The following is a 54,636-nucleotide window of genomic DNA, read 5'->3' as shown; positions in this document are numbered from 1 at the left end:
CTTAATCAGTGTATTGAGACCAACCGTTGCGATTGACCCAAACAGCAAGATCATTATGCCGCCCATAACTGGGACTGGGATGGTTTGTAGCACTGCGCCGAGTTTTCCAACCAGCGCAAGTACAATTGCCGTTACCGCAGCCCACGTCATAATGACAGGGTTGAATGCTTTAGTGAGCATTACTGCACCAGTCACTTCGCTATAGGTGGTGTTAGGTGGCGCGCCCATCATTGATGCTGCGATTGTTGCTACCCCGTCACCGGCAATAGTGCGGTGTAAACCTGGTTTTTTAAGGTAATCTTTCCCAGTTACATTGGAAATAGCCAGCATATCACCGACGTGCTCTACTGCAGGAGCAATAGCTACTGGCAGCATAAACAGGATGGCATTGATGTTGAATTCAGGCGCGGTAAAGTTAGGAAGGGATAACCACGCGGCTTGAACTACAGGGCTAAAATCAACCACGCCAAAAATAAGGCTGGTGATGTAACCCGCTAGGATACCGCTCACGATAGGAAGTAATTTAAGGAAGCCTTTAGAAAAAACACTCACGCCCACGGTCACTAGCAGTGAAACTGCAGAGATCCACAGCGATGCATCAGCTGCGATAAGCTGAACGCTACCATCACTGGTTTTACCCAGCGCCATATTAACAGCAACAGGTGCAAGGCCAAGACCGATCACCATAATGACTGGACCAACGACCACTGGAGGCAGTAGTTTATGAATGATCGCGACGCCGCGCACTTTGATGAGTACGCCCATTAACACATAAACAACGCCGGCTGCCATTAGGCCACCCATGGTCGCCCCAACGCCCCACGTCTGAATACCAAACATGATTGGAGCAATGAACGCAAAAGAAGAAGCTAGGAAAATGGGTACGCTGCGTCTAGTTATCAGTTGGAAAAGGAGAGTACCAACACCGGCGCCAAATAGCGCAACGTTAGGGTCAAGTCCTGTCAGCAACGGGACCAGAACTAAGGAACCAAATGCGACGAACAGCATTTGCGAACCCTGAAGAATCGTTTTCATTATTTAATATTCCAAGCAAGTCATAGGCACACCCAACCGTTGTCAGGCAAATTCGCGCGATAGTATCACTTTGTAATCGATTACTTAATGATCTTGGTAAATAAATCCGTTTTATTGTTACAAATATCGCAATACTTGCTTCGCTATTCTATTTGTGAGTACTCAGATCGCCTTATGCTTGGATAATTTAACCAAACCTTGAAGCAGTCTGCTTGCTCCTGTCCTCATGTTTGCTTATTATTCCGACTTATATCTTTGTTATTTAGGATTCCTATGCGTTATTTTGCTTGGCTGTTGGTTGGACTATGTTCGTTACCAGCGTATGCGTTGACTAAAGTTGATATTTACTCAACTCAAATTGCGGTGAATACGGAAGAGCCAAACGCCGATGAAATTGCACGTCAGCAGGGAATGCTAGAGGTGCTCGTGCGTGCTAGTGGTGACGCGAGTGTCGCCTCAAACAGTGTCGTTAAAAAAGCACTGGGCCAGAGCTCGCGCTATATTTCTCAGTTGGGCTATACCCAAGTGGATGGTCAGCAAGCATTAAACATGAAGTTTAATAGCAATCAAATTGATGTGTTGTTGCAACAAGCTGAATTGGCATCTTGGCCAGCCGAGCGCAGTAACATTATGGTGTGGCTAGTTGAAGACAGTGGATACGATCGTAACATCACGTGGGAGCATAGCAACTCTGCGATGGCGACTCAGCTACGTATAGAGGCGAAAAAGCGCGGTTTACCATTAACGTTTCCTGTCGGGGACTTTGATGATATGACCGGTATCCAGTCGACTGACTTATGGGGCGGCTTTGTTGGAACAATAGGGCAGGCGACGATGCGTTACCCTGTTGATGCCGTGATGGTGATCAAAGCGGATGGTCGCCAGCTACGTTGGTCTTTATATGATCAATCTCCTGCTAGTATGGGTAAAACTCAGATTGCTCCTATTACTGGTGGCGCATCTGGAGAGCAAGCGGCTCAAAGCTTAATTGCTCAAGTGAGTGATTACTATGCATCGAAAAATACCTCAGTAGTCAGTGGTGATAGTGCGGGTACTATTACCGTCGCCTTTAATGGTCTAGTGAATGCCGATGCTTTCTTTACTTTAGAGCGCGCGTTAGGGCGACTTGCCTCTACGGCTCGTGTCGATGTGGCAGAAATTCGTGGCAATAATGTTATCGTCCGTGTGGCGTTATTAGGTTCTATCGACTCTTTTGAGCAAGAAGTGCTTAAGCTTGGTTTAGTTAACAAGGTTGAAGTAGTTGAAGAGGTGGCTGAAGAGGTACCTGAAGCCGTTGAACCGAAGCAACTGCCAGAGACTTCAGCATTGGTATCAGCGGAAGAGACGCAGCAAACCCCTAATGAAGCGGGTGCAAATGTTTCTGATGTTACTGTATCTGATGGCTTAGAGTCGTCTGCAACCGACTCTTCGGCAGAGACCGCTAGCGATGATAAAACAGCGTCGGGGCTAATCTCAAAACCTAAGCTTGTATTTGAGTGGTTGTACTAACGTCGTGTTAGTCACATCAATGACAGACTGCAAATAATAAAAAAGGAGGCTCAGCCTCCTTTTTTATTGGCTATTGTTTCTTTTCAAAGGTTTCTTTTTCTTTTTTCTCAACACTGGATAAGCGCGGTAGTTTGAGTCCCATCTCTTTCCCTTTGACTCTTGCATAAAGTGTGTTGCCAATGAAGGTCAATGTTGTGAGCAGCAACTCTATAGCCGCTAACCAACGTTCACCTTCATCGGTGTACAACAAAGTAAAGGCGTGTAAGAAATAGAGCATGAGCATGAAGTTAGCCCATGCATGCGTATAAGGTTTACCAGCAATGATACCGGGTAAAGGCAGCAGTAGTGGAATCGCCCATGCGACGGTAATGGCAAGCGCATTAACGTGCGGGTGAGGCGAAAGGGTGCTGTGCCATAAAATGACCCATGTGAGTAACGCTAAGTTGCTAAACAGAGCAAAGTAGCGAACGTAGTGAACTTTTGGTTGCAATCGTGTCATGTCCATTATGATTGTTTTAGTTGTTGTGCCATAGTCGCCAAACGCTTGCCGAGTGCGAGCGAGAGCGTGGCTTCTTCTGCTGTCAATTGGTTGCTGTCATTGGCAACATGAGAGGCGCCGTATGGGGTGCCGCCAGAGGTAGTGGTGTGGAGTAAAGGCTCGCTGTAGGGGATCCCCATGACGAGCATGCCATGGTGCAACAATGGCAGTAGCATTGACTGCTGCACGGTTTCTTGCCCGCCGTGTAAGCTGGATGACGAAGTAAATACACAGGCAGGTTTATCAATAAGTGAACCACTGATCCACAAGCTCGAGGTTTGATCCCAAAAGTGTTTCAATGGTGCGGCCATGTTACCAAACCAGACTGGACTTCCCATCGCCAGACCGTCGCATTGCTTCAAGTCATTGAGTGTTGCGAAGGCGTCACTAGCTTCACTTTGGGTGGTGTTGAGTTCTTCAACCGTTCTTAATATCGCCTCACAGCCAGCGACACTCTCCACTCCTCTCGCGATCGCGCGGGCTAAGTGGCGAGTGCTACCGTGTCGGCTGTAGTACAGCACTAAAATACGGCAAGGCACTATATAATCTCAAGCACTTGCTCTGGTGGACGTCCGTGTTTGGCTTTGCCATTGCTCACGACAATTGGACGTTCAATAAGTTTTGGGTTTTCAAACATTGCTTGAAATAATTGCTCATCAGTGATTGTTGTATCGGCTAGATTGAGTGATTTATAAAGATCTTCTTTGGTTCTCATCATGGCACGAACACTGTCTAGCTCAAGCTGTTTAAACAGTGTCTTTAGCTCGCTGACACTAGGTGGCGTATCGAGGTATTTCACGACATCGGCTTGAATGCCTTTCTCTTCCAGTAGCGCTAACGTTTGGCGGCTTTTAGAACAGCGAGGGTTGTGAAAAATAGTGACTGACATGTAGATTCCTTTTTATTGTAGTGCCATAAAACGGTCTCGTTGAACCAGTAACTGGTCTATTCGAGCGTCATAGCGGGCTTGTTTTAAACTTCCTAACTCGGCAATTTGGCTAGCCTGTGAGTAGAGCTGTATCGCCTTATCCCATTGCGCATTGAGTGCCATAATTTCGCCACGCGCCGCCAAATCACCATCACTATTACTCAATTTAATATGAGCTTCAGAGAGTAAGTGCCAACCATTGGTATCATCGGGGTGATCATGGGTATAGCGCTGTAATACTTGAACGGTTTGGTCTAATTGGTCACTTTCTAGTAATGCATTGGCATAGTTGAGAGTAATAACCGGGTTATTGGGTTTGGTCTTTAAGGCTTTTTGCATCAGCTGCACCGACTTCTCAGGCTTACCTTGTGCAATATAAAGATCGGAAGCGGCATCAAGATAGAAGTTATCGTTTGGTCTTGATTTAAGCAGTTTTGTTAAAATCGCTTCGGACTTATCGAGCTGATTATTATCTAAATAAACGAGTGCTTTACCGTACTCAAAAGAGTCTTTAATGGCAGGGTCAGCTTTCTTTGCTGTGCGCTCGAACCAATCTAATGCAGCACTTTGTTTTATGTTGGCGTAGCGGGCTACAACCCTTGCTCTTGCTAGGTGATAATCAATAGAAGGCAATACACGCAATGGTGGATAGTTTTGCGCACGTGCTCGAGTATCGGTAATACGATCTTCGGGTAATGGGTGAGTCAGTAGCATGGGTGGCGGTTTGCTGGCATAGCGATAGTCATCAGCAAGTCGGCCAAAGAAACGAGGCATGTCATTCACATCAAATTTAGCCCGAGCCAACGTCGCGATGCCAAAACGGTCTGCTTCTTTTTCATTACTTCGCGTGTAGTTAATGGACGCTTGCATTGATCCTGCGGTCGTTGCTGTTAGCGCCGCCATACCAGCTTGAGGAGAGGCAATCGCCAGTAGTAATGACCCTACGAGCGCTGCGACCGTAGCGGGTGAGCGTCGTGCTTCGTCTTCCATTCTACGCGCGAGGTGTCGTTGAGTGACGTGGGCAATTTCGTGCGCCATAACAGAGGCAAGTTCGCTTTCCGTGTGGGCGTGAAGAAATAAGCCAGTATGTAAGGCGACATGACCACCAAAAAAGGCGAAGGCGTTAATGTTGCGGTCACGAATCATAAAAAAGGTGAACGGTGTTTTCACATCATTGGCACTGGATACCAACCGATGACCAATAGAGTCAACATACTCATTCATAACGGGATCGTTGACGATTGGCGAGCTTGCTCTCAGCATTCGCATATAGGCGTCACCATAGATGATTTCTTGATCTATGGTTAATGTGGCGCCTGCAGCCGTACCAATTTCAGGCAGATCCGCCTCTGCATACGTGACTTGCGGCACACCTAGAGCTGTCGCTACACATAGGCAAACTAAAGAACGAGCGCGTTTTAACATACTGATTCAAGTAACTCCTGTGATTTGGTAGTTTTGACCATTAATGTTGAGCTTGGTTTCCTACCTTTCTCCATATCGCTGACATTTTTGCATATGGCTTACGGATAAGGAAGCACTTAACGCCGAAAGCCTGCCAGCCATGGCGTATTAGGTACACTGTTAAAGAAGATAAATGACCATTATTAAAATCTATGGCTTGTAACATATGCACTCTGAGACAGAAATGAAAAGCAATGTACAATAGCGCCGAATGTTTAAGATGTTACTATAGAGAGACCTAGCTCAAATTATTAAGAAATTACTGTCGATGCAAACCCTAGATCTTACGCAAGAGCGCTGCCCGATGTCACTTTTACGAGTGAAGCGTTGCTATAAACCTTTAGGGGGTGGGGAGTATTTACAGGTTCAATTAACCGATGAGAGCTCGATAAAAGATATACTCAACTATCTTAAAGTCCAAAATGCCGACGTACATTGCCTTAGAGCAGGGAACGTCACTACACTTACGGTCAGTAAACAGGAAGATTAGTAGATGCTAGATATGATTCGTCGTTGGTACAAACGACGCTTTTCCGATCCAGAGGCAGTGAGCCTCGTTCTTATATTGCTATTTGGCTTTATTACCATCTACTTTTTTGGTTATTTGATCGCACCTCTACTTGTCGCTATCGTTCTGGCCTATTTACTGGAGTGGCCAGTGAGTCAGCTCTGTAGAATAGGGCTCCCAAGAACCGTATCGGTAGTCGGGGTCATTTTATTATTCATTAGCTTAATGTTGCTGGCTATTTTTGGGTTGGTGCCAACGATTTGGAACCAAGTGGGTAACCTAATTAACGACGTGCCTAACATGTATGCAGGGATGCAGAAATTTGTTGTCGAGATCCCTAAGCGCTACCCCGATCTTGCTGAAATTCACTTAGTCGAGTCGGTGATGACCAACCTTAAGAATAAGGTCTTGATGTTGGGTGAAAATGTGGTGAAAGGATCGCTTGCCTCATTAGTGAGTCTCGCAGCATTAGCCGTATATTTGATACTGGTTCCGCTATTGGTTTTCTTCTTATTGAAAGATAAAGAAGAAATGGTGGGAATGGCGAGTGGTGTGCTACCGCGTAATCGCCGCTTAGCGAATGAAGTTTGGGTTGAAATGAATCAGCAAATTTCAAACTATATCCGCGGTAAGGTACTAGAAATACTGATTGTTGGTAGTGTTAGTTACATCACTTTTGCAATTTTAGACTTACGTTATTCGGTGTTGTTGGCTGTGCTGGTCGGGTTCTCTGTGTTGATTCCGTACATTGGCGCCGCAGCGGTCACCGTACCTGTCGCCATTGTTGGGCTATTCCAGTGGGGGCTCACGCCACCGTTTTACTGGTTGTTGCTTGCTTATGGCATCATTCAAGCCTTAGACGGTAACGTTTTAGTTCCAGTGCTGTTCTCGGAAGCGGTTAATTTACACCCAGTGGCGATTATCGTTGCCGTTTTAGTCTTTGGTGGTTTGTGGGGGTTCTGGGGCGTATTCTTCGCAATACCACTGGCAACTTTGGTAAAAGCGGTTTGGAATGCACTGCCAAGTCATGAAGATCCCAGAGCGGCAACCTAAGATTTTTAAAACCGTCATGCCAGGTCACTTAGGGATATGATGGTTTATCTAAACACAAAAACGCCTCGCTATTGCGAGGCGTTTTTGTGTTTAGAGTGAGGTTTAACTAGGCGTTGTCTTTTAGGTAATCCAAAACAACTTCATGGTGAGTTTTGGTTTTGAACTTGTTAAATACATGCTCAATCACGCCATTTTCATCAATAAGGAAGCTAATGCGGTGCAGTCCATCGTAGACTTTACCCATGAACTTTTTCTCACCCCAGACGCCAAACTGGTCTGCCGCAATGTGCTCTTCGTCAGATAATAAGGTGAAATTAAGGTTATCACGCTCTATAAACTTACCTAAACGCTTTACTGGATCGATACTGGCGCCCAATACGACGACATTATGCTCAGCCAGCTGAGATTGAATATCACGCAAACCTTGCGCTTGCACTGTACAGCCAGGCGTCATTGCTTTTGGGTAAAAATAAAAGAGAATTTTTTTACCTTTAAAGTCGCCCAACGAGACTGTATTGCCGTCTTGGTCGAGAAGGCTAAAGTTTGGTGCTGGTGAGCCAGCCGTCAGCGTATTCATGTTGATTCCTTTGAAGTGATTATTTTTATAGGTAATTGACTTATAACTTATTGCTACTAATGAAGTTAAGAGATCCACGTACTGACAAGCTTTGGCACAGCGCATCAAACTCTTCTTGTAGCTGCATTAGGTTGCAGTTTTCTTCGACATTGGCGCTAAGTGCGATCTGGAACTGGTCAATATCTGTTCCAGCTCGCTCTTTAATAATGGTTTGCGCGCTTAATGAGGCAAGGCCAATATCTCGGTCTGCAAAAAACTGCGTAAATTTTTCGGTTAGACCGACACGGTCCTCTGATTCAACAAAGACTTCGACGGTATATTGGTTAGTGAGAAGATCATGCTTAGAGGTGCGCTTCATCATGGTGATGAGATCATGCTCTTGGCCAAGTAGCGGTAGCGTCGTTTCAACGCGAGTAATGTGACTGCTGTTGCCGGAGATCAGCATAATCAGGGTAAACTCATTGCCAAACATAGCAATGCGGCTATCGACGATATTACATCCTGACTGGGTGACAAGGTGTACCAATTCATTGCAAATCCCTGGGCGATCGGTACCAACGGCGGTAATGACTAAGTATTGATTCATAGCGAGACTTCTATTCCATGTTTGTTGATATGGTAGCACAACTCAAATTAAAGCTCTTGTGGTTGCTGTAACGAAAACCACGGATATTTTTTGTCGAAACCGTTTTCTAATGTCGTCTTAAATGTCGTTAAAGGAAGCTATCTTTGCCAACGTGACCTATGTACATTCGCTATATTAGGTTTTAGTCCCCTGAGATTACCTCGGTATAGAGAAGGAAACTAAGATATTCTGGTTAAATTTAACGATTGGTTGACACCGAGATTCACCAAAAGCGCATCTTATACGTGCCTCATATCTGAAATCTGTAATTAATCATTCACTTCTTTATGGGAACTGTTTTTAATCTCTTGTGTTTATCAATATCATTACAGTACCATGCAAGAAGTATCAATTTAGGGAGATAGCCATGTTTTCAGGAAGTATTGTTGCATTAATAACCCCATTCACTCCAGATGGTGAGGTGGATTTTGTTAGCTTGAAGAAGCTAGTGGATTTCCACGTTGACGCGGGTACTGACGGCATTGTTGCGGTTGGAACGACGGGTGAGTCTGCAACATTAACTGTAGAAGAACATGTCAAGGTTGTCGCTAAGACGGTTGAATTTGCCGCTGGACGAGTACCAATTATTGCTGGTACCGGAGCGAATGCTACACATGAAGCCATTACTTTTAGCCGATTGCTAAATAACGTGGGTATTGCAGGCTGTTTGAGTGTGACTCCATATTATAACAAGCCAACTCAAGAAGGTTTATATCAGCATTATAAAGCGATTGCTGAAGAGAGTGACATCCCACAAATTTTATACAACGTCCCTGGACGTACGGGTGTGGATCTATTGCCTGAAACGGTGGCGCGCCTGTCTAAGATTCCAGGTATTGTTGCATTAAAAGATGCGACGGGTGATTTATCACGAATTCAAAAACATCGTGAACTTTGTGGCGAAGATTTTATCTTACTAAGTGGAGATGACTCAACCGGGTTGGATTTCATCCAACAAGGTGGTAAAGGTGTTATCTCTGTGACCAATAATATCGCAGCAGCGGATATGGCGAAGATGATGGACCTTGCTTTAGAGGGTCGATTTGAAGAAGCGCATGAAATCAACGCGCGACTGATGACGCTGCATAAAAACTTGTTTGTTGAATCAAGCCCAATCCCAGTGAAGTGGGCAGCTCACAAAATGGGTTTGATTGAAGAAGGTGGTCTACGTTTGCCGCTGACTGAATTGTCAGAACAAGCTAAACCGATCGTTGCTCAGGCAATGTCGGAAGCTTGTATCTACTAAAATAGATTATGTAAGAGGAGCGCTATGCTCCTCTTTTAAGGGAGTCTCAATGAAATTTTCTCGTCAGCTAGCGGTCTCCTCGTTAGCTGTTATTGTATTAGCCGCTTGCTCCAGTGATCCTAACACTCGTCGTGAAGCCAAAGATGATTTCAACTATTTAGAAGCGCCAGAGCTTCGCAGTTGGCAATTAGCTGAAGACGCTACTCCGCAGTTTTACCCTAACTATGAAATCCCTGAGGGTGACTTTAAGGGTGGAATCGGGCGCGAAGTTGACATTCGACCGCCACAACAAGTACTGGAATTGATCCCTGGTGCCCGAGTTGAGCGTCAAGGTTCAGAAGTGACGTTATGGCTACTCAAGCAAGACGAAATGGACAAAGTATGGGCGACTGTCCAAAAAATGCTTACCGAGATCAAAGTCAAAGCGCTGGAAGAAACTGATGACCGAATTGAAACGGATTGGGTAACTTGGGTTTCTGAAGATGAAGATGTTGAAATTGGTAGCCGTTACGAAATCACCCGCTTTGAAGCTAACCGTCGCTTTGGTTTTAAAATGGTGTTGATCGACTGGCGAGAAGCGAACACAGTTAAACCAGTAACCCGCACTAATGAAGAGCGTTATAACACCTTGATGACCAATTTGGTCACAGCACGTTATGATCGTGATTTAAGAGAAGAAGCGGCACTTAAAGCTCAGCAACTGGTAAAATCAATCCCAATCAGTATGGGAACAGACCGTAGCGGCTTGCCTGTCATTATTGCACGTACCCCATATAACGTAATGTGGCAAGAAGTCCCAGAGCTATTGCCTAGAATGGGCTTTACTATTGATTCACGTAACCAGTCTCAGGGGACAGCTAAGGCTAAGTACGCCTCACCAGATGATGAGTTTTGGAATGATGTCGGTTTGAAGCCTATCGACTTAGAGCCAGGGGAATACACCTTCCTGTTTGGTGATCTTGGTAACCGTACGTCAATCAATGTTACGGACAAAGATGGTAAACCTGTCAACGAGAGCTTATTACGCTCGTTGGAGCCGTTAATCTCGACGGTGATAAAACAGGGTAAAGAGAGCCAATAAGTAAAAAAGGACCGTTATGGTCCTTTTTACTTTTTATCATGCTTTCCGTATTTTTCTTTGTCGAGCTCGTTCAGTCTATCGAGCTCATATTTTCTTTTCTTTGCAGCATTCTTTTGGTTATCGAACTTCATGTTAGCGGTGTATTTTAAAGCGGCAATGTTGCCAAATACGACCGCTAAAACCACGATGATGATCACCCAAGGGTTAAATAGCCACTCAATCATAATTCGTTCTCAAAGGCTGATGTTAGTGATGTATTGATTGTAGATGGTATTGAGCTCAGAAAGTATGGTATCTCGTCCCAAAATTTCAGATTGCTCGATGAGCGCACTTAGCTGCTCAAGTGTTAGTTTGCTCATGTTGTCTTGCGAAGCTTGGCGATGGCTGATGTGCCAAGGTTCAAAAGCGACACCACCGATAAGGCTATCTTGGTAGGGGAAAAAGAAACCATGCGTTGAAAGGTTGTCTTTCAGCCATTGGTAGAAAGCGTGTTGATGCCCATCTAAATACTCCCAAGGCTCCAATTGCAGTGTGGTTTGTTCTGGAAGTAGATTGCCCGCGTAGACGTCGAAATCGGTCCCCCAGTGATGGCGACTGGCCCCGGGGAGCGCGCTCCATTTTAAAATTGCAAATACCTTTTCTTTTTCTGTCAGTTGCTCCGTGATAAGTGGCAACCCGTGGTCGTCAAGTATCGGCCGTGTGCCATTCATTTTATTGTTCCAAATGACCAGCTGTCGTTGGAAATTGCGATAGCCACTGGCAATGAACAGGTCAAAGCCAGCGGAGGATGCCGCTTGTATCAACTGTGACATGTCCTTATGAACATGTGGGTGGACTTGAAATAAGCGTTGAGCGACCTTCAAATCGATCAGTTTGCTGTCATCGAGTCCTACAAGCGACTTATTTATCATGTCTATTGACCGAGTAAGTTGATCAGAGTGTGCTCATACATATCAGTAAGCTTTTCAAGATCGCTCACGTTAACACACTCGTTTACTTTATGAATGGTCGCGTTCACAGGACCAAGCTCAACGACTTGCGTGCCCATCTTGGCAATAAAGCGACCATCAGAGGTTCCACCAGTGGTAAGAAGCTCTGGCTTTTGCTCATTAACAGTGGCGACCGCATCGACGACGGCTGTGAGCAAATCACCGGTATCCGTTAGGAAAGGGTGACCGCTGAGAGTCCATTGCAAATCATACTCTAGGCCATGTAAGTCGAGTGTGGAATGGACACGTTTCTTAATGTCTTCATCGGTTAATTCGGTACTAAAGCGGAAGTTGAATTGAACATTAAACTCGCCAGGAATGACGTTACTTGCCCCTGTGCCGGCATGCAGGTTTGGAATTTGAAAGCTCGTTGGTGGAAAGTACTGGTTGCCTTCATCCCATTTGGTTGCCGCTAGCTCGGCTAATGCGGTGAGGGATTGATGGATTGGGTTACGCGCCAATTGAGGGTACGCAACGTGACCTTGGATACCTTTGACGCATAGATCGCCAGTAATGGAGCCTCTGCGACCATTTTTAACCACGTCTCCGACATGTTCGGTGCTGGAAGGTTCACCCACGATACACATATCGATGAGTTCATTGCGCGCCATTAAGGTGTCGACCACTCGGGTGGTGCCGTTGATAAAAGGGCCTTCTTCATCAGAAGTGATCAAGAACGCGATGGAGCCAGAGTGATCAGGGTTGTTTTTGATGAAGCGTTCAACGGCAACGATCATGCAAGCCAGTGAGCCTTTCATGTCTGCCGCACCGCGGCCATGTAAGTGACCGTCAATGACGGTTGGCTCAAATGGAGGGGTGTGCCAAAGATCGAGAGACCCTGCGGGCACAACATCGGTGTGACCGGCAAACGCAAAGAGTGGCGTGGCGGTTCCACGGCGAGCCCAGAAGTTAGTGGTATCTTCAAATACCATAATTTCAATTTCGAATCCCAGCGCTTTAAGGCGCTCTATCATTACCTTTTGGCAATCGGCATCTTCGGGTGTTACTGATTGGCGGCTAATTAAGTCTTTTGCTAGTGCCAAAACGGGGCTGTCTGTCATCCTTGAGGATCCTTGTCTCTTATTTTTTAAACGGTGTTATCGGAACTCGTCACAGATTCCGATGTGGTTATAGATTGAAAATTTGTTGGTACTGTTCTGCTTTAAAGCCAACGTGAAGCTGATCCTCAACTTTGAGGATTGGGCGTTTAATCATGGCTGGATGCTCAACAAGCAGAGCGACAACATTACTTTCATTCAATTGTTCTTTTTGTTCAGGTGATAATTGACGGTACGTGGTTCCACGCTTGTTGAGTACGAGTTCCCAGCCGAGTTGCTGACAAAACTGTTCAACCAATTCAGGAGTAATGCCTTGCTTACGATAGTCATGAAATTGGCATTCAATACTATTAGCTTCAAGCCATTTTTTGGCTTTTTTGATGGTGTCACAGTTTGGAATCCCAAACATTGTTGTCGACATAGTGGTGTCCTTTGAGCGCTGATGATCCCTCTTTAGATATGAGGGTTCTTGTTATGGGTGTTGTTCTTTGCATCCTATCAAGAAGTGTTGTGAGAGACAAAGCCTGTCGGTCTTTGTCGGGTTTTTGCCACTCGGTTTTTATGCCACTTTGATCAAGAATTGACGTAATTTGCTGCGAAGCTCTAAAGAGTCGTTACAAAATCAAGGTAATTGAAACAAAACCGATTATCGAGAAATTGATCAAGCGCAACACGATTGTGGTGAAATTCAATATATTGGTGAAGCACATAATTAGGAGGTGTCAATGGAACTGAGTCCTGTATTTGCACGTCGTCTCTATCTTGCCCTGCTCGTTGAGAGCCTAGACAGACCGAATGTGCCAAAACTGATTGAAAGAACGGGGTGGCCTCGTCGCACCATACAAGATGTAATTAAGGCGCTGCCCGGTATCGGTATTGAACTTATGTTTGTTCAAGATGGGCGCAGACACAATGATGGATATTACCAGTTGTCTGACTGGGGACCGTTTGATAGCCAATGGGTCGTACAGCGTAAAGTTGATATAGAATCAACCTTAGGTGTATAGCTGCAGCGGTAATCATTGAACGCGAATGAAATATTAAAAACGTGCGAGCGAATAAAAAATAAAGCCAAGGTCTAGACCTTGGCTTTATTTTTGGCAATGGTAAGCGCTCCCAAACAGCGTAACAGAAGTTTGGAAGTCGACTGGCGACAATAGGTAGACCGTGTTGGCACCTAGTTCGGCTGCATTGTTTTTAATGTCATTCATTGCGCCTCTTGCCATGGTACTGTTGAGTAAAAAGAGAAAGTTGTACCAATGACCTTCTGAACCGGTCACTTCGCCTTTCCACTGGCAATGTGAAGTATCTAGGTTTTGGTCTAATCTCAGTACCACGGATGCCGATTGTTGCGTGACCTTATGCGCAGGTGACGAGCACCCGGATAGAATGATAAGGCAGAGTAATGCCGCCGATATTTTATTGTTGTAGGTAGAAAACATACGCAGCAAAGCCTATCCAGCTAATCGTTAATAGCCCCCAAGGTAGCATCGAAGGGGGTTGTGTTGCTTGATGAGAAGTCGCGTCACCCTGCATTGTGTTATCGGATGTTGCGGGTTTTAGTTTCTCTCTTCGTTGTTTCTTCTGTGCTTTATCCGCTTGGCGTTTTTTCTCTTTTTGTTGTTTCTTGTAAAGAGCGATACCTTTTTCAATACCTTGTGCAACTAGACGTGTTTGTTCTTTGGTTTGACCAGGTTTTTGTGTGGATTTTGCAATTTTCATTGCCTCCTGCTGAGTTTCAGCTGATGGGATGGGTTGTTGATTTTTCATTGTTTATAAATACCAAGCGACTCGCAAATACGTTTTGTTTATTTTATCACAATGTCGCGCATGAGCTTGAATAGTCATACGTGGAACTCAATATTATGTGATATGAGACAAAGAGAGATAGACACATGCGCTATGCATTTGAGCAATACGACAAACATGGTTTCTTAAAAGCCCCTATTTGGTTATGGCTTGGGTGGTTTTTTCTTGTCCGAGCATGGGTGGTATTCGTCGTTGCTGGCGCTAGCCGTAATGAGGGAGTCACGATTTTAGAATACGTCTATCCTGATCAAAAGATGTTGTATATAGGGTTAGCAATGGGGTTGCCGATTGCCATTGCGATGTGGTTGATTAGCTTAAGGAAGCCCGAATCGACGTATATAAACGGATTGGTGAACTACTTAAAACCCATTTCTTTGATCGTGGTAGCAGGTCAGTTGATACACACCACGTATTTAGTCAATTTACAGCATTGGGGATTCAGTTGGACCAATGCGGTGACCTTAGTGCTACTGCTTTGGTTCGCCATTTATTTAGTCAACAGCCGTACTGTGGTAGATTGTTTGGCAACTCCAAACGATATCCGTTCGGTTACTGATCACAATCATAACTCTACTCACTAGTTAAAAATACACTGAGCAAAAATAGAGGACTTTTTATGTCATTACCACAAAGTGCCATTATCCCAGATGCGGAACCTTTCGCGCTGTATACGCAATTGAAAGTGAATCAAAATCCGCAACAAGTGCTCGCTGCATTACAAGCTTTACCAAAGCTGGTGGACGATCTCAATCAATCTCAACCTGACGCAGCACTGACGCTATCGCTAGCATTCAGCCACCAATTTTGGTCAGGGCTTGCTCAGTCAATGCCTGCTGAGTTGAAGCCGTTTCCTGAGTTAGGGGAAGGTGAGATCCATGCTCCCTCAACCGACGTTGATGTACTGATTCATTGTCATTCTAAGCGTCATGATTTGCATTTCTTTGTGCTGCGTAAACTGATGTTAGATATTTCAGCTGACGTTACGATTGTCGACGAGACTCAAGGGTTCCGATTCATGGACTCACGAGACATGACCGACTTCGTAGATGGCACCGAAAACCCTAAAGGTGAAAAGCGCGCAGAAGTCGCGATCATCAATCAGGGTGAATTGGCGGGCGGCAGTTATGTGATGGTTCAGCGTTTTGAACATAACCTTCCGGCTTGGAGCCGACTTAACGTTGCGGCACAAGAAAAAGTGATTGGTCGAACTAAGCCTGATTCAATTGAACTTGATGATGTCCCTGCTGCTTCTCACGTAGGGCGAGTAGACTTGAAAGAAGAAGGTGTAGGCTTAAAAATTGTTCGTCACAGCTTGCCATATGGTAGCGTAAGTGGCGCGCATGGTTTACTGTTTATTGCTTACTGTAATACTGTCCATAATTTTGATGCGATGCTTGAAAGTATGTACGGGGTAACAGACGGGAAAACCGACCAATTGTTGCGTTTTACTAAAGCGGTAACTGGCGCGTACTTCTTCGCTCCTTCTCAGGGTATGCTAGCCGAGTTAGCGGTTAAATAGTCATTCTTACCGTCTAACCGATCAATAAAGAGTTTCTTGCGGTTTTAGCAAGAAACTCGCATTGCTCATCCACTGGCCCGATTTACCTCCCTTAAGTTTTCCCTTTGCCTGCCGATATAAATGACAATCGTCTGTTTTGTGGATTGTTATGTCTATTACCGTTAATACCAATGTTAGTGCAATGATGGCGCAGAATCAGCTCCATAAGGCGACTGACGCCCTAAATCAGTCGTTAGAGCGATTGGCGTCGGGCAGTCGTATTAATAGCGCAAAAGATGATGCAGCAGGGCTACAGATTTCCAACCGTTTAGATGCACAGATCTCGGGTTTAAGTGTCGCGCAACGAAATGCCAATGATGGTATTTCCATCATGCAAACCGCGGAAGGGGCAATGAATGAAACGTCACAAATTCTTCAACGTATGCGTGACTTGTCCTTGCAGTCATCTAACGGCGCTAACTCTCCGGATGATCGACGTGCGCTACAAGAAGAGTTCACCGCGCTTAACGATGAGCTAAACCGTATTGCTGAAACCACCTCTTTTGGCGGCAGAAAGCTGCTCAACGGCCAGTTTGGTAGTACTTCTTTTCAAATTGGTGCGGGCTCTGGGGAGGCATTGCAGGTTGAACTTAAGAGTATGCGAACCGATCAACTGCAAATGGGCGGAGCGGCTTACCAGTCATTGAACGGAGCAGCAAAGAGTTGGCGTGTTATGCCAGGGCAGCAACAGCTTAGCTTTAGCTATCAGGATTCGGCAGGCCGCAGCATGACAGAAACGATTGAAGCGAAGATTGGCGATGACATAGAGCAGGTGGCGACATACATCAATGGCCAAACAAGCGCGTTATCGGCATCTGTAAACGAACATGGGCAATTGCAGCTGTTTGCTGATTCACAACAAGTGACTAACGAAGTGGCGTTTTCAGGGGCATTAGCGGGCGAATTACAGATGGAGACACAAGGTTTGGTGACCGTTGATGACCTGTCAATTGATTCGGTAGGAGGCGCTCAGTTGTCAGTCTCTGTTATTGATAAGGCAATGAAGTTTGTTGATAGCCATCGCTCAGAATTGGGTGCCAACCAAAATCGACTCGGCCATACCATTAATAACTTAGCCAATATGGAAGAGAATTTGTCAGCGTCGCGAGGTCGGATCCGTGATACCGATTACGCTAAAGAAACGACACAAATGATTAAGCAGCAGATATTGCAGCAAGTCAGCACGACTATTCTGGCACAAGCGAAGCAAACCCCGAATTTAGCCATGACCTTATTGCAATCGTAACGTTGGCATTCGACGTCACATCGAATAACTTTAGACTTTTTTATTATTAACTTCTGCTTTTACCTGCCTTATCACACTCCAAGCCGATATCCCCTAAAAAATCCAATTATCTTTAAAAAAATCTCAAGTTATTGCTTTGCAAGGCGATAAAGAAAGTAACTTTGAGAGAACTACTTGGTTTTCCGAGACGTCGGAAACCGCTACACCGGAAAATCAATGGAGAATTAACATGGCAGTGAATGTAAATACCAACGTATCGGCAATGACCGCTCAGCGTTACCTAAACAATGCAAGTCAAGCGCAAGGGACGTCAATGGAGCGTTTGGCTTCTGGTTCTAAAATCAACAGCGCAAAAGACGATGCCGCGGGTCTACAAATCTCTAATCGTTTGAATGTGCAAAGCCGCGGTCTTGACGTCGCAGTACGTAACGCAAACGATGGTATCTCGATTGCTCAAACCGCTGAAGGTGCGATGAATGAGACGACCAACATCTTACAACGTATGCGTGATTTGTCTCTGCAATCTTCAAATGGCTCAAACTCAAAATCTGAGCGTGTGGCGATTCAAGAAGAAGTGACAGCGCTAAATGATGAGCTTAACCGTATCGCAGAAACCACATCTTTTGGTGGTAACCGCCTATTGAACGGCACGTACGGCACGCAATCATTCCAAATCGGTGCGGATAATGGTGAAGCAGTTATGCTTAACCTCAACGACATGCGCTCTGACAACGTTAGAATGGGTGGCACGAGCTACCAAGCTGAAAACGCAAAAGATAAAGACTGGAGCGTAGCAGCAGGTTCTAATGAGCTAAACATTACGCTTACAGACAGCTTTGGTGAGGAGCAAAACATTGCTATCACAGCGAAAGCGGGTGATGACATTGAACAGCTAGCGACTTACATCAATGGTCAAACGGACCTAGTGAAAGCATCTGTAGACGAAGACGGCAAATTACAAATGTTTGCTGGCACCAACAAAGTTGACGGTGAAGTATCATTTGGCGGTTCACTCGCAGGTGAGCTAGGCATGCAAGATGGCCAAGCAGTAACCGTGAACACGATTGACGTGACAAGCGTTGGTGGGGCACAAGAGTCCGTTGCTATTCTTGATTCTGCGCTGAAATACGTCGACAGTCATCGTGCAGAGCTGGGTGCATTCCAAAACCGCTTTGACCACGCTATCAACAACCTCGATAACATTAACGAAAACGTTAATGCATCGAAGAGCCGCATTAAAGATACGGATTTCGCTAAAGAGACAACGGAGATGACGAAGAACCAAATTCTTTCTCAAGCTTCAAGTTCAATCTTAGCGCAAGCTAAACAAGCGCCTCAAGCAGCAATGAGCCTATTAGGCTAAGCGCATCAGTAGATAAAACGCTTAACAGCGTGACCAATAAACGTTACAGATTAGTGTGACAGATAAGAACCAGAGCTTTCCAGCTCTGGTTTTTTATCGCTGAATTAGGCGTGTAAGCTACCTGAACGCGATGACCGATAATCGGAGGAGTAAGGTCGGTGAGATGCACGATAAGTGATTGTGGCCTTCACTATTATCCATTGGTGGCAGAATTACCTTAGGATGAAAGCACAAAAAAGGAGGCCAAATAAGGGCCTCCTTTTTGTTTCAATTGATGGCTTGTTTTTACTAATGCCTTAGTTTGAAAATAGCACCGATGAACCTTGGTTTAGGCTAGTCAGAAGCAGCGTTTTGCCATTAACAATATCGATGCGGCGACTTTGCTGCGCTTCCATTTTTAAAAACTGTTTAATCATTGCCAATTGTTCATGGGTAAATTCATCAGATTGAGCCGTTGCCGTGTCTTTGAATTCACGAGGCGAAATTAGTAAGTAGTTATCGCTTACCGCCCAGCTGCCTGTTTCAGAGATCTTAAGCAAGGTGTGTGAATTTGGATCCTTACCAAATAGACGCATAGAGGATTCACGAATGTAAGTGCCTTCAGGGAGGTACTTCACATTAGCTGACATTTCTAGGCGGCTTAGTGGGCCAATATCGGTATCTGGCGCATTTCTGGATGCGAGGATAGCGACCATGTTACTTTGCCATTCATTTGAGGTGAGCACTTGCTCCAGTTTTAGGTCGCTGCCCCAATAAAGCCAAGCACTTAGCGCCGTAGAGGCCGCAAGTAGAATGGATGCGTATTTCATTTTCATCATAATATCCTTCTACTGGCACACTTTACTTAGGTCTGATTGCTCGGTGAAGATTCTCATTGTGACGTTCTCTCCAGAATGCTCCACCGTATGGATGAAGTTAAGTGCAATTTGATCGCTTTGATCACCAGTGACAATGACTTGATCGGGTTTTTTATCAAGCTCGTGTGATTCAATGTATTTTTGAACACATTGTTCAATTTTAGGCTGCCAAGTAGAAACATCGGGGTGACTTTCCGGTGTGACAATTTTCACCTCATCAACGATAGCAAGTTCTCTAAAACTGGATTCAGCAGGGTTGGTGCCAATCAGTACTAAGATTGGTAACAATAAGGCCGCAACAATCATTCCCCACACTGCTGGTGGTGTTTTTTCTGCTGGTGGCTTACTCACTGCGACATGCGGCGTCGTGGTGGTAGGTTGAGCGTCCGCTGGATCGTTAGGCAGTTCAGCCACCGGCGCTTCATTGACGTTATTAAGGTCAATAGAGCTTGAAGGCGCAGAGCGCTCCACGGTTGAAATGAGCTGATAACCACGCTTTGGTACCGTTTTAACAAACAACGGTGATTTAGTTGGGTCTTTCAGCATCTTCCTAAGCGTTGAAATCGCCTGGGTTAGGCTGGAGTCATCAACTTCAAAGCCTTGGTCGCGCCAAACGTATTCGTGTAAATCATGACGAGTGACGACTTCATTAGGACGCTCTGCAAGCAGAAGCAAAATGCGACTTTCGTTACTACCAAGACGTACTACTTCATCATTGTTGGTTTGGTCGACCAAGGAATTGCTATTTGGATCAAAGATATATCTTTGGCCGAGTATGAACTTAGTGCCTATGTTACTCATTGCATTCTTCTTTATAATTGTCGCGGAGCGATGGAAAATAATAGTTAGGCGCTGAATGTCGCGCAGTGCCAATTATAGTAATTTAGGATTTTTTTATAGTCAGGGGCACAAGGATAATAAAAACAAATCAAAAAAACAGCATTTTTATGTTTTTTGACCTTGAATTTACAATCTTCAGCCTCATTTCTTTACCAGAGCAATCTTAAGTGTATCGAGTGCAAATAAATGTCGATACTTGATACGAAAAGTGTGATGGAGATAACATGAGCGCAACCGAAACAACCAATAAAGAAACTCGTGGCTTTCAATCCGAAGTAAAGCAACTACTTCATTTAATGATTCACTCTCTGTATTCCAATAAAGAAATTTTTCTTAGAGAGCTGATCTCGAATGCGTCGGACGCGGCGGATAAACTGCGCTTCCAAGCGCTTTCTAACGGTGATTTGTATCAGGGCGATGCTGATCTTGGCGTGAAATTGTCGTTTAGCGAAGAGCACAATACATTAACCGTTTCTGATAATGGCGTGGGCATGTCACGTGATGATGTTATTGAGCACTTAGGAACAATCGCAAAATCAGGTACAAAAGAGTTCTTTTCTAAGCTTTCTGAAGAGCAAGGCAAAGATTCACAACTCATTGGTCAGTTTGGTGTAGGTTTCTATTCAGCATTTATTGTTGCCGATGCAGTGACGGTTCGCACTCGCGCGGCTGGTGCGCCTGTAGAGCAGGGCGTGCAATGGCACTCTGCTGGAGAAGGTGAGTACTCGATTGAAGACATCACTAAAGAAACGCGCGGTACTGATATCGTTCTTCATATGCGTGAAGAAGGAAAAGAGTTCCTTTCAGAGTGGCGTTTAAAAGAAATCATCAGCAAGTATTCTGATCATATTGGTATCCCTGTTTCTATCCAAACCGCAGAGCGCGACGAGGAAGGTAAAGAAACAGGCGAAACCAAATGGGAACAAATCAACAAAGCACAAGCGCTGTGGACTCGCAACAAGTCAGACATTAGCGACGAAGAATATCAAGAGTTCTATAAACACGTTTCTCATGATTTTGCAGACCCACTTCAGTGGAGTCATAACAAAGTAGAAGGTAAAAACGACTACACGAGCTTGCTATATATCCCAGCTAAAGCGCCGTTTGATATGATGAACCGTGACCATAAAAGTGGTTTAAAACTTTATGTTCAGCGTGTGTTTATTATGGATGACGCCGAGCAGTTCATGCCTTCTTACTTACGCTTTATTCGTGGTTTGATTGATTCAAACGATTTACCTCTCAATGTATCTCGTGAAATCTTGCAAGATAATAAAGTGACGCAATCGCTACGTAATGCTTGCACGAAACGTGTATTAACAATGCTAGAGCGTTTAGCGAAAAACGACGAAGAAAAGTACCAATCGTTTTGGAAAGAGTTTGGCTTGGTGCTAAAAGAAGGCCCTGCCGAAGACATGGGCAACAAAGAAAAAGTGGCAGGTCTATTGCGTTTTGCTTCCACTGAGGTGGATTCAGCAGAGCAAACCGTCGGTTTAGCCTCTTACATTGAGCGCATGAAAGAAGGTCAGGATAAGATTTATTACCTGACGGCAGATAGTTATGCAGCGGCGAAGAACAGCCCTCACTTAGAGCAATTCAAGGCGAAAGGCATCGAAGTGGTACTGATGTTTGATCGCATTGACGAATGGCTAATGAATTACCTGACGGAGTTTGATGGCAAGCAGTTCCAGTCGATCACAAAGTCGGGTCTTGATCTGAGCAAGTTTGAAGACGAAGCTGAGAAAGAGAAGCACAAAGAAACAGAAGAAGAATTCAAGTCAGTGGTTGAGCGCACTCAAGCTTACCTAGGCGACCGAGTGAAAGAGGTACGTACAACCTTTAAGCTTGCCACGACCCCTGCGGTTGTGGTGACGGATGATTTCGAAATGGGCACACAAATGGCGAAGTTGCTAGAAGCGGCGGGTCAGGAAGTGCCAGAGGTGAAATACATCTTTGAAATTAATCCTGAGCACGAATTGGTTAAGCGCATGGCTGATGAAGCTGATGAAGAAGCGTTTGGCGGCTGGGTAGAAGTATTGCTTGGACAAGCGATGCTGGCCGAGCGCGGTTCTATGACGGATCCTTCGCAGTTCCTAGGTGCGGTTAACCGACTTTTGTCTAATGTGAAGTAGTCACGTTTATTGAAAACAATGGGCTCAGCGTGCTGGGCTCATTGTTTTTTCGTAGTGAGGATCTCGTTTTTAGCTAACTTTATCTTTTCTACGGGCATTCTTTAGTCGTATTTCACGCCAAGCGAGAATTTTCTATGCTAGAATGCGACGCTTGAATAATCATTCATTTCACTTTTATACCGAAACTTATCGTCGATACGCTATTCAAAGCCATGCTTTGATTGTGAGCTTCGGTATAAAGTCTTTTTATTTATAAGAGGAAACAACATGCGCATCATTCTTCTAGGTGCTCCAGGTGCTGGTAAAGGCACACAAGCTCAATTCATCATGGAAAAATACGGGATTCCTCAAATTTCTACTGGTGATATGCTTCGTGCAGCGATCAAAGCAGGCACAGAGCTTGGTAAGAAAGCGAAAGCGGTTATCGATGCAGGTCAACTTGTTTCAGATGAAATCATCTTAGGTCTTATTAAAGAGCGCATTGCTCAAGACGATTGTGAGAAAGGTTTCTTGCTAGATGGCTTCCCTCGCACTATCCCTCAAGCTGACGGCCTAAAAGAAATGGGCGTTAACGTTGATTACGTGATTGAATTTGACGTAGCGGATAGCGTGATTGTTGATCGTATGGCGGGTCGTCGTGCGCACCTAGCGTCAGGTCGTACTTACCACGTGACTTACAATCCACCCAAAGTGGAAGGTAAAGATGATATCACTGGTGAAGATCTAGTGGTTCGTGATGACGACAAAGAAGAGACAGTTCGTGCTCGTCTAGGTGTTTATCATGATCAAACTGCACCATTGATTGCTTACTACGGTAAAGAAGCCGAAGCAGGCAACACTCAGTACCTTAAATTTGATGGTACTAAGCAAGTTGAAGCAGTAAGCGCAGACATCGAAAAAGCACTCTCTTAATTGCTGATTCGTGAATCTTGTTAAAAAACGACCCTAAAGGGTCGTTTTTTTTATTGATCCAATCCTAGATTCAATGGGTATAATTGCCGTTGTTATTTGGTTAAATCAAAAGGAAGTCTATGAGCATGGCAGCAAACACGGGAGTACTCTTAGTTAACCTAGGCACTCCAGATGCGCCGACACCAAAAGCAGTACGGGCATTTTTAGGTGAGTTTTTGCATGATCATAGAGTCGTAGATATGACTCGTTGGCTGTGGTGCCCCATTTTACACGGTGTTATCTTGCCAGTTCGCTCGCCAAAAGTAGCTAAGCTCTACCAGTCTGTGTGGATGGATGAGGGCTCTCCTTTGATGGTTTACTCGGTAAGGCAAGCAGAGGCATTAAAGGCGCGCTTAAACGTGCCTGTAGAGCTGGGAATGACCTATGGTAATCCATCATTGAAGCATGGGATGTCCTCTTTGCTAGAGCAAGGGGTTGAGAAAGTGATAGTGTTGCCTTTGTATCCGCAATATTCAGGGACAACGAGCGCTGCCGTTTTTGATGGGTTAGCAAAAGCGTGTAAGTCATTTTCTACAATACCGAGCATCGACTTTATTCGAGATTATTATCAGCATCCTCTTTACATCAAAGCGTTAGCTCAAAAAGTGCGAGCACATTGGGATAAGCACGGACAAGACTACTTACTTTGCTCTTACCACGGTATTCCAAAACGCTATGCTGATAATGGCGATGTGTATCCTCAGCATTGTGAGCACACGACGGCGTTATTAGCGCAAGAGCTAGGATTGGACGACTCTCAGATAGGAATGAGTTACCAATCTATCTTTGGCCGTGAAGAGTGGTTACAGCCGTATACGGCGAAGACGTTAGAAGCATTGCCGACTCAAGGCACTAAGCGTATAAACGTGATTACACCTGCTTTCTCAGTTGATTGTTTAGAGACGTTAGAAGAGATTGCTGTGGAGTGTCGTGATATTTTTGTCGACGCCGGCGGTGAGTCTTACCAATATATAGAGTGTTTGAACGATTCAGAGCTTCATATCGACATGATGGTAAACCTAATTCAAGCGCGTTTATAGTTTGCGGTTTATCGAGCTTATGAGCTCCGAACGGTGTTGAAGAACCGAGCATAGACGATATTGACGTGTACTGGCTATTAGACATAAAAAACGCCACCCTAGATAGGGTGGCGTTTTTTGTTACGCATCTATTTTTTTCGAATCAATTAAGCGATCTGAGCTTGTTGCTCTTCGACTTCTTGAGCGTTTGATGTTGTCGATTGTTCTGCACCGTGCATCCATTTTACAAGTGTGTTTGCGCATAGCAGCAAAATGACGCCGGAAATAACCGCTGTGATAGCAATACCACCGAAGATGGACATTGCGCCAAGCTCACCCACATGTGAGCCAATCAAGCCAGCAACGTAGTTTGCAATTGCGTTAAAGCCAAACCATGCACCCATCATGAGTGAAGCAAGACGTAGCGGAGCAAGTTTGGTTACCAGTGACAGACCAATAGGAGAAATACACAGCTCACCTAAAGTATGGAAGAAGAAAGCACCCACTAGCCACAGCATAGACGTTTTCACGTTGGTATCACCGCCTTGTTCCATTACCGCACCCACCATGCACAAGAAACCAAGCGCAAGGAAGAACAGTGCCAAAGCAAATTTAACTGGAGAGTTAGGTTCACGTTTACCCAGCTTTACCCAAAGCGCGGCTAGAACGGGAGCAAGCGTAATCACAAAGAACGGGTTAAGAGACTGGAACCAAGCTGCAGGGACCTCAAAACCACCAATCATGCGGTCTGTATATTGCTGCGTGTAGATGTTCATCAAGCCGCCAGCTTGTTCAAAACCAGCCCAGAATACAATAACAAACAAGCCCATAATAAGAATGACTTTAAGACGATCTAGTTCTTCGCGCGTTAAGGGGGCTTTCGTTTTGTTTTTGTTGAGTGCTCTAGCGCGAGCTGCCGCAGGAACGGTACCAATATCGCCTAACCATGACTTAGACAGAGTGAGTTGCATCACAATACTGATCACCATACCGATACCTGCAATCAAGAATCCTGCACGCCAACCGTAAGAACCAGTTACAGAACCTGATGCGATACCCGCTAAAAGCGACCCTAAGTTGATACCCATATAGAAGATAGTGAACGCGCCATCACGACGGTTGTCACCGTCTTTGTAAAGGTCACCAACCATCGTTGATATGTTGGGCTTGAACATGCCGTTACCAGCAATAAGCAACGCCAGACCTAGATAGAAAGCTTGTTCAGCGGGCAGTCCAATCGCACCCACAGGCATAGCAAGCGTAAACTGGCCTGCGGCCATTAGAATGCCGCCGATGATGATTGAGCGACGTTGACCTAAGTAGTTGTCAGCAATCCAGCCACCGATGAGTGGGGTGATATAAACCAGTCCAGTATAGATGCCATATAAATCCAGAGCATCTTTAGTGGACCAACCCATACCGCCATTCATCGTTGCGTCAGTGAGGAAAAGGACCAAAATGGCACGCATCGCATAATAGGAAAAACGTTCCCATAGCTCAGTACCAAACAGTAAAAACAGCCCCCGAGGGTGACCTAAAATGTTATGTTGTGCTGTCATAAGTTTTACTAATTTTAGTTATGAAAGAATATAATGTGCATCAAGATATACATAACAAAATTAAAAACTGCAATAGGGTTGATTTATAGCCCATTTGAATGATTGAGCTAAGTTGTTAAATTGTAAGAATTTTTAACCAGGAAGGCACGGGAGCTGCGTGCTGGAAACTAATATTTCACTTTTATTACGTTGGAAGTGACTGTTTTGTCTATAAAGCGCTGTAAGAAGCTCCCTACTGCCTATTAGGAAAAGTTGCCTTTGTGGTACGATGTAAGGCAGTTAGTGCAGGCGAACTATAATAATTAAGGCTAAGTGAACACAATGAAACGTTGGTATTTACTGTATTGTAAGCGCGGTGAGCAAGCGAGAGCAAAGCTCCATTTAGAGAATCAAGGCTTACAGTGCTATTACCCTGAAGTCGAAGTGGAAAGAATCCGACGAGGAAAAAGACAAAAGGTCAAAGAGCCGCTGTTTCCTTCGTACATTTTTATTCAGTTTGATTTTGAAGTTGGTCCCTCTTTTACCACGATACGCTCAACGCGAGGCGTGGTTGACTTTATTCGCTTTGGTGCTCAGCCAACAGAGGTACAAGGGGATCTGGTGTTTGAACTTCAGCAAGCGGTTTATTCGCATGTTGAAGCGGAAGAAGGTGCACTCCCTGACATTGGACAAAAAGTTCGAGTGACGGCAGGTCAATTCGCAGGTATTGATGCGATCTTCCAGGAGAAGGATGGCGATACGCGTTCGATTATGTTGGTCAATCTAATCAGTAAGCCGGTACCCGTGAGCATTGATAATAAAGACCTAGATCTATAAGACAGGCGTTATTTAAAGGCTCAATCAGAAATGATTGAGCCTTAGCTTTCAAAGGTGAGCGTTTGGCCTTATCTCAAATAAGGAGGCGCTTACCTTTCATCCTCAGGCAATTGAACATTCAATTCGAGTACAGAGATATCATCATCTTTATGCTCAAATGAAAGATCGACCATTGATGGATCCACTTCAACGTATTTAGCTATGACCTTCAGAATATCTTCTTTCAATTGCGGTAAATAAGAGGGCGATGGCGACCCTTCACTGCGGCGTTCAGCGACAATGATTTGCAGTCGTTCTTTGGCAAGATTTGCCGAGTTTTTCTTCTGTGGGCGGAAAAATTCAAGTAGTGACATGCATTAACCCCCAAATAGACGTTTGAAAATACCTTTCTTCTGCTCGGTTAGGAAGCGGAAGTCCACCTGCTCTCCTAATAAGCGCTCAACCGTGTCATTGTAAGCCAATCCGGCGTCTGACTCATTGTCGAAAATTACCGGTACCCCTTTGTTTGAGGCGTTCAACACCGCTTGGCTTTCTGGAATTACACCAAGTAAAGAGATGTGTAAAATTTCTTCAACATCTTCAACCGACAGCATTTCACCCTGGTTGACACGTGTTGGGTTGTAACGAGTTAACAGTAGGTGTTGTTTTACAGGCTCTAGGCTTTCTTCTGCTCGTCTTGATTTAGAGTCGAGAATGCCAAGGATTCGATCTGAATCTCGCACAGAAGACACTTCTGGGTTTGTGGTCACAATGGCTTCATCGGCGAAATACAACGCCATTAGTGCACCTTGTTCAATACCTGCGGGTGAATCACAGATAACAAAGTCAAAGCCCATCTCATCAAGATCGTCCAGTACGCGACGCACGCCATCACGTGTTAGCGCATCTTTATCGCGAGTTTGTGAAGCAGGAAGAATAAAGAGGTTATCGGTACGCTTATCTTTGATTAACGCTTGATTTAAGGTCGCTTCACCATTGATGACATTGACGAAGTCATAAACAACGCGACGTTCACAGCCCATGATTAGATCGAGGTTACGCAAACCAATATCAAAATCAATCACTGCCGTTTTCTTACCTTTTAACGCAAGACCAGAGGCGATAGCAGCGCTAGAGGTAGTTTTACCTACGCCACCTTTTCCTGATGTTACAACAATAATGCGGGCCATTATTCTTACTTCCTTAATTTCTATATCGTGAGAATGTCAAATCTGAGGCTGTCGTCTGTCATACCAAACATAACTTTTTTCCCCCAGTATTCACTTTCAATCTGGTCGCTCAGCCAGTAGTTACCAGCGATGGAAACTAGCTCAGCTTGTAAATCGTGACAGAGGATTTTTGCGTCGGTGGAGCCGCTAGCGCCTGCAATCGCGCGTCCTCGGAGTGTGCCATGAATATGAATAGTACCGTCAGCAATCACTTCAGCACCGGCACTCACGTGGCTTAAAATCACCAAGTCGCCATTTTTGGCATAAACTTGTTGGCCGGAGCGCACGGGAGTACGAATTATTTTGGTCGGCTCCATTTTTGCCGGCGCTTTGGCTGGCGTTTTACTTGCCGTCATAATGGCAAATCCAGCGTCAGATGCTAGATTTTGGGTACGTTTATCTTTACACCCCGTCACGCCGACAGGGATCATTCCGGCTTCTTCGATGCCGAGTTTTAGGTCGAGAAACTGTATGTCGTCGTGGACTTGGCTGATATTCAAGACAACGGGTGCCGCAGCAAAAAACGTCGGAGCTTGCTTAACTTTTTCTTGTAAAAAGTGAACGGCTTTAGACACATCGTTGTCAGAAAGATGCAACACCGATAAAGTGAAGCTACTGCCTTTCAAATCAGGGGATGGTGACATTAATGATCAAATCCTTGTGCCAATGACATTGCTTTAGGTTAGGCTAATCATGTTATATTTCAACACTAAAGACAGCAAGCTATCTTGCTCCCAAATAGATAATTTACTCTCATTTTCGATTAAACAACCTGTATCGCCTTTTTTTCGACAAAAACCGCGATGGCAAAAGAGACATATCAATGCTTTGTTCAATTTATAAAAGTGCAAAAAAGCAAGGGGCTTACCTCTATATCACTAAGAAAGATGACTTTTCACAGGTTCCTGACGCCTTACTTGAAATGTTCGGAAAACCGACGTTAGTTATGGTAGTAAAATTGGATGGCCGAACGTTAGCGCAAGTGGATGTCGATATCGTTAAACAGTCATTACAAAATGAGGGTTTTTTCTTACAGCTACCACCACCGCAAGAGAATTTGCTCGAAACTTACAAAGAGCGAAAAAAGGCGCAGAAAAAATAATAAAGACAAACCGGTGAAGACGCTCTGGGGAGGGCACTTTGAAAAGAATGTTATCAGTTGTGTTAGGCGTGAGCTTATCGGCGAGCGTACTAGCATCAGAAAAAGGAAGCTTTGAAGAGTATGTTGAAGGCTTAAAGCAAGAAGCAAAGTCGTTAGGTATCTCGCAACAGATCTTAACAGAAGCATTTCAAGGCGTTGAGTTTAAGCCAAGAGCGGTGACTGCCGATCGAAATCAACCAGAGAAAAAGCTAACACTAGACGAATACATACCGCGAGCGGTGCCAGACTGGAAAGTTAAAAAAGCCAAAGAATTGCACCAAAAATACTACGCTGAACTTCAGAAGGTCGCGGATGAATATGGTGTTCAGTCTCGCTTTATCGTCGCGCTTTGGGGCGTAGAGAGCAACTTTGGTACCTTTACGGGCAATTATCGAGTTATTGATGCGTTGTCGACTTTAGCCTATGAAGGGCGACGTGAAGCCTTTTTCCGTAAAGAAGCATTAGCGGCGCTGACTATTTTGGAGCAAGGACATATTGCCCCGGATAAAATGAAAGGTTCATGGGCGGGGGCAATGGGGCAAAGTCAGTTCATGCCGAGCTCTTTCTTAAACTTTGCTGCCGATGGTAACGGTGATGGGAAAAAGGATATTTGGAACTCAGAAGCCGATGTTTTTGCGTCGACTGCCAATTATCTTGCCCAGTCGGGATGGGATGACAGTTATACATGGGGACGCCAAGTTAAAGTCCCTCATGGTATTTCACCCGAGCTACAAGGGCGAGAGGCTGAAAAAGGTAAGTATCTTCAAGAATGGAGTAAGCTTGGCGTCACTCGTTATGATGGTCGCCCGTTGCCACAGCTAGATGAAGACATTAAGGCATGGTTAATTATGCCTGATGACGAAAATGGTCGCGTGTACCTGGTTTATAACAATTACAATGTATTGATGAAGTGGAACCGTTCGTATTATTTTGCGCTCGCTGTTAGTCATTTAGCTGACCGAATTGCAATGGATTAATACGCGTTGATTCTGTGTCGATAGTTCATTATCGACAGTTCTTTATCGATAGCTTTGTATTTATGACGCGAATTTTACAAGAAAGGCCTTAAGAATCTTTACTTTAAGGCCTTTCTATTATCTATTCCGGTAACTATTTACTCTTTTCCGATGGCGTTACCTAGCCGGTTACCCCTTCCAAAAAGCGAGTGAGCTCGTCAACCGCTTGGCGATTGGAGGACTGAACGGTCACTTCCGTCCCTTTTACCAAGTTTAATGTTTGGATTTTGAAGAGATTCTTTGCGGTGGCGCTTTTGCCTTGCGAGATAAGCTCTACGTCTTCCGCATACTTTTTTGCTTCTTTAACAAATAGGGCAGCAGGACGTGTATGAAGGCCGCTTTCGGCAGTAATCGTGGCACTCTTTTTGTACATAGTGTCTTATCCTCATGATTCAGTATGATTTTTCGTTTTAGGTAGTTCTATCTGAGGAAGGGTCGAAAAACCGTGACCTAAGTGCAAAATGCCAATTGTCAAAACGTATATTGGAAAAAAATGAGAACCAGTATTAATTATTATATTGATTTATATGCGTTTAAAGTAAAAACACCTCAACCTGATGTATCAAATTGAGGTGTTATCGTATTCGCAGCGTTGAAAAGTTGCGGGTTACTTTTTAACCGTGTGGAACTGTTCGCAGGCAATCATGGTGTTTTCAATCAAACTTGCCACGGTCATTGGGCCAACACCACCTGGGACGGGGGTGATAAAGCTGGCGTTGTTTTTCGCTACATCATATTCCACATCGCCAACTAATTTTCCATCGTCCATTCGGTTGATACCCACATCAACAACAACAGCACCTTTCTTGATCCAGTTACCAGGAATGAAGTTAGGTTTACCAACGGCAACCACGACGATATCGGCTTGACGAACATGACCTTCTAGATCTTTAGTGAAGCGATGACACGTCGTTGTGGTGCAGCCAGCAAGTAGAAGCTCAAGTGTCATAGGGCGGCCGACGATATTAGATGCACCAACGACGACGGCATGTTTGCCACGCATTGGGATGTTGTAGCGATCTAATAGGGTAATAATACCTTTTGGTGTGCAAGAGCGTAGTTTAGGCATACGTTGAGCGAGTCGACCTACATTGTAGGGATGGAAACCATCAACGTCTTTCTCTGGGATGATGCGCTCAAGAATAAGCGTGTCGTCAATGCCTGCGGGGAGAGGCAATTGCACTAAAATACCATCTACTTCAGGGTCGTTATTAAGTGTATCTACAAGGCTTAATAGCTCATCTTGGTTTGCGTTTGCAGGCAGATCATAAGACTTAGAAACAAATCCCACTTCTTCACACGCTCTGCGCTTACTTCCGACGTAAACTTGTGAGGCAGGATCTTCACCTACCAGAACAACCGCTAAGCCCGGTGCCCTAAGGCCAGCATCGGTACGTGCTTTTACTCGTGCAGCGACTTCAGAGCGGACAGTTTGAGAAATAAGTTTCCCATCGATGTTTTGAGCAGTCATAATTTTCCTTGAGAAAGTTAATTGGCTGTTATTTTTGTGTGTATTGTCCCAGAAAAGTATTTCAAAAGCCAGAAAGCAAACGTTTGCCTCGTTTGAAATATCACCATTGACTGATAGGTTGTGGTTTTTTTGGGCATTTGAATCACAAAGAGTAAGAAAGCCATTGATTTACCGAGTTCATCTCGTATAATCCTTTCCCTGTAGCGCGCCCTTAGCTCAGCTGGATAGAGCACGTCCCTTCTAAGGATGTGGTCGTAGGTTCGAATCCTACAGGGCGCGCCATTTATTAAGAAACCCCTGATAGCTCCTTGAGTTATCAGGGGTTTTGCTTTTTCTGCGATATATATCGTATCTGCTACACTATCATCACCTTATTGCGCGTCATTCATCACGCGTTATTACTAGCGCGTCATCGACAATGTGAGAGACTCTTTATGCCGTTTACTAAACTTGGGCTCAGTGCCCCATTACTGAATGCGATTGAAAAAGTAGGTTACGACAAGCCTACTACGATTCAGAATAAAGCGATTCCCCTGATTTTAAACGGTGACAATCTTCTTGCTGCGGCGCAAACAGGTACAGGTAAAACGGCGAGTTTCGTGTTGCCTATTCTAGAAAAATTAAGTCGAGCGGAAACCCAGCGTAAGAAGCGGGCAAGAGCGCTTATTTTGACTCCGACACGAGAGTTAGCGCAACAAGTTCACCAGAGCATTGAAACATACGGCCAAGAGTTATCACTAAAATCGATGGCGATGTACGGTGGTGTTGATTATGCCCCACAGAAGCAAGCGTTAATTGATGGTATTGATATTGTGGTGGCAACACCGGGCAGATTGTTAGACCTTTATGGACAACATGCTATTCACTTTGATGAAGTGGAATGCTTGGTATTGGACGAAGCTGACAAAATGCTTGATATGGGCTTCATCGAAGCGATTAACAAGATTATTGCTCGGGTACCAGAAGACGCGCAAACACTGCTGTTTTCTGCCACGTTATCTAATCCAGTTCGAGAATTGGCTCGCAGCGCAATTGATAACCCATCAGAAATCAGTATCGCTAAACATAGTGCGTCGAAGGGAAACATTAAGCAATGGATTGTGACGGTTGATAAAGATATTAAGTCATCATTGTTAAGCCATTTATTAACAGAGAACTCATGGTCTCAAGCGCTGATTTTTATTGAGACGAAGCACGGCGCAGCAAAGCTAGTAAGCCAGCTTGAGAAGCGCGGAATTCAAGCAGAAGCGTTTCATAGTGGCCGTAACCAAAAAGTTCGTCAGCAGCTGATTGAAGACTTTAAGGCTGGGAATATTCAATACTTGGTGTCGACAGGTGTTGCAGCGCGTGGTATCGATATTGAAAACTTACCGGTTGTGATTAACTATGACTTACCATTTCCGGCAGATGAATATGTGCACCGAATTGGTCGTACAGGGCGAGCAGAAGCGGCGGGCGAGGCAGTATCTTTAGTATCGAAAGACAACTTTAAGAATTTATGCATGATCGAAAGTCGATTAGGGCACTTGCTTGAGCGCGTGGAGATTGAAGGTTTTGAACCTCGTAAACCAGTGCCGATTTCGATTTTAAATTATGTACCAAAGCATAAGCGTAATAGCGAAGAGCGATAATCGTAGCGATAAACGATAACGGATGACCCATAGCCTCTAGTGTTTCATTAGGGGCTTTTTTACGCTTGGAGAATAGTGTTATTCATTACCCTAATATTCACTAATTATCCTAACTACATGTTGAAATTATACTAGGTTATTAACAATGCTGGCTGGTAAGGGCTGGCGTATTATTTGTGGCGGTTGTGTGAGGGAGAGGAATATTATGGTAAGACGCTGGTGGGGGTTAGGGGGGATTTGTTTAGCTTTTATGGCCAATGCCGAAGTATTTGATGGTTTTCCTGATGTTGTGGTGTGTGAGGTCGGTAAACCCTACCGCAGCGGCTCAATAACCTTATTTGCGGAATATCAAGATCAAAACCGGATTGCGTATTATCGCAGTATGGATGGAAAGCAAGTCATCAAGATAGATCGTAAAGGGTTAGTGAGTGCGACCAACAAACATAGCAAAAATAGCTGTGTTGGTCAGACATTGAATACCTTAGTCTCGAAAGGAAAAGCCTTTAACTTTCAATTGATGGAGAAAGAATAAGCAGCTCGGTTGAGCTGCTTAGGGTACATGTTTTGCCGATTATGCTTATTTGATTACTTTAACGATTTTTAGAGCGCTTAATCAGCTTTCTCGATCAAAAGTGTAATGCCGTCTACATCAATAACTCGTACGAGTGATCCCGAGGCTATGGGTTCATCACTATAGGCTGTCCAAGAGGTGTCACCAAGATTAATTCTGCACTTACCTTTACTGATATCGTGCTCTAACACGGCGGTTTGACCGATCAGCTGCTTATCTTTTTGGTTCAGCTCTCGGTTATTATCTGAGCGTATGTCGGTCTTATGCTGCTTACGCCACCATAGCCACGTGAGCACAAGGGCAAATACGCCAAAGCTTACCCATTGTAGCTGCCAACTGATTGGCAGAAAGGCGACAATGATGCCAACCAACATAGCAGAGATCCCAAGCCACAATAAATAGCCAGCGGTACCGAGTAGCTCCCCACATAACAGAAGTAACCCAAATGCAAGCCAGTGCCAGTAGTTAACTTGGTTTAATAACTCAATCACGCTTTATCCTTGTTATCGGCTTTTGATTGATTGAACATTTCCGCGATGCCAGCCACTGAGCCCATTAGCCCAGTTGCTTCGAGTGGTAGCATTATGATCTTGCCGTTCTCGGCTTGGCCAATCGATTTTAGGGCGTCAGTATAACCTTGGGCGATAAAGTAGTTAACTGCTTGCATATCACCTTGGGCGATAGCCATCGACACCATCTCAGTTGCCTTAGCTTCTGCTTCGGCGGCTCTTTCTCGCGCTTCTGCTTGAAGTATAGCAGCTTGCTTTTCACCTTCTGCCTTTAAGATTTCGGATTGCTTGTGTCCTTCGGCACGTAAAATCTGAGCCTGTCTTACCCCTTCCGCTTCTAAAACTTCAGCGCGCTTGTTTCGTTCGGCTTTCATTTGAGCATTCATCGCAGCGGTGAGGTCGGCTGGTGGCTGGACATCACGGATTTCGATGCGAGTTACTTTTACACCCCAAGAGTTGGTTGCCTCATCAACGATAGCAAGCAACTTAGTATTTATGGAGTCACGCTGGCTGAGCATTTCATCAAGCTCCATTGAGCCAAGTACAGTACGCATATTGGTGAGAGTAAGATTGCGAATAGCATGTTCAAGATCAGTGATCTCATAGGCGGCTTTAGCCGCGTCGATGACTTGCACAAAGCAGACAGCATCAATGACCACATTGGCATTATCTTTACTAATGACCTCTTGTGGTGGGATATCAAGCACGCGCTCCATCATATTGACTTTATTGCCAATAGAGTCGACGAATGGAATGATGAGGTTCAGTCCGGGTCTCAGAGTATGGGTGTAGCGCCCGAAACGTTCGACAGTCCAGTTGTCGCCCTGTGATACCGTTTTTACCCCAGCCACCAAAAACACGATAGCGACGAGGATAAAACCACCAATAGTAACCATTGCATCAATAGCCATGAGTCAACTCCTTGTATAAAATTTAATCCATTCTGGATCAATATGAGCGTGAGCGCAAATGGAATAGTGTATAGGTGTGTATTTAGTGAAGTAACTAAATTGTAAATAATATCAATTATTTAATTAAAAGGGAGGCTTAGCCTCCCTTTTAATTAATTAGTAAAGCAAGGAGTAGAGCTGTCGGCGATATTTACCGGCGACGGGATTACCTTGTCCTAGGGCTGAGAGGATATCCATGAAGGTTTTCTTAAGCTCGCCATCTAGAGCATTGAGATCGCGGCTCACGTAGCCCCAAAGCAGCGCAAGGGCTTCTTCATCTCGGCTGACTTGATGGTATTGCAGCGCCAATTCTGCAACGATTTTGAGTTCGTCAGGAGACGCTTTGAGAGCGGCCTCTAGTGATTGAATTTCTGGACTATCGGCAGCTTGTTTATGCAGCTCAAGTTTAGAAACCAACGATTTATAGTAGTTATCTTTATATTCTAGCGGAATGCTGTCTAGCATAGCTTCTGCGAGTTCGAATTGATTGGTTTCTAATAAGCTGTTTGCTCTTGCAAGCTTGATTTCACCCTTGCTTTGGTACTCTTCTGATAAAGTAGCAAAGAGAGTTAGCGCTTCGGTATGCGCGTCTTGCTGAGTCAGTTCTAGCGCTTTTTGTGCCGTCAATTCATCTTGGCTAGGAAGGTGTTTTGTTAACATGGCTGTGATGGCTTCAAGAGGCTGAGGACCGCCTAGCCCATCTACAGGCTGACCATTGACGAATAATGCAATCGTCGGCAGCGTTTGTACGCCAAATTGACCTGCAATGGCTTGTTGCTCTTCGCAGTTCAACAGGGCTAGGGTAAAAGCGCCGCTGTATTGTTCTGTTAACGCTTTCAATGATGGGATCATTTGAACGCTTTCTTCACTCATCGGCGCCCAGAAATGAATGAGTACCGGAGTGCTCATGGAGCCTTCTAATACTTGGCGAAAATTTTGCTCATTCAGATCAACAATGTACGGTGGTTGCATCCAATAGTCCTTGTTTGTATTCACGTTAGTTCTACAAGCAAGATTGGTATGAAAGAGCAGAAATTCAAGGTCATAAGAAGATTCAAGGTCATAAAGACATTAAGCAAGGCGTAGAAACCAAAACACCGTACTTTTCAGCACGGTGTTCATGGTGTTTTTGGTATCGCTGTTTGGGGGAGTTAAAACCAAACAAAATAGGCGAGTGTCACCCCCACAGCGACCCAGTTAAGCTGATTTAACGTCATATTGTCGTATCCAGATTAATCACTGCAAGTTATTGGATCTGTGATGATCCTTTTAGAAAGTCACGGCGATAAAACAGATTGCCGTGAGCCTATATTGAGTAATATATCGATACTTTGTGACACTAAAATTACAAATGAACGAATTCTATGCAGCTTTTCGCAATATAGGATCAAGCCACTTTCCTGGTAACAGTCTTTTTAGTACCGCAAAGATCTTCGTTGGCGTAGTGATTCGGTACCTGAGTTTGGGGCGTGAGGACTCTAGGGCATGAATCAATGCCGGGAGACAGGACTCTGGAGGTAGCACAAATTGATTGTTCGATTCTGTGACGGAGAGGCGTTGCAGTTGCTTTTGATATTCGGTTTTATGGATGCTGGCTTCGACGTTGATCCATTTAAGAAAAGCGATTTTAGCATTGCTTCGAAATTGTGTTTCGATAGGGCCGGGTTCAATTAAAGCAATACGGACGTTGGATGAGTGCAACTCTAAACGCAACGTATCTGTCCATCCTTCCAGTGCAAATTTAGAGGCGTTATAAGCCCCTCGATATTTCATTGCGGCGAAACCAAGGACGGAACTATTTTGGATAATTCGCCCTTCATTTTGTTGGCGCATAATGGGTAAAATGAGTCGAACTAATTCATGCCAGCCAAAGAAATTAGCCTCAAATTGCGCTCTCAGTGCATCAGTTGGGAGATCTTCTAACGCTCCTGGTTGTCCGTAGGCTCCGTTATTGAATAAACCATATAGCCGTCCTTCACATAGGTCGAGAGTCTTTTGTACCCCAAGTTGGATGCTCTTGGCATCAGCCAGATCCAATTGAATACAAGTTAGCCCTTCATTTTGAAGACGTTTAACGTCTTCTATTGAGCGACATGACGCTATGACATGATAGCCACGCTGATTGAGTTCATGTGCAGCGGTATAACCAATACCGCTGGAGCAACCTGTGATTAATATCGCTTTTTTCATTTTAGAGTTAACGCCTTAGTCCTTTTGAAGCTTCACCATAGCGATGAGTAGACGGTTGAGACAAGCGTTATCGACTTTTAATAAGAATATTTTTCAATGCGGGTTCTACATGAGGAAAAGAAAAGTTAAACCCGATTTCAGTTAAGCGTTTAGGTTTTGCTCTGACACTGTCTAGTAACAAGCATGATGACTCTCCCATGAGTACTTTTATGAGCCATGTAGGGGTCATTAACAAGTGAGGGCGTTTTAGGGTTCTTGCTAATATTCGGCTAAATAACGCGTTAGAAACTGCGTGGGGTGCGCAAAAATTGTAAGGGCCTTGTGCATGGGGGGTGTCGAGTAAGGTGACGATACCTCTTACCATATCGAGGATATGGATCCATGGTAGATACTGCTTACCATGACCAATTGGGCCACCAAGCCCTAGTTTGTATGGAAGTAACATTTTGTGTAGTGCGCCGCCATTGTCCCCCAATACAACACCAGTGCGTAATAGACAAACCCGTGTCCGCTCTGATTGCGCTCTCATTGCAATAGCTTCCCATTTCTCACACACGTTGTGAGCAAACGAGTTTTGATGCACCTGTAAGCTTTCGTCGAAAGGATGGGATTGTTGGTCGCCGTAATAGCCCACGGCAGAGCCGCTAATGACAACACTGGGTGGTTCGGTACTCGCGTGAATAAGAGTGACGATCGTTTCAGTGGTTTTCCAACGGCTATCGCAGATGATTTTTTTCTGATGTTGGCTCCAGCGCTTATCCGCAATGGGTTCTCCTGCAAGATTAATGACACCATCAAATGCGTTGAGGTCGTCAAAAGTATCGAGAGTGGATAAGTAAGTAATGTTTCCAACATCGGTATGCTGGAGTGTCGATTTTGCTGCTTCAACATCACGACTGATCACGGTAACCGTGTGTGTGGTGAGGTGTTTAAGTAGTTCTTTACCGATAAATCCAGTACCACCGGTCACTAACAGATGCATTCGATCTCCCTTATTGCTTTTAACCACTAAGCCTTCTAGTTCTACATTACTTGTTGTGGTGTTTGCGCACCAAGCAGTGATGATACTGCCGTATGAGATTATCTGACTATAGGTAAATGATTTAACGCCATTAAGTAAATATAGCAATGAAATAGCTTTATTGACTAACTCTAATAACGCGTATCGTTAAATGGCTGAGATCACAGAATGGTGAGTAATTCTGACTAGGTTACATGGATGTTGTAATTGTCACATCTTCTTACAATATTCTTTGCCATTCTAAATGTACGATATGCGGAATGGGAGAAAAGCGTGCAAGGGATGAAAGCCCTCATACATGTCATGCTCAATAGTTTGAAAGATTTAATGCCCATTGTATTTGTGGTGCTTTTTTTCCAACTAGTCGTGCTTCAAGAGCCGCTTCCCAATGTGCTCTCGATACTTTTCGGTCTACTGCTCGTAGTATTAGGGCTCACTTTCTTTGTGTTTGGTTTGGCAATGGGGTTATTTCCCATTGGTGAGTCGATGGCTCAAGCCTTTGCTAGAAAAGGTAGCGTATTTTGGTTGGTACTATTTGCATTTTGTTTGGGGTTTGGAACGACCATTGCAGAGCCCGCGCTAACGGCAGTCTCAGCGGAAGCTGCGGAGGTGGCGGCTGAAGGGGGAATGATTGCAATGACGGAAGAGTCAATGCAGGACTACGCCATGGGGCTTCGTTTGTCTGTAGCCTTATCAGTAGGGCTTGCTATTGTTCTTGGCGTCATTCGAATACTTAAAGGTTGGCCAATCCATTGGTTGATTATCGGTGGTTATATCGGTGTTGTCGTGCTGACTGGCTTTGCCCCTGAATACATTATTGGCGTGGCATACGATTCGGGAGGCGTCACGACTTCAACCATCACCGTTCCCTTGGTAACGGCACTTGGAGTGGGGCTGGCTAGCACGATTAAGGGCCGAAACCCTATGCTAGATGGCTTTGGGCTAATCGCATTCGCGTCACTGCTACCTATGATGTTTGTCATGGTATACGGGATGGTGATGACATGAGTTTTATCGCAGAATTGCTACAGACGTTATTCTTCACCATCCGCGATGTAACCCCCATCATTGTGATCATTTTTGGCTTTCAGTTTGCTGTATTGAGAAAACCCATTACTCATCCATTGCGAGTTATGCTTGGCTTTGTTTACGTTATTGTCGGATTGAGTTTATTTCTGATCGGGCTAGAAAAAGCCCTTTTTCCGTTAGGGGAAACGATGGCAATGCAGTTGACTGCACCAGAATTTCTTATTGACGTTAAGTTATCGATGGGCCACTCGCTTGAATGGTTTGATTATTATTGGGTGTATCTCTTTGCGTTTTGCATCGGCTTTAGTACCACGATAGCAGAACCCTCTTTGCTTGCCGTTGCGATAAAAGCGAATCAAGTGTCGGCGGGCTCAATCTCGGTTAATGGACTAAGAATCTCCGTTGCATTGGGCGTGGCAATCGGTATTTCTTTAGGCAGCTATAGAATTGTGGTTGGCGATCCTATCCATTACTACATTATCGCAGGCTACATTTTGGTGGTGATACAAACGTTCTACGCACCAAAATTGATTGTGCCCCTTGCTTATGACTCAGGGGGAGTAACAACATCAACGGTGACCGTGCCATTGGTAACCGCGTTAGGTTTAGGGCTTGCTTCAACCGTACCAGGAAGAAACCCTATGATTGATGGTTTTGGGTTGATCGCATTTGCGAGTTTATTCCCCATTATTTCAGTAATGGCCTATGCCCAAATTACTCACTGGTTGAACCAACGTACTACCTCGCTTAGTTCGATCGAAAAGGAGAAGGATAATGCGCTTTAAGTTACTACTTGCGTTTGTTGAAGATAGCAAAACAGACGTTGTGCTCAATGCTGCAAGAGAGGCCGGTGCGACCGGAGCAACGGTGATTAATAATGCTCGAGGTGAAGGTCTAAATAAGAAGCGCACCTTTTTTGGTTTGACATTAGAGGTGCAAAAAGACGTGTTACTGTTTGTGGTTGAGGAGCATTTGTCGAGGCAAATACTGGAAACAATTAGCGAAGTGGGGGAGTTTGACCAAACTTCAGGACAGGGTATAGCGATTCAAATAGATATTGAAGATGCGGTGGGCGTTGCTCACCAGGTGGAAACGTTGACCAAAGTGGTTGAGGATGAATTATGAGTTCACAACAAAAAATATACGTTCGTGACGTCATGGCAAATACTTATGTGATGGTCGATGGGCTGAAAACTGTGCATGAAGGTATTGTGTTGGCAAAAGAACATCAAGTGAAGGCGCTGGTGGTGAATAAGCGTCATGATGATGACGAATATGGCATTGTGCTGATGAATGACATTGCTAAGAAAGTGCTGGCACAAAACCGCTCTTCTCATCGGACGAATATATACGAAATCATGACTAAGCCAGCTTTGTCAGTCGATCCCAATATGAATGTTAAGTACTGTGCCCGTCTTTTTGAGCGGTTTGGAATCAGCCGAGCACCCGTTATCGAAGACGGTAAGATTATTGGTATGGTTAGCTATAACAATATTGTTGTGAATGGCATGGCACGTGAGGAATAGCGGGTAAACTAAGTTACAATAGCCTCATAACGTGTGTTGGAGGTAAATCCGTGAAATTATTCTTTGCATCAGACCTACATGGTAGTGTCAGTGCGACTCAACAAGTATTAGAAGCCTACCGTCAGTCGGGAGCGCAGCACCTTGTGATTCTAGGTGATGTTCTTAACCATGGTCCAAGAAACCCGGTTCCGGAAAGTTATAACCCACCAGAAGTCGCGGCATTACTTAACGACTATCAATCTGAAATTATTGCCGTTAGAGGTAATTGCGATAGTGAAGTTGACCAAATGCTACTTCACTTTCCTATGATGGCTGATTATGCATGGGTGTTATTGCCATCGGGCAAGCGTTTATTTTTAACGCATGGCCATTTATATAATGCAGCTAAACGCCCTCAGCTTAAAAAAGGCGATGTGATAGTTCATGGACATACGCATATCCCGGTTGCTCACTGGGATGAAGAACAAGTCATTTTTAATCCTGGCTCTATTACTTTCCCGCGTGAAGGTTACGCTGCAAGCTATGGTTTGTTTGAAGGTGAGACGTTGAGTGTCAAAACATTTACTGGGGATGTACTTTGTTCTATTGAACTATAGTCGACATATTTTAGAGTTAAAAAAACGCAGCCATTGGCTGCGTTTTTTCGACGTATCTAATTAACGAGTAACTAATTGCTTAGTTTGCTGATTACTTAGTTACGCGTAGTACTGGTGTTTCACCAACAGTAACAGAACCAGATAGCTTATTAAGCTCTTTGATTTCGTCCATGTTAGAGATAACAACTGGAGTCAGCGTTGATTTAGCTTTTTCTTCAAGAAGTGCTAGATCGAATTCGATAACAGTGTCGCCTGCTTTAACAGTTTGACCTTCTTCAGCGATACGCTTAAAGCCTTCACCTTTTAACTCAACAGTGTCGATACCAAAGTGAACAAATAGCTCGATGCCGTCGTCAGATTCGATAGAGAACGCGTGGTTCGTTTCGAAGATCTTACCGATAGTACCGTTTACAGGAGCGACCATTTTGTCGCCAGCTGGTTTGATAGCAATACCATCACCAACGATTTTCTCAGCAAAAACGACATCTGGCACGTCTTCGATGTTTACGATCTCACCAGATAGTGGTGCGATGATTTCGATTGCACCAGCGTCCGCGCTGTCGTCAGATACTAGCTTCTTCAGTTTGTCAAAGAGACCCATGTTGTGCTCCTAAAGGTTTGATTTTATTCTGCTCAATTATATTAGCAGTTTGTCTTTTCTGCGATAAATTTTTCGACGTGCGCTTCAATTTCTGCAGCAGTCGCCATTTCTAGCGCTTCATCCGCCATAGCTTTTACTTCTGCGAAGTTAGCGTTACGGATAACTTTCTTAACCTTAGGAATAGAAATGCCGCTCATACTAAACTCATCTAGGCCCATGCCTAGTAGAAGTAACGTCGCGCGTTCGTCGCCAGCAAGCTCGCCACACATACCCGTCCACTTGCCTTCTTTATGCGAAGCGTCGATCACCTGCTTAATTACGGTTAATACCGCTGGTGAAAGTGGGTTGTATAGGTGAGAAATTAGCTCGTTACCACGGTCTACTGCTAGAGTATACTGAGTTAAGTCGTTAGTACCAATACTAAAGAAGGAAACTTCTTTCGCTAGGTGGTGAGCAATCGCTGCAGCAGCAGGTGTTTCTACCATTACACCGATTTCAATATCTTCATCAAATGCGATGTTTTCTGCGCGAAGTTCCGCTTTGTATTCTTCGATAGCTTTCTTAAGTTCGCGGATTTCTTCAACAGAAATAATCATCGGGAACATAATGCGAAGCTTACCGTGTGCAGATGCACGTAGGATACCGCGTACTTGATCACGTAGAATTTCACGACGATCCAAGCTGATACGAACCGCACGCCAGCCTAGGAATGGGTTCATTTCTTTTGGAAGGTCCATGTACGGAAGGTCTTTATCACCACCAATATCCATAGTACGGATAATAATTGAGTGGCCATTCATCGCTTCTGCAACTTCTTTATACGCTTGGTATTGCACTTCTTCGGTAGGAAGAGAATCGCGGTCCATGAATAGGAATTCAGTACGATACAGACCAACACCTTCACCGCCGTTACGGTTGATACCGTCACAGTCTTTTACGGTACCGATGTTGCCACAAACTTCTACACGGTGTCCGTCTAGAGTTTCAGCTGGTAGGTCTTTAAGTTTTGCAAGTTCCTCTTTTTCAGCAAGGAACGACTCACGGACTTGCTTCGCTTCTGCAAGTTGTGCTTCAGAAGGATTGATGATGATTTTGTTGTTCATCGCATCAAGAATCAACATGTCGCCGTTCTTAACTTGCTTAGTGATATCGTTAGTACCAACGATAGCAGGAAGTTCAAGTGAACGAGCCATGATAGAGGTGTGCGAAGTACGGCCACCGATGTCACAAGCAAAACCAAGTACGTAGTCTAGGTTAATTTGTGCTGTTTCAGAAGGTGTTAAGTCGTAAGCAACAAGGATCACTTGCTCATTGATGTCGCTAAGTGACACGATATTAATGCCAAGTGCGTTTTTCACAAATCGAGTACCGATATCACGGATATCCGTAGCACGCTCTTTTAGGTATTCATCATCTAAAGATTCAAGTGCACACGCTTGCTCTTCGATTACGGTGTAAATTGCGTGGTCCGCAGACATTTTGTCTTTCTTGATGAGAGCTAAGATCTCTTCTTCGAGCTCTTCATCTTCAAGAAGCATGATGTGGCCTTCGAAGATGGCTTCTTTTTCTTCACCAAAAGTTTCTAGTGCTTTTTGCTTAACAATTTCTAGTTGAGCAGACGATTTGTTACGAGCGTCAAAGAAACGCTGAACTTCCGCTTCTACTTGGTCATCAGAGATGGCTGCTTTGTTAAGAACAATTTCGTCTTCTTGAAGTAGTAATGCTTTACCGATCGCAATACCAGGAGATGCTAGGATGCCTGAAATCATAGCTTTACCTTAATGTGGTCAAATGTATAAAGAAAGGGTGACTTACGTTGCTACACTTATGTGTAGCTGATAGTCAGCGCTATTTCCAATAAAGCCACTTTGCTTTCGACAAAATGGCTTTAGAAGAATGGTGGCTGCTTAGTGAAGCTCGTCCATTAGAGCAACTAGGTGGTCTACTGCTTGTTGAGCTTGTGGGCCTTCAGCAGAGATAGTTACGTTAGTACCTTTAACTAGACCTAGAGTCTGTAGTTTGAATAGGCTTTTTGCGCTAGCGCTTTTGCCGTTAGAAGTCACAGTGATGTCAGCGTCAAAAGATTTTGCTTCTTTAACGAACTGCGCTGCAGGACGAGTGTGAAGACCATTTTCTGCTGTGATTTCTACTTGCTTCTCGTACATTTTTATTACCCCAATTGATTTATTTTATGTTTGTTTTCTTAACTAAAGCCAAGCTTAGCGTCATTTGTTTGTTCCTGCTATAGGACTAAAGTCATGATTCATTAAGCGCTGCATCGGTCTTGAATTGTAGGCTATGATTGCAGTCTTCGCTGTCTCCATACCCTACGACTATTCTTTAAATCGCTTATTTATTTTTAAGCTTAAAATAAAACTGACCTGATATTACCAAAGGCTGACAGAGATTCAACAAAAAAGCCCCATAAAGGGGCTTTTTTAAATCAAAATTTGATTTGGCAACATATTATTGCTGAATCTCTTTGTCAGTGAATATACCTGCGAACAATGCTGAACTTAGGTAACGCTCACCTGAGCTTGGTAGTACGGTTACTATGGTTTTTCCTTTAAATTCAGGGAGTTCCGCTAGCTTATTGGCAGCAACAACAGCCGCTCCTGAAGAGATGCCAGCAAGGATACCTTCTTCCTCCATGAGACGACGAGCCATCTCAATCGCTTCATCAGATGTTACAAGTTCAACACGGTCGATGATGTCTAAATCTAGGTTCTCTGGGATGAAACCTGCACCGATACCTTGAATTTTGTGTGGTGCTGGCTTGATTTCTTCACCCGCGAGCGCTTGGCTAATGACTGGCGACTCTGTTGGCTCGACTGCAACAGAAATGATTGCTTTGCCTTTTTCGCCTTTAATGTAGCGGCTCGTACCAGTAATGGTACCACCAGTACCTACGCCAGCGACGAACACGTCAATTTCGCCATCTGTAGCATCCCAAATTTCCGGGCCCGTTGTTTTTTCATGGATAGCCGGGTTTGCTGGGTTATTGAACTGTTGCAACAGAAGGTATTTTTCTGGATTAGAGGCAACAATCTCTTCGGCTTTGGCAATAGCGCCTTTCATGCCTTTCGCCGCTTCGGTGAGCTCTAGATTAGCGCCTAGCGCTTTGAGTAATTTACGACGTTCTAGACTCATGGACTCTGGCATGGTTAGTGTCAGTTTGTATCCGCGAGCAGCGGCAACGAAAGCCAGTGCGACACCTGTATTACCACTTGTTGGTTCAACAAGCTCAACGCCTGCTTTTAGTCTTCCGTCTTTCTCTGCTTCCCAAATCATGTTGGCGCCGATACGACACTTAACACTGAAACTAGGGTTACGAGCTTCAACTTTAGCTAGAACGTTACCGTTACTAACCTTGTTGAGGCGAACTAGGGGAGTGTTACCAATGGTGAGAGAGTTGTCTTCGTAGATCTTGCTCATTATATGTTCCTTCATTCAGTTAACCGTATCGGTCAGCGATTACATGATAAGAATATGATTTTGTTGGGTGGGGGAGAAGAATTAAATAGTTATATATTATGGAAGAAAGTATGGAAAGCTTGAATTAATCGTGTAAGCCACGTAAATAAAGCGCATAGCCCAAGTGAAAACGGCGTTGTCATTGATTGCAATGGCGCGAGGTTTCTACTTAGGCTATGCCGCTATGAATCATTTCCTACGCAGGTACCACCCCCACGCTAAACATAACAGCACCCAACCATAAAGAGGCCATGTCCCTGCCTCTCTGTACCAAGTTGTCCCGTTTGTCGGCGTGACCTCTGTACGCAACACCGCGGTTTCAAACTGAGGGATTTGCGCAGTAATCTTGCCGTTATGATCCGTAACAGCTGTAATACCGTTGTTGGTTGAACGTATTAATGGTATTCCAAGCTCTAATGCTCGCATTCGAGCTATCTCCATATGCTGTAAGGGACCAATCGAGCGACCAAACCAGGCATCGTTAGATAGTGTGAGCAAGTAGTCCGTTTCTGGCGTCACATTCTGTCGAACCTGTTCGTTAAAAATGATCTCATAACATAAAGCCGGTGCTAAATGCATGCCATTGGCAACGATATTGGGTTGTACATATGCCCCTCGACTAAACGAAGACATCGGCAAATTAAAAAACGGCGCGATTGGACGAAGAAGATCTTCAAATGGAACGAATTCTCCAAACGGCAATAAGTGGTGCTTGTGAAAACGCTCGTCAAGATCAAGCTCATAGTCCCCATAAGGGGTTTGTCCCACAACCAGAATGCTGTTGTAGTATTCGTCAGACTCTGACTTATTGATAACACCTGTGATGATGGCCGTATTGTTCATCTTGGCCGCCGAGTCTAAATTACTTAGGAAAGACGGCAGTTCAAATTCCATTGCTGGAATAGCGGCTTCTGGCCAGATGATGATGTCGGCGTCCCAGTTTTCTCGGCTAAGATCGGTGTATTTCATAATCGTCGGCCAGCGTTGGCTTGGTAGCCATTTTAGCGCTTGGTCAACGTTACCTTGTATGAGCGCCACACTCTTCGTGCGGGTGGTATCCGGTGTTACCCACTCATAGTGACGTAACCCGAATCCGACTGAAAAAATGACCAGAGGAATAAGGGTTATAAGCCAATGTTTGCTTCGAATCGCGTAAGCTATACTCGCTGACGTGATGATGATCAGTAGCGTAATGAGCTCAACACCACCCATAGGGGCATAGCTGGCTAGCGGCCCGTCTATTTGACTATAACCTAACCATAACCAAGGGAATCCTGTCATCACCCAGCCACGAGCCCAGTCAAAGATGAGCCATAGCGCAGGGGCAGCAAGAAGGTAGCGTGTACGATTATCTTTTAGGAAAAAACGGTTTAATGACCAAGCAAATAATGCTGAATAGATGGACAGGTAACCCACCAATAGAGTCATTAGAAGTGCGCTAGCGAATTTCGGCATACCGCCAAAATTATCGATACTAACGTGGACCCAACTAATGCCGGTCGCAAATTGGCCAAAACCCCATGCGTAGCCAATAAAAAGTGCACGCCGAGCGGTTTGTCCTTGCAGCAGAAGCAGTAGGATAAGTGGACTTAGCAGAGCAAGTGGCCACAGTTGATAGGGAGCGAAGGCTAGGGTTGTACTGGCGCCAACAAAAGCGGCCCCAACGGGCCGCAATAGGCGAAGATAATTCTTCATTTAATGGTGGTCTCACTTAACCGGTGGACACAAGGTATCGTTATTCTTCGACACTCGATGCTGCTTCTAGATCGGGAATGGTAACTTGAACTTGCACCACTCGACGATTATCCGCCGCTGTCACTTTAAAGGTATAGTTTTCTATTTCGACCACTTCCCCTCTAACAGGTAGGTGACCGAATGCGGTCATAATTAAGCCACCAACAGTATCAACTTCTTCATCACTGAAGGTTGAACCAAAGGTGTCATTGAATTCTTCGATGGTCGTGAGAGCTTTGACTGCAAACGTATGTTTGCTCAGCTTTCTGATATCGAGCTCATCATCATCGTCAAATTCGTCTTCGATTTCGCCAACAATTTCTTCGAGGATGTCTTCAATGGTCACCAGACCAGAAACACCGCCAAATTCATCAACGACGATAGCCATGTGATAGCGTTCCTCACGGAATTCCTTAAGTAAGCGATCAACACGTTTACTTTCCGGTACTACCACTGCAGGGCGAATCACTTCTTCAATGTCAAAAGGGGCGCTATTCGAGCCCAAGTAACGGAGTAGGTCCTTAGCTAAGAGAATACCTTCCACATGGTCTTTATCTTCACTGATGACAGGGTAACGAGAATGCTGCGCATCGGTCATTAGCCCAATCAGTTTATCGAAGTCGTCGGAACGTTCGATAGTGACCATTTGTGAGCGAGGTAGCATGATATCGCGGACTCGCATTTCGGAAATTTCCATGACACCTTCAAGCATATCTCGTGTGTCATGGTCTATTAGGTCATTGACTTCAGAGTCACGAATGACATCTACAAGCTCTTGGCGATCTTTTGGTTCACCTTGAAATATTTGACCTAGGCGCTCAAAGAAGGACTTTCTACTCGGACCTTCTGATTTTTTACTGTTTCCCTCGGGGTTAGAGGGAGAAGACTCTTCGTTCATGATTTCTCAATTCAGAATGCTATCAGACGTGTGATAGCGCACATAAGAAGAGGCAAAACGCCTCTATTGTTTCTCTGCTATATACGGGTCTTCAAAGCCCATATCTAACATGATTTCGGTCTCTAAAGCTTCCATTTCGTCAGCTTCTTCGTCATCAATATGATCATAACCTAGCAGATGAAGGCTGCCATGTACAACCATATGTGCCCAGTGTGCAGTTGAGGTTTTTGACTGCTCTTTCGCTTCTTTTTCTACGACTTGGCGGCAAATAATTAGGTCGCCAAGCAAATTCATTTCGATCCCAGGAGGCGCTTCAAATGGAAATGACAAGACATTGGTTGGCTTGTCTTTCCCGCGATAGTCGTGGTTGAGCTGTTGGCTTTCTGCATCATCCACGATTCGAATCGTCAGCTCCGCTTCCTTTTGAAATGGGATAATCGCTTTGTCTAGCCATTGCTGAAACTCAGCGTGAGAAGGCAAGCCTTCTTCAGATTCGACCGCTAACTGTAGATCAAGTTCAATGCTCATCATTTACCTATTTATCGAAACTTGTTAAAGCGTTATTGAGGGCTGACATCAGTCCCGTTGTTAAGTTTTGCTGCTTCGTGTTCTTCGCGACGACGGCGCTCAATCTCTTTTCGCGCTTTTTGGTCAGCCGATTCCCACTTCTCATAAGCGTTGACGATACGAGCGACAACAGGGTGTCTAACCACATCATCCGCTTGGAAGAAATTAAAACTGATTTCATCCACGTCATTGAGAACTTCAACCGCATGACGAAGGCCTGATTTTGCACCACGAGGTAAATCTATTTGCGTCACGTCACCAGTAATGACAGCGCGTGAGTTAAAACCAATTCGGGTCAAGAACATCTTCATTTGTTCGACGGTGGTATTTTGGCTTTCATCAAGGATAATGAAGGCATCATTGAGTGTACGACCGCGCATATAGGCCAGAGGTGCCACTTCAATAACGTTGCGCTCTATGAGCTTTTCAACGCGCTCAAATCCTAACATTTCAAATAAAGCATCGTAGAGTGGGCGTAGATACGGGTCCACTTTCTGGCTTAAATCACCGGGCAAAAAGCCCAGCTTTTCGCCCGCTTCAACAGCTGGGCGAGTCAGAAGAATTCGACGAATTTCTTGTCGTTCTAATGCATCAACTGCCGCGGCAACCGCGAGGTAAGTCTTACCTGTACCGGCCGGTCCTATCCCAAAACTAATATCGTGTGTCACCATATTAACAAGGTATTGCGCCTGGTTGGGGGTACGTGGCTTAATGATGCCTTTCTTGGTTTTGATAAAGACTTCTTTACCGTGAGCAATTTCTGACTCAGCGCTTTGTTCCAGTATTCCGGACTCTTTAACGGCTAGGTGGATTTGCTCAGGTTCTATATCTGGAAATTGTCCACGAACAGGCGCGGTATCAACATAAAGTGATTTGATAATATCCAACGCTGCAGCGCTAGTGTGCGGTTGACCGACGATAGTAAAGAAGTTGCTACGATGATTGATTTCAACGCCTAAACGACGTTCTAAATGCTTGATATTGTCATCGAAAGGTCCGCATAGGCTAGACAGACGGCGGTTATCAGAGGGTTCTAGGTTGATCTCTAAGGTGACTATTTTATTACTCAATGTAGCCTCACATTATGCCCTATGGGCGATGTATGGAGCCCGATTGCGACCGGGCTCCTCATTAGGTGCTAAGGCGTAAAGGTTGCCACACCTAGCTCATCTTCGCGACGAGTTTTTTCCATCATTTCTGTTGGAGACGTCACAACACGAAGATCGATGTCTTTTTCTGTACGAAGCAGCTCACCACGAAGTGAGTTTGCGAACACGTCGACAATCTTCACATCAACGAATTGACCAATAAGGTCAGCACTGCCTTCAAAGTTAACGACACGGCTGTTTTCTGTACGACCACGAAGTTCCATCAGGTTTTTCTTCGAAGGACCTTCTACTAAAATTCGTTGCTCAGTATCCAGCATCAGGCGTGAGTAACGCATAGCTTGAGCGTTCACAGTCTGTTGCAGTTCGTATAGACGCTCTTTCTTCTCTTGCTCTGGCGTATCACATGGGTAATCTGCCGCAGGTGTACCAGGGCGTGGGGAGAATACGAAACTAAAGCTCATATCAAAATCCACGTCTTTAATCAGTTTCATTGTGTCTTGGAAATCTTTGTCGGTTTCACCAGGGAAGCCAACAATGAAATCTGAACTGATTTGAATATCAGGGCGTGCCTTTCTGAGTTTACGAATGATCGACTTATATTCAATCGCGGTGTGCGGACGCTTCATCATTGTTAAGATGCGATCTGAGCCACTTTGAACTGGTAAATGAAGGAAGCTAACCAGCTCAGGAGTGTCTTCATACACCGCAATGATGTCGTCAGTAAACTCAAGTGGGTGACTTGTGGTAAAGCGAATACGATCGATACCATCAATAGATGCGACTAAGCGTAAAAGATCAGCAAATGAGCAAATTTCACCGTCGTGCATAGGTCCGCGGTAAGCGTTAACGTTTTGACCTAAAAGATTGACTTCACGAACCCCTTGCTCGGCAAGTTGTGCGATTTCAAATAATACATCGTCCATTGGACGGCTGACTTCTTCGCCACGAGTATAAGGTACCACGCAGTACGTGCAGTACTTTGAACAACCTTCCATAATGGAAACAAACGCCGTTGCGCCTTCCGCGCGTGGCTCTGGCAGATTGTCGAATTTTTCGATCTCTGGGAACGAAATATCCATAACAGGCGCTTCGTTGCTTTGAGATTGGCGAATCATTTCTGGCAAGCGGTGAAGGGTTTGAGGACCAAAAATCACATCAACAAATGGGGCGCGCTGACGAATATGGTCGCCTTCTTGTGTCGCTACACAACCGCCCACACCAATAACGACGCCTTCTTTTTTGTCTTTCAGTGTCTTCCAACGACCGAGTTGGTGGAAGACTTTCTCTTGCGCTTTTTCACGGATCGAACAGGTGTTCAATAGTAGTACATCTGCTTCCTCTGGCACTTCTGTCAGCTCGTAGCCGTTAGCAGCATTAAGCAGGTCGGCCATTTTTGATGAATCGTATTCGTTCATCTGGCAGCCCCAGGTTTTAATTAGCAGTTTCTTACTCATCACTTTCGCTCGTCAGTTATTTAAATTCCGTAGAACTATTGTTCAAATTATAGCCGCCATCACGGCGGTAAGCGGCGTATTGTACTGCTTTAAAAACCGCCTGACTAGTAGTAGGGCAAAAACTCTTTGAGCGCTTATAGCACCATAGCTGTGAAGAGAAAGTAGCCTCTTAATGTGTAAGGAAATTTGATGAAAATTACTCGCCCTTTGTAGGTTCGGTACGTACAATAAAAATACGTAGAATTCAGGGTAGCAGTGGAACAATGGAACAGTTTGAAATCGTAGTTGTTGGTGGTGGAATGGTCGGTGCGGCCGTCGCCATTGGTTTTGCAAAGCAGGGACGTACTGTCGCCGTCGTTGAAAAATTCGAACCCAAGCCGTTTCATGCCTCGCAACCGATGGATTTAAGAGTATCTGCTATCTCCCCGCATTCCGTTGACCTGTTAGAGGAGCTAGGCGCATGGGATGACATTGCCACTATGCGAATTTGCCCCTACGCGCGTTTAGAAACTTGGGAGGCAGAGTCTTGTCGCCTACGCTTTAACGCAGAAACGTTAGGTGCTGAGCAACTGGGTTATATTGTTGAAAATAGAGTTATTCAGCTGGGATTGTGGGCGCAATTTTCTCATTACCAGAATTTGACGGTAATTGATTCAGATGGGGTGGCTGATATCGCCCTTGACCCTCAAGGTAATACGCTGACCTTAGAATCTGGTAGGCAATTACAAACCTTGTTTGTGATTGGTGCCGATGGTGCCAACTCAAAGGTACGCCAAGCTGCAGGCATTGGGGTAACTGCTTGGGACTACCGACAAGAGTGCATGTTGATTAATGTCGAAACCGAATTACCTCAGCAAGATATTACTTGGCAATGGTTTACACCATCAGGACCTCGATCATTCCTGCCGCTTTGTGGGCATCAAGGCTCACTGGTGTGGTATGACGCGCCGAAACGTATTAAGCAACTTAAAGCTATGCCATTCAAGCAATTGGAAAGTGAAATTCAGCACTGCTTTCCTACCGAGTTAGGGAAGGTTCGAGTATTAGCACATGGCTCGTTTCCACTGACACGACGTCATGCCCAACAGTACTCTAAGCATCGGTGTATTTTAGTTGGAGACGCTGCGCATACGATTAATCCATTAGCTGGGCAGGGCGTTAATCTTGGCTTCAAAGATGTCAGCTCGCTCTTGCAGCTCGCTAATGACAACGCGTCAATGGAGGGGGTATTACGTCGTTATGAAGTTCATCGCCGTCCTGATAACTTATTAATGCAAACGGGTATGGATGTCTTTTATAAAGGATTTAGTAACACCTTGAGCCCTGTGCAGGTGGCACGTAACGCCATGTTAAAGCTGGCTGAGCACTCAGGCCCCATTAAAGCGCAAATCTTACGTTACGCTATGGGGCTGAAATAAAAGACCTGAATTATAGGATAGCGTCGACGTTATGGCGTCAGCGCTAGTCAAATACCACACAAACGGGCTTAGGCAAGGTTAGCATTATTTTTGCTAACGTTGGCTGGCCTGTTTTTTTATCCAGAGTAAAGAGGACCAGATTATTTGAGTGTTGGTTCGCCGCGACTAACCAGTGACCATCTTTTGATAGGCTGATATCTCTGGGGAAGTCTCCTTTAGTCTCAACGAACCCTTGATAGCTAGGTGAGTTTGGCGTGGTGATATCAAACCAACTAATGATAGATTGATGCCTTCCTGATAGATAGACATAGCGTTGGTCGCTCGAAAGCTTGATGGCACCGGCTGCTTCGCCTTTGCTGTGTTTCGGAAATGCGGGTTGGGAGCTAACTAGTTGCCACTGCCCATTTGTTTGCTTTTTAATGACTCTCAGTGTTTCATCAAGTTCGCATAGAATAAAGCCGATTTGTCCATCGCTGTTGAAAACGGCATGCCTGGGACCACTGCCGGCAGGAAGCTTAAGGGACTGCTGTTGAATAACGCTTTTCTCATTGATTTGGTAAAAATTCAGCGTATCCAATCCAAGATCTACCGTCATCACTTGATGGGACTGAGGCACGAATACTGTTTGATGACCATGTGGGCTGAGTTGTCGAGTCGAGTGGTGCCCTTGTCCCTCATTCTGAACTAGGGCTAGCCGCTGACGGATCTCCCCAGTGGGCGCTAACATATACACCTCAAAGCTGCCTGAACCGTAATGCGCTACGCCTAGGAGTGTTTGACACTCAGAAATCGCTACATGGCATGGATGGTCACCTTTAAGAGGTTGCGCGCTGATTGTTTCAAAACTATCGTTTAAAAAGTACAGTGCCGCCCCATCTTGTTCAGACTGTTCTGATAGGGTGTACCAGCCGCGATCAGTGCGGGCGAGATAAGAAGGGTTTTTAATGGCAGAAACGTTATGTTGCGACGTGGGCACCATAGTCTCTAGGTTAAAATGAATGTGGTTAAACCCAGAATAAGAGTCGTCGCTATATTGTCCAATACATAGCGAAATTGAGGCGTGGGGCATGAGAGTACTTAGGTGAGTGATAGGATATCTCTAGAGTGTTGTAAGGGTATTTAAGAGGATAGGGGAAAGTTTGATTTTTGTGAGGGATAGCAAAGCTTTAGTCTGTTTGTTACTTTTGGAGAAAGAGGGTGATTGGGAAAGTTAAAACAAAAAAAAGCCCGTCATATGACGAGCTTTCTTAATGATGGTGCGGTCGGAGAGACTTGAACTCTCACACCTCTCGGCGCCAGAACCTAAATCTGGTGCGTCTACCAATTCCGCCACGACCGCAGCAAAGCTTTTACTCTAGCGAAGAGTATAGTTAAGAAGACATTGGTAAGTCTCAATAACGTTGTAATGGCTGGGCTACCTGGATTCGAACCAGGGAATGCTGGCATCAAAAGCCAGTGCCTTACCGCTTGGCGATAGCCCAACAGGATTGTTTCAGTGTCAATCACACGYTCTTAAYTGAGTTAAATAAATAACACATTAAGAAATAATGGTGCGGTCGGAGAGACTTGAACTCTCACACCTCTCGGCGCCAGAACCTAAATCTGGTGCGTCTACCAATTCCGCCACGACCGCAGCAAAGCTTTTACTCTAGCGAAGAGTATAGTTAAGAAGACATTGGTAAGTCTCAATAACGTTGTAATGGCTGGGCTACCTGGATTCGAACCAGGGAATGCTGGCATCAAAAGCCAGTGCCTTACCGC

Annotated in this window: 60 protein-coding genes and 4 tRNA genes (1 of these 64 only partly in view); 25 read left to right on the top strand and 39 right to left on the bottom strand. The window is 44.8% G+C overall.

The genetic code is table 11. From position 1 onward, the window contains the following. A protein-coding gene (locus L4D74_RS13705) for a uracil-xanthine permease family protein (RefSeq protein WP_428752624.1) crosses the window boundary here: on the bottom strand, positions 1–1,035 show its 5' portion. It extends 207 nt beyond the left edge of the window; 1,035 of the gene's 1,242 nt are visible here — the first part of the coding sequence; the start codon lies at positions 1,033–1,035; its stop codon lies off the left edge, out of view. A 273-nt stretch (positions 1,036–1,308) separates the two neighbouring features. On the opposite strand from L4D74_RS13705, the gene L4D74_RS13700 reads away from it, so the two are divergent. After that, positions 1,309–2,544 (top strand): DUF8605 domain-containing protein, encoded by a 1,236-nt coding sequence (locus L4D74_RS13700; RefSeq protein ID WP_428752623.1) that lies wholly within the window; start codon positions 1,309–1,311, stop codon positions 2,542–2,544. Between the two features lie 70 nt (positions 2,545–2,614). Here the strand turns inward: L4D74_RS13700 and L4D74_RS13695 are convergent, their stop codons facing one another. From L4D74_RS13695 to bepA, 4 genes are read right to left on the bottom strand one after another with little or no spacing between them, the layout of a single operon-like run. Further along, positions 2,615–3,043: a DUF2069 domain-containing protein gene (locus tag L4D74_RS13695; RefSeq protein ID WP_428752778.1), complete on the bottom strand. Its 429-nt coding sequence runs from the start codon at positions 3,041–3,043 to the stop codon at positions 2,615–2,617. A 5-nt stretch (positions 3,044–3,048) separates the two neighbouring features. Continuing rightward, positions 3,049–3,621 (bottom strand): NAD(P)H:quinone oxidoreductase, encoded by a 573-nt coding sequence (gene wrbA, locus L4D74_RS13690; protein ID WP_265674547.1) that lies wholly within the window; start codon positions 3,619–3,621, stop codon positions 3,049–3,051. Beyond that, positions 3,621–3,971, bottom strand: a complete 351-nt coding sequence (arsC, locus tag L4D74_RS13685; protein WP_265674548.1) for an arsenate reductase (glutaredoxin) — start codon at positions 3,969–3,971, stop codon at positions 3,621–3,623. The genes wrbA and arsC overlap by 1 nt, the downstream gene beginning before the upstream one ends. Before the next feature lie 12 nt (positions 3,972–3,983). Further along, the gene (gene bepA, locus L4D74_RS13680) at positions 3,984–5,435 is read right to left on the bottom strand and encodes a beta-barrel assembly-enhancing protease (protein WP_428752621.1); all 1,452 of its coding nucleotides are present in this window, start codon (positions 5,433–5,435) and stop codon (positions 3,984–3,986) included. 307 nt (positions 5,436–5,742) lie between these two features. On the opposite strand from bepA, the gene L4D74_RS13675 reads away from it, so the two are divergent. Then, positions 5,743–5,964, top strand: a complete 222-nt coding sequence (locus L4D74_RS13675) for a sulfurtransferase TusA family protein (RefSeq protein WP_428752619.1) — start codon at positions 5,743–5,745, stop codon at positions 5,962–5,964. A gap of 3 nt (positions 5,965–5,967) precedes the next feature. Next, positions 5,968–7,035: an AI-2E family transporter gene (locus tag L4D74_RS13670; protein WP_428752617.1), complete on the top strand. Its 1,068-nt coding sequence runs from the start codon at positions 5,968–5,970 to the stop codon at positions 7,033–7,035. 106 nt (positions 7,036–7,141) lie between these two features. On the opposite strand, the gene bcp is transcribed toward L4D74_RS13670, so the two are convergent. Together bcp and L4D74_RS13660 are read right to left on the bottom strand one after the other, a co-directional pair. Next, complete coding sequence (gene bcp, locus L4D74_RS13665; protein ID WP_428752616.1) at positions 7,142–7,612, bottom strand: thioredoxin-dependent thiol peroxidase; 471 nt, start codon at positions 7,610–7,612, stop codon at positions 7,142–7,144. 40 nt (positions 7,613–7,652) lie between these two features. Next, positions 7,653–8,198: a glycine cleavage system transcriptional repressor gene (locus L4D74_RS13660; RefSeq protein ID WP_265674552.1), complete on the bottom strand. Its 546-nt coding sequence runs from the start codon at positions 8,196–8,198 to the stop codon at positions 7,653–7,655. 406 nt (positions 8,199–8,604) lie between these two features. Here L4D74_RS13660 and dapA point away from each other — a divergent pair, with 406 nt between their 5' ends. Together dapA and bamC are read left to right on the top strand one after the other, a co-directional pair. Beyond that, positions 8,605–9,483, top strand: coding sequence for a 4-hydroxy-tetrahydrodipicolinate synthase (gene dapA, locus L4D74_RS13655; protein WP_428752614.1), 879 nt, complete (start codon positions 8,605–8,607; stop codon positions 9,481–9,483). Between the two features lie 49 nt (positions 9,484–9,532). After that, a complete protein-coding gene (gene bamC, locus L4D74_RS13650; protein ID WP_428752612.1) occupies positions 9,533–10,564 on the top strand; it encodes an outer membrane protein assembly factor BamC in 1,032 nt (343 codons plus the stop codon). Between the two features lie 26 nt (positions 10,565–10,590). Here bamC and L4D74_RS13645 read toward each other — a convergent pair whose 3' ends face one another. The 4 genes from L4D74_RS13645 to L4D74_RS13630 all read right to left on the bottom strand — a co-directional run bounded on the left by L4D74_RS13645 (position 10,591) and on the right by L4D74_RS13630 (position 13,032). Continuing rightward, a complete protein-coding gene (locus L4D74_RS13645; protein WP_265674555.1) occupies positions 10,591–10,788 on the bottom strand; it encodes a DUF2897 family protein in 198 nt (65 codons plus the stop codon). 9 nt (positions 10,789–10,797) lie between these two features. Further along, a complete protein-coding gene (locus L4D74_RS13640; RefSeq protein ID WP_428752610.1) occupies positions 10,798–11,475 on the bottom strand; it encodes a M15 family metallopeptidase in 678 nt (225 codons plus the stop codon). A gap of 2 nt (positions 11,476–11,477) precedes the next feature. Beyond that, positions 11,478–12,614, bottom strand: a complete 1,137-nt coding sequence (gene dapE, locus L4D74_RS13635; protein ID WP_428752609.1) for a succinyl-diaminopimelate desuccinylase — start codon at positions 12,612–12,614, stop codon at positions 11,478–11,480. Between the two features lie 67 nt (positions 12,615–12,681). Next, positions 12,682–13,032 carry an ArsC family reductase gene (locus L4D74_RS13630; protein WP_428752608.1) on the bottom strand — a complete coding sequence of 117 codons (351 nt, stop codon included), beginning with the start codon at positions 13,030–13,032 and terminating at the stop codon, positions 12,682–12,684. 304 nt (positions 13,033–13,336) lie between these two features. Here L4D74_RS13630 and L4D74_RS13625 point away from each other — a divergent pair, with 304 nt between their 5' ends. Next, positions 13,337–13,618: a winged helix-turn-helix domain-containing protein gene (locus L4D74_RS13625; protein WP_102471240.1), complete on the top strand. Its 282-nt coding sequence runs from the start codon at positions 13,337–13,339 to the stop codon at positions 13,616–13,618. Positions 13,619–13,702: 84 nt separating this feature from the next. Here the strand turns inward: L4D74_RS13625 and L4D74_RS13620 are convergent, their stop codons facing one another. Both L4D74_RS13620 and L4D74_RS13615 read right to left on the bottom strand, forming a co-directional pair. Beyond that, a complete protein-coding gene (locus L4D74_RS13620) occupies positions 13,703–14,053 on the bottom strand; it encodes a DUF4156 domain-containing protein (protein WP_428752606.1) in 351 nt (116 codons plus the stop codon). Then, on the bottom strand, positions 14,031–14,381 hold the full coding sequence (locus tag L4D74_RS13615) for a DUF2956 domain-containing protein (protein ID WP_428752605.1): 351 nt from the start codon (positions 14,379–14,381) through the stop codon (positions 14,031–14,033). The genes L4D74_RS13620 and L4D74_RS13615 overlap by 23 nt, the downstream gene beginning before the upstream one ends. A 125-nt stretch (positions 14,382–14,506) precedes the next feature. Here L4D74_RS13615 and L4D74_RS13610 point away from each other — a divergent pair, with 125 nt between their 5' ends. The 4 genes from L4D74_RS13610 (at position 14,507) to L4D74_RS13595 (ending at position 18,587) form a co-directional block, all read left to right on the top strand. Then, on the top strand, positions 14,507–15,001 hold the full coding sequence (locus L4D74_RS13610; RefSeq protein ID WP_428752603.1) for a DUF2919 domain-containing protein: 495 nt from the start codon (positions 14,507–14,509) through the stop codon (positions 14,999–15,001). 35 nt (positions 15,002–15,036) lie between these two features. Further along, positions 15,037–15,939, top strand: a complete 903-nt coding sequence (locus L4D74_RS13605) for a Dyp-type peroxidase (protein WP_428752602.1) — start codon at positions 15,037–15,039, stop codon at positions 15,937–15,939. 148 nt (positions 15,940–16,087) lie between these two features. Further along, positions 16,088–17,224, top strand: coding sequence for a flagellin (locus tag L4D74_RS13600; protein WP_428752600.1), 1,137 nt, complete (start codon positions 16,088–16,090; stop codon positions 17,222–17,224). A gap of 229 nt (positions 17,225–17,453) precedes the next feature. Further along, the gene (locus L4D74_RS13595) at positions 17,454–18,587 is read left to right on the top strand and encodes a flagellin (RefSeq protein WP_428752599.1); all 1,134 of its coding nucleotides are present in this window, start codon (positions 17,454–17,456) and stop codon (positions 18,585–18,587) included. Positions 18,588–18,883: 296 nt separating this feature from the next. Here L4D74_RS13595 and L4D74_RS13590 read toward each other — a convergent pair whose 3' ends face one another. Together L4D74_RS13590 and L4D74_RS13585 are read right to left on the bottom strand one after the other, a co-directional pair. After that, positions 18,884–19,402 carry a regulatory protein ToxS gene (locus tag L4D74_RS13590; protein ID WP_428752776.1) on the bottom strand — a complete coding sequence of 173 codons (519 nt, stop codon included), beginning with the start codon at positions 19,400–19,402 and terminating at the stop codon, positions 18,884–18,886. A gap of 12 nt (positions 19,403–19,414) precedes the next feature. Next, complete coding sequence (locus tag L4D74_RS13585) at positions 19,415–20,245, bottom strand: winged helix-turn-helix domain-containing protein (protein ID WP_428752597.1); 831 nt, start codon at positions 20,243–20,245, stop codon at positions 19,415–19,417. A gap of 263 nt (positions 20,246–20,508) precedes the next feature. Here L4D74_RS13585 and htpG point away from each other — a divergent pair, with 263 nt between their 5' ends. From htpG to hemH, 3 genes are all read left to right on the top strand, one after another. Beyond that, complete coding sequence (htpG, locus tag L4D74_RS13580) at positions 20,509–22,416, top strand: molecular chaperone HtpG (RefSeq protein ID WP_428752596.1); 1,908 nt, start codon at positions 20,509–20,511, stop codon at positions 22,414–22,416. Between the two features lie 267 nt (positions 22,417–22,683). Further along, on the top strand, positions 22,684–23,328 hold the full coding sequence (adk, locus tag L4D74_RS13575) for an adenylate kinase (RefSeq protein WP_428752595.1): 645 nt from the start codon (positions 22,684–22,686) through the stop codon (positions 23,326–23,328). A gap of 119 nt (positions 23,329–23,447) precedes the next feature. After that, complete coding sequence (hemH, locus tag L4D74_RS13570) at positions 23,448–24,407, top strand: ferrochelatase (RefSeq protein ID WP_428752594.1); 960 nt, start codon at positions 23,448–23,450, stop codon at positions 24,405–24,407. 146 nt (positions 24,408–24,553) lie between these two features. Here the strand turns inward: hemH and L4D74_RS13565 are convergent, their stop codons facing one another. After that, positions 24,554–25,945 (bottom strand): peptide MFS transporter, encoded by a 1,392-nt coding sequence (locus L4D74_RS13565; protein ID WP_428752593.1) that lies wholly within the window; start codon positions 25,943–25,945, stop codon positions 24,554–24,556. Between the two features lie 321 nt (positions 25,946–26,266). On the opposite strand from L4D74_RS13565, the gene rfaH reads away from it, so the two are divergent. Further along, positions 26,267–26,761, top strand: coding sequence for a transcription/translation regulatory transformer protein RfaH (gene rfaH, locus L4D74_RS13560; protein WP_428752592.1), 495 nt, complete (start codon positions 26,267–26,269; stop codon positions 26,759–26,761). Positions 26,762–26,850: 89 nt separating this feature from the next. Here the strand turns inward: rfaH and minE are convergent, their stop codons facing one another. From minE to minC, 3 genes are read right to left on the bottom strand one after another with little or no spacing between them, the layout of a single operon-like run. Continuing rightward, entirely contained in the window at positions 26,851–27,114 is a 264-nt protein-coding gene (gene minE / locus L4D74_RS13555; RefSeq protein WP_428752591.1) for a cell division topological specificity factor MinE, read from the bottom strand. Positions 27,115–27,117: 3 nt separating this feature from the next. Beyond that, positions 27,118–27,930: a septum site-determining protein MinD gene (gene minD / locus L4D74_RS13550; RefSeq protein ID WP_102470797.1), complete on the bottom strand. Its 813-nt coding sequence runs from the start codon at positions 27,928–27,930 to the stop codon at positions 27,118–27,120. A gap of 20 nt (positions 27,931–27,950) precedes the next feature. Further along, on the bottom strand, positions 27,951–28,613 hold the full coding sequence (gene minC, locus L4D74_RS13545; RefSeq protein WP_428752590.1) for a septum site-determining protein MinC: 663 nt from the start codon (positions 28,611–28,613) through the stop codon (positions 27,951–27,953). Between the two features lie 179 nt (positions 28,614–28,792). Between minC and L4D74_RS13540 the strand changes: the two genes are divergently transcribed. Continuing rightward, on the top strand, positions 28,793–29,071 hold the full coding sequence (locus L4D74_RS13540; protein WP_428752589.1) for a YcgL domain-containing protein: 279 nt from the start codon (positions 28,793–28,795) through the stop codon (positions 29,069–29,071). Positions 29,072–29,109: 38 nt separating this feature from the next. Continuing rightward, entirely contained in the window at positions 29,110–30,087 is a 978-nt protein-coding gene (locus L4D74_RS13535; protein ID WP_428752588.1) for a lytic murein transglycosylase, read from the top strand. 160 nt (positions 30,088–30,247) lie between these two features. On the opposite strand, the gene L4D74_RS13530 is transcribed toward L4D74_RS13535, so the two are convergent. Then, on the bottom strand, positions 30,248–30,499 hold the full coding sequence (locus L4D74_RS13530; protein ID WP_265674574.1) for an HPr family phosphocarrier protein: 252 nt from the start codon (positions 30,497–30,499) through the stop codon (positions 30,248–30,250). 234 nt (positions 30,500–30,733) lie between these two features. Beyond that, complete coding sequence (folD, locus tag L4D74_RS13525; RefSeq protein WP_428752587.1) at positions 30,734–31,597, bottom strand: bifunctional methylenetetrahydrofolate dehydrogenase/methenyltetrahydrofolate cyclohydrolase FolD; 864 nt, start codon at positions 31,595–31,597, stop codon at positions 30,734–30,736. Between the two features lie 205 nt (positions 31,598–31,802). On the opposite strand from folD, the gene L4D74_RS13520 reads away from it, so the two are divergent. From L4D74_RS13520 to L4D74_RS13510, 3 genes are all read left to right on the top strand, one after another. Further along, positions 31,803–31,879 (top strand) — tRNA-Arg (locus tag L4D74_RS13520). A 152-nt stretch (positions 31,880–32,031) separates the two neighbouring features. Beyond that, positions 32,032–33,228 (top strand): DEAD/DEAH box helicase, encoded by a 1,197-nt coding sequence (locus L4D74_RS13515; protein WP_265674576.1) that lies wholly within the window; start codon positions 32,032–32,034, stop codon positions 33,226–33,228. 145 nt (positions 33,229–33,373) lie between these two features. Next, positions 33,374–33,760 (top strand): hypothetical protein, encoded by a 387-nt coding sequence (locus L4D74_RS13510; protein ID WP_428752586.1) that lies wholly within the window; start codon positions 33,374–33,376, stop codon positions 33,758–33,760. 77 nt (positions 33,761–33,837) lie between these two features. On the opposite strand, the gene L4D74_RS13505 is transcribed toward L4D74_RS13510, so the two are convergent. The 5 genes from L4D74_RS13505 to L4D74_RS13485 all read right to left on the bottom strand — a co-directional run bounded on the left by L4D74_RS13505 (position 33,838) and on the right by L4D74_RS13485 (position 38,430). After that, a complete protein-coding gene (locus L4D74_RS13505; RefSeq protein WP_428752585.1) occupies positions 33,838–34,290 on the bottom strand; it encodes an NfeD family protein in 453 nt (150 codons plus the stop codon). After that, the gene (locus tag L4D74_RS13500) at positions 34,287–35,219 is read right to left on the bottom strand and encodes an SPFH domain-containing protein (protein ID WP_428752584.1); all 933 of its coding nucleotides are present in this window, start codon (positions 35,217–35,219) and stop codon (positions 34,287–34,289) included. Before L4D74_RS13500 ends, L4D74_RS13505 begins: the two co-directional genes overlap by 4 nt. Before the next feature lie 156 nt (positions 35,220–35,375). After that, the gene (locus L4D74_RS13495; RefSeq protein WP_428752583.1) at positions 35,376–36,230 is read right to left on the bottom strand and encodes a co-chaperone YbbN; all 855 of its coding nucleotides are present in this window, start codon (positions 36,228–36,230) and stop codon (positions 35,376–35,378) included. Between the two features lie 390 nt (positions 36,231–36,620). Next, positions 36,621–37,448 carry an SDR family oxidoreductase gene (locus tag L4D74_RS13490; protein WP_428752582.1) on the bottom strand — a complete coding sequence of 276 codons (828 nt, stop codon included), beginning with the start codon at positions 37,446–37,448 and terminating at the stop codon, positions 36,621–36,623. Positions 37,449–37,515: 67 nt separating this feature from the next. Then, positions 37,516–38,430: a TIGR01777 family oxidoreductase gene (locus tag L4D74_RS13485; protein ID WP_428752581.1), complete on the bottom strand. Its 915-nt coding sequence runs from the start codon at positions 38,428–38,430 to the stop codon at positions 37,516–37,518. A gap of 321 nt (positions 38,431–38,751) precedes the next feature. On the opposite strand from L4D74_RS13485, the gene L4D74_RS13480 reads away from it, so the two are divergent. From L4D74_RS13480 to yfcE, 5 genes are read left to right on the top strand one after another with little or no spacing between them, the layout of a single operon-like run. Next, positions 38,752–39,477, top strand: coding sequence for a DUF1538 family protein (locus L4D74_RS13480; protein ID WP_428752775.1), 726 nt, complete (start codon positions 38,752–38,754; stop codon positions 39,475–39,477). After that, the gene (locus L4D74_RS13475; RefSeq protein ID WP_428752580.1) at positions 39,474–40,283 is read left to right on the top strand and encodes a DUF1538 domain-containing protein; all 810 of its coding nucleotides are present in this window, start codon (positions 39,474–39,476) and stop codon (positions 40,281–40,283) included. Before L4D74_RS13480 ends, L4D74_RS13475 begins: the two co-directional genes overlap by 4 nt. Then, a complete protein-coding gene (locus tag L4D74_RS13470; protein WP_250618490.1) occupies positions 40,273–40,623 on the top strand; it encodes a P-II family nitrogen regulator in 351 nt (116 codons plus the stop codon). The genes L4D74_RS13475 and L4D74_RS13470 overlap by 11 nt, the downstream gene beginning before the upstream one ends. Continuing rightward, positions 40,620–41,024: a CBS domain-containing protein gene (locus tag L4D74_RS13465; RefSeq protein WP_428752579.1), complete on the top strand. Its 405-nt coding sequence runs from the start codon at positions 40,620–40,622 to the stop codon at positions 41,022–41,024. Before L4D74_RS13470 ends, L4D74_RS13465 begins: the two co-directional genes overlap by 4 nt. A gap of 50 nt (positions 41,025–41,074) precedes the next feature. Further along, a complete protein-coding gene (gene yfcE / locus L4D74_RS13460; RefSeq protein ID WP_428752578.1) occupies positions 41,075–41,620 on the top strand; it encodes a phosphodiesterase in 546 nt (181 codons plus the stop codon). 91 nt (positions 41,621–41,711) lie between these two features. Here the strand turns inward: yfcE and crr are convergent, their stop codons facing one another. The 9 genes from crr to miaB form a co-directional block, all read right to left on the bottom strand. Beyond that, on the bottom strand, positions 41,712–42,221 hold the full coding sequence (gene crr / locus L4D74_RS13455) for a PTS glucose transporter subunit IIA (RefSeq protein ID WP_250618487.1): 510 nt from the start codon (positions 42,219–42,221) through the stop codon (positions 41,712–41,714). A gap of 41 nt (positions 42,222–42,262) precedes the next feature. Then, entirely contained in the window at positions 42,263–43,990 is a 1,728-nt protein-coding gene (ptsI, locus tag L4D74_RS13450; RefSeq protein WP_428752577.1) for a phosphoenolpyruvate-protein phosphotransferase PtsI, read from the bottom strand. Positions 43,991–44,128: 138 nt separating this feature from the next. Then, positions 44,129–44,386, bottom strand: a complete 258-nt coding sequence (locus L4D74_RS13445; protein WP_102470818.1) for an HPr family phosphocarrier protein — start codon at positions 44,384–44,386, stop codon at positions 44,129–44,131. A gap of 301 nt (positions 44,387–44,687) precedes the next feature. Beyond that, entirely contained in the window at positions 44,688–45,656 is a 969-nt protein-coding gene (gene cysK / locus L4D74_RS13440) for a cysteine synthase A (RefSeq protein ID WP_428752576.1), read from the bottom strand. A 228-nt stretch (positions 45,657–45,884) separates the two neighbouring features. Continuing rightward, positions 45,885–47,390 (bottom strand): apolipoprotein N-acyltransferase, encoded by a 1,506-nt coding sequence (gene lnt / locus L4D74_RS13435; RefSeq protein WP_428752575.1) that lies wholly within the window; start codon positions 47,388–47,390, stop codon positions 45,885–45,887. A gap of 40 nt (positions 47,391–47,430) precedes the next feature. Next, positions 47,431–48,327, bottom strand: a complete 897-nt coding sequence (gene corC, locus L4D74_RS13430; protein WP_428752574.1) for a CNNM family magnesium/cobalt transport protein CorC — start codon at positions 48,325–48,327, stop codon at positions 47,431–47,433. A 63-nt stretch (positions 48,328–48,390) separates the two neighbouring features. Beyond that, positions 48,391–48,855 (bottom strand): rRNA maturation RNase YbeY, encoded by a 465-nt coding sequence (ybeY, locus tag L4D74_RS13425; protein WP_428752773.1) that lies wholly within the window; start codon positions 48,853–48,855, stop codon positions 48,391–48,393. Positions 48,856–48,887: 32 nt separating this feature from the next. Beyond that, entirely contained in the window at positions 48,888–49,964 is a 1,077-nt protein-coding gene (locus L4D74_RS13420; protein ID WP_428752573.1) for a PhoH family protein, read from the bottom strand. A gap of 68 nt (positions 49,965–50,032) precedes the next feature. Further along, positions 50,033–51,457 carry a tRNA (N6-isopentenyl adenosine(37)-C2)-methylthiotransferase MiaB gene (gene miaB / locus L4D74_RS13415; RefSeq protein ID WP_265674600.1) on the bottom strand — a complete coding sequence of 475 codons (1,425 nt, stop codon included), beginning with the start codon at positions 51,455–51,457 and terminating at the stop codon, positions 50,033–50,035. Between the two features lie 263 nt (positions 51,458–51,720). Here miaB and L4D74_RS13410 point away from each other — a divergent pair, with 263 nt between their 5' ends. Next, positions 51,721–52,875, top strand: coding sequence for a 2-octaprenyl-3-methyl-6-methoxy-1,4-benzoquinol hydroxylase (locus L4D74_RS13410; RefSeq protein ID WP_428752572.1), 1,155 nt, complete (start codon positions 51,721–51,723; stop codon positions 52,873–52,875). 43 nt (positions 52,876–52,918) lie between these two features. Here L4D74_RS13410 and L4D74_RS13405 read toward each other — a convergent pair whose 3' ends face one another. The 4 genes from L4D74_RS13405 to L4D74_RS13390 all read right to left on the bottom strand — a co-directional run bounded on the left by L4D74_RS13405 (position 52,919) and on the right by L4D74_RS13390 (position 54,508). Next, positions 52,919–53,944, bottom strand: a complete 1,026-nt coding sequence (locus tag L4D74_RS13405; protein ID WP_428752571.1) for a lactonase family protein — start codon at positions 53,942–53,944, stop codon at positions 52,919–52,921. Between the two features lie 185 nt (positions 53,945–54,129). Continuing rightward, positions 54,130–54,214 (bottom strand) — tRNA-Leu (locus L4D74_RS13400). Between the two features lie 67 nt (positions 54,215–54,281). After that, positions 54,282–54,356 (bottom strand) — tRNA-Gln (locus tag L4D74_RS13395). Positions 54,357–54,423: 67 nt separating this feature from the next. Next, a tRNA-Leu gene (locus L4D74_RS13390) sits at positions 54,424–54,508 on the bottom strand. Positions 54,509–54,636 lie beyond the last annotated feature (128 nt).

Origin of the sequence: Vibrio cionasavignyae (assembly GCF_050337155.1) — a bacterium.
GTDB lineage: Bacteria > Pseudomonadota > Gammaproteobacteria > Enterobacterales > Vibrionaceae > Vibrio > Vibrio nomapromontoriensis.
Note: the sequence above shows the minus strand (reverse complement) of the source record. Positions and strands in the feature narration are given on the sequence as shown.

What these genes read in the sequence shown, in the direction of transcription:
- L4D74_RS13645 (WP_265674555.1), bottom strand. Translation starts at nt 10,788, where the DNA reads ATGATTGAGTGGCTATTTAACCCTTGGGTGATCATCATCGTGGTTTTA.
- arsC (WP_265674548.1), bottom strand. Translation starts at nt 3,971, where the DNA reads ATGTCAGTCACTATTTTTCACAACCCTCGCTGTTCTAAAAGCCGCCAA.
- L4D74_RS13565 (WP_428752593.1), bottom strand. Translation starts at nt 25,945, where the DNA reads ATGACAGCACAACATAACATTTTAGGTCACCCTCGGGGGCTGTTTTTA.
- bcp (WP_428752616.1), bottom strand. Translation starts at nt 7,612, where the DNA reads ATGAATACGCTGACGGCTGGCTCACCAGCACCAAACTTTAGCCTTCTC.
- L4D74_RS13640 (WP_428752610.1), bottom strand. Translation starts at nt 11,475, where the DNA reads ATGATAAATAAGTCGCTTGTAGGACTCGATGACAGCAAACTGATCGAT.
- L4D74_RS13410 (WP_428752572.1), top strand. Translation starts at nt 51,721, where the DNA reads ATGGAACAGTTTGAAATCGTAGTTGTTGGTGGTGGAATGGTCGGTGCG.
- L4D74_RS13490 (WP_428752582.1), bottom strand. Translation starts at nt 37,448, where the DNA reads ATGAAAAAAGCGATATTAATCACAGGTTGCTCCAGCGGTATTGGTTAT.
- L4D74_RS13480 (WP_428752775.1), top strand. Translation starts at nt 38,752, where the DNA reads ATGAAAGCCCTCATACATGTCATGCTCAATAGTTTGAAAGATTTAATG.
- L4D74_RS13445 (WP_102470818.1), bottom strand. Translation starts at nt 44,386, where the DNA reads ATGTACGAGAAGCAAGTAGAAATCACAGCAGAAAATGGTCTTCACACT.
- L4D74_RS13615 (WP_428752605.1), bottom strand. Translation starts at nt 14,381, where the DNA reads ATGAAAAATCAACAACCCATCCCATCAGCTGAAACTCAGCAGGAGGCA.
- L4D74_RS13485 (WP_428752581.1), bottom strand. Translation starts at nt 38,430, where the DNA reads ATGCATCTGTTAGTGACCGGTGGTACTGGATTTATCGGTAAAGAACTA.
- L4D74_RS13610 (WP_428752603.1), top strand. Translation starts at nt 14,507, where the DNA reads ATGCGCTATGCATTTGAGCAATACGACAAACATGGTTTCTTAAAAGCC.
- L4D74_RS13600 (WP_428752600.1), top strand. Translation starts at nt 16,088, where the DNA reads ATGTCTATTACCGTTAATACCAATGTTAGTGCAATGATGGCGCAGAAT.
- crr (WP_250618487.1), bottom strand. Translation starts at nt 42,221, where the DNA reads ATGGGTCTCTTTGACAAACTGAAGAAGCTAGTATCTGACGACAGCGCG.
- L4D74_RS13510 (WP_428752586.1), top strand. Translation starts at nt 33,374, where the DNA reads ATGCTGGCTGGTAAGGGCTGGCGTATTATTTGTGGCGGTTGTGTGAGG.
- ptsI (WP_428752577.1), bottom strand. Translation starts at nt 43,990, where the DNA reads ATGATTTCAGGCATCCTAGCATCTCCTGGTATTGCGATCGGTAAAGCA.
- L4D74_RS13675 (WP_428752619.1), top strand. Translation starts at nt 5,743, where the DNA reads ATGCAAACCCTAGATCTTACGCAAGAGCGCTGCCCGATGTCACTTTTA.
- rfaH (WP_428752592.1), top strand. Translation starts at nt 26,267, where the DNA reads ATGAAACGTTGGTATTTACTGTATTGTAAGCGCGGTGAGCAAGCGAGA.
- L4D74_RS13515 (WP_265674576.1), top strand. Translation starts at nt 32,032, where the DNA reads ATGCCGTTTACTAAACTTGGGCTCAGTGCCCCATTACTGAATGCGATT.
- lnt (WP_428752575.1), bottom strand. Translation starts at nt 47,390, where the DNA reads ATGAAGAATTATCTTCGCCTATTGCGGCCCGTTGGGGCCGCTTTTGTT.
- L4D74_RS13500 (WP_428752584.1), bottom strand. Translation starts at nt 35,219, where the DNA reads ATGGCTATTGATGCAATGGTTACTATTGGTGGTTTTATCCTCGTCGCT.
- adk (WP_428752595.1), top strand. Translation starts at nt 22,684, where the DNA reads ATGCGCATCATTCTTCTAGGTGCTCCAGGTGCTGGTAAAGGCACACAA.
- minD (WP_102470797.1), bottom strand. Translation starts at nt 27,930, where the DNA reads ATGGCCCGCATTATTGTTGTAACATCAGGAAAAGGTGGCGTAGGTAAA.
- L4D74_RS13625 (WP_102471240.1), top strand. Translation starts at nt 13,337, where the DNA reads ATGGAACTGAGTCCTGTATTTGCACGTCGTCTCTATCTTGCCCTGCTC.
- htpG (WP_428752596.1), top strand. Translation starts at nt 20,509, where the DNA reads ATGAGCGCAACCGAAACAACCAATAAAGAAACTCGTGGCTTTCAATCC.
- ybeY (WP_428752773.1), bottom strand. Translation starts at nt 48,855, where the DNA reads ATGAGCATTGAACTTGATCTACAGTTAGCGGTCGAATCTGAAGAAGGC.
- bamC (WP_428752612.1), top strand. Translation starts at nt 9,533, where the DNA reads ATGAAATTTTCTCGTCAGCTAGCGGTCTCCTCGTTAGCTGTTATTGTA.
- corC (WP_428752574.1), bottom strand. Translation starts at nt 48,327, where the DNA reads ATGAACGAAGAGTCTTCTCCCTCTAACCCCGAGGGAAACAGTAAAAAA.
- L4D74_RS13700 (WP_428752623.1), top strand. Translation starts at nt 1,309, where the DNA reads ATGCGTTATTTTGCTTGGCTGTTGGTTGGACTATGTTCGTTACCAGCG.
- L4D74_RS13470 (WP_250618490.1), top strand. Translation starts at nt 40,273, where the DNA reads ATGCGCTTTAAGTTACTACTTGCGTTTGTTGAAGATAGCAAAACAGAC.
- hemH (WP_428752594.1), top strand. Translation starts at nt 23,448, where the DNA reads ATGAGCATGGCAGCAAACACGGGAGTACTCTTAGTTAACCTAGGCACT.
- L4D74_RS13670 (WP_428752617.1), top strand. Translation starts at nt 5,968, where the DNA reads ATGCTAGATATGATTCGTCGTTGGTACAAACGACGCTTTTCCGATCCA.
- L4D74_RS13590 (WP_428752776.1), bottom strand. Translation starts at nt 19,402, where the DNA reads ATGAAAATGAAATACGCATCCATTCTACTTGCGGCCTCTACGGCGCTA.
- cysK (WP_428752576.1), bottom strand. Translation starts at nt 45,656, where the DNA reads ATGAGCAAGATCTACGAAGACAACTCTCTCACCATTGGTAACACTCCC.
- bepA (WP_428752621.1), bottom strand. Translation starts at nt 5,435, where the DNA reads ATGTTAAAACGCGCTCGTTCTTTAGTTTGCCTATGTGTAGCGACAGCT.
- L4D74_RS13595 (WP_428752599.1), top strand. Translation starts at nt 17,454, where the DNA reads ATGGCAGTGAATGTAAATACCAACGTATCGGCAATGACCGCTCAGCGT.
- miaB (WP_265674600.1), bottom strand. Translation starts at nt 51,457, where the DNA reads ATGAGTAAGAAACTGCTAATTAAAACCTGGGGCTGCCAGATGAACGAA.
- L4D74_RS13585 (WP_428752597.1), bottom strand. Translation starts at nt 20,245, where the DNA reads ATGAGTAACATAGGCACTAAGTTCATACTCGGCCAAAGATATATCTTT.
- L4D74_RS13465 (WP_428752579.1), top strand. Translation starts at nt 40,620, where the DNA reads ATGAGTTCACAACAAAAAATATACGTTCGTGACGTCATGGCAAATACT.
- L4D74_RS13540 (WP_428752589.1), top strand. Translation starts at nt 28,793, where the DNA reads ATGCTTTGTTCAATTTATAAAAGTGCAAAAAAGCAAGGGGCTTACCTC.
- L4D74_RS13630 (WP_428752608.1), bottom strand. Translation starts at nt 13,032, where the DNA reads ATGTCGACAACAATGTTTGGGATTCCAAACTGTGACACCATCAAAAAA.
- minC (WP_428752590.1), bottom strand. Translation starts at nt 28,613, where the DNA reads ATGTCACCATCCCCTGATTTGAAAGGCAGTAGCTTCACTTTATCGGTG.
- L4D74_RS13495 (WP_428752583.1), bottom strand. Translation starts at nt 36,230, where the DNA reads ATGCAACCACCGTACATTGTTGATCTGAATGAGCAAAATTTTCGCCAA.
- L4D74_RS13405 (WP_428752571.1), bottom strand. Translation starts at nt 53,944, where the DNA reads ATGCCCCACGCCTCAATTTCGCTATGTATTGGACAATATAGCGACGAC.
- L4D74_RS13605 (WP_428752602.1), top strand. Translation starts at nt 15,037, where the DNA reads ATGTCATTACCACAAAGTGCCATTATCCCAGATGCGGAACCTTTCGCG.
- folD (WP_428752587.1), bottom strand. Translation starts at nt 31,597, where the DNA reads ATGACTGCTCAAAACATCGATGGGAAACTTATTTCTCAAACTGTCCGC.
- L4D74_RS13475 (WP_428752580.1), top strand. Translation starts at nt 39,474, where the DNA reads ATGAGTTTTATCGCAGAATTGCTACAGACGTTATTCTTCACCATCCGC.
- minE (WP_428752591.1), bottom strand. Translation starts at nt 27,114, where the DNA reads ATGTCACTACTTGAATTTTTCCGCCCACAGAAGAAAAACTCGGCAAAT.
- dapA (WP_428752614.1), top strand. Translation starts at nt 8,605, where the DNA reads ATGTTTTCAGGAAGTATTGTTGCATTAATAACCCCATTCACTCCAGAT.
- L4D74_RS13660 (WP_265674552.1), bottom strand. Translation starts at nt 8,198, where the DNA reads ATGAATCAATACTTAGTCATTACCGCCGTTGGTACCGATCGCCCAGGG.
- L4D74_RS13695 (WP_428752778.1), bottom strand. Translation starts at nt 3,043, where the DNA reads ATGACACGATTGCAACCAAAAGTTCACTACGTTCGCTACTTTGCTCTG.
- dapE (WP_428752609.1), bottom strand. Translation starts at nt 12,614, where the DNA reads ATGACAGACAGCCCCGTTTTGGCACTAGCAAAAGACTTAATTAGCCGC.
- L4D74_RS13530 (WP_265674574.1), bottom strand. Translation starts at nt 30,499, where the DNA reads ATGTACAAAAAGAGTGCCACGATTACTGCCGAAAGCGGCCTTCATACA.
- L4D74_RS13620 (WP_428752606.1), bottom strand. Translation starts at nt 14,053, where the DNA reads ATGTTTTCTACCTACAACAATAAAATATCGGCGGCATTACTCTGCCTT.